Source organism: Rhizorhabdus histidinilytica (assembly GCF_900167915.1).
In the GTDB taxonomy this organism is placed as follows: Bacteria; Pseudomonadota; Alphaproteobacteria; order Sphingomonadales; family Sphingomonadaceae; genus Rhizorhabdus; species Rhizorhabdus histidinilytica.
In genome coordinates this window covers 55512-110777 of sequence record NZ_FUYM01000012.1, presented here as the reverse complement: position 1 = coordinate 110777, position 55266 = coordinate 55512, and the positions used below count along the sequence as shown (strand labels likewise).

Here is a 55266-nt window from a genome sequence, read left to right as displayed (position 1 = left end):
TCCGCCGCCAGCCCGTACAGCGACGGCAGCAGCATCCGCTGCGACAGGTCCCCGGTCGCGCCGAACAACAGCAGCTTCTCGCTCGGTGCCGTCACGCCATATCTCCCCCGTGATCCGTTGACTGCCGGACCGCGACGGCCGATATACTGTAAACGATTACAAAAGCAATCCGTGCGGACAGCGGAAAATTGACAATCCATCTATCCGGATAATTATTCGCATGATGTACAAAAGCCCCATCGCAGCCGTGCTCGCTCTCGCCCTGCTGGCATCTACCGGTACGCCCGCCGTGGCCGCTCCGTCGGCATCCGACCTGAAGATGGCCCGGGATTTCCGGAAAGGCCATGTTTTCGCCGCGCTCCGAAAAGGGCTTTCCGGTGATTATGACCGGTTCGTCGAGGAACTCATCGCCCTAACCGAGATCGCCGCGCCGACCTTCGACGAGGGGCGCCGGGGCGCGGCGTTCGAACGGTTGCTGGCCACGGCCGGATTGGAAGACGTGCACCACGACGAGACGGGAAACGTCTATGGCTTGCGGCGAGGAAAGGGGCGGGGTTTGATCGTCGTCGCCGCGCACCTCGACACCGTCTTTCCGGCCGGCCGGATCAAGGTCGAACGCGACGGCGACACGCTGCGCGCACCCGGCGTCGGGGACGACACGCTCGGCCTCGCGGTTCTTCCGCTCTATGCCCGGATACTCGACCGGGCGAACATCCGCACCGACGCGGATATCCTGTTCGTCGCCACCGTCGGCGAGGAACAATTGGGAAATCTCAAGGGCGCGCGCCATCTCGTCGAGCGGAGCCGATATGCCGGTCGCATCACCGGCTTCGTGGGTTTCGAGCCGGCTCGCGTGGAACAGGTGATCGCGACAGGCGTAGGTTCCCGCCGCTTCGACGTGCATTTCACCGGCCCTGGAGGGCACAGCTTCAGCGACTTCGGCATCGTCAATCCGGCATATGCGCTGGCCGGCTTTCTCCGCAACCTGAGCCGGATCGCCATACCGGCGGGGACGCGGACCAGCTTCAACGTCGGGATAGTGTCGGGCGGAACCTCGATCAACGCGATTCCCGCCGATGTGTCCGCGCTGATCGACATTCGGTCCGACGACCAGAAGGCGATCGCGACGGTCGAGGCGCAGATGCGGGATTTCATCGCCCAGGCCGTGCGGGAGGAGAATGACGCGCGTTCGACCCGCCAGGGCCGGATCGCGGCCGGGGAAAAACTGATCGGCGATCGTCCGGCGGGCAAGACGGCGCCCGATTCCACGATCGTGCGGCTTGCCGCCGCATCGATCATGGCGGCGGGCAAGGCTCCGGCGATCGATGCGCAGAGCACCGATGCCAATGCGGCGATGGCGGCTGATATTCCGGCGATAGTGATTGGACCTGGGATAGAGGCCGGCGGCGCCCATTCTCCGAAGGAATGGGTCAAGCTCAACCGTGAGACGGACATCGACAATATGGCCACAGCACTGACGTCTATCATCCTGATCGCCAATGCACCCAAACCGTAGCAGAGTTATTTAGGCTTGAACTTATTTCCGTTCCTTGCACCCATGCGCGGATTTTTGCTTCCGAGATATCAAGGATGCCAGCGTAAACCCACCGCGAGATAGTCGCATCGGGACCAAGGGTTTACTCGTCCACGAGCGAACCCACGGTGACGTTAAGGGCGGCCGCGATCCTGCCGACGACGTCGAGCGTCGGGTTCTTGTTTCCGTCCCTCTCCAGGCCGCATAGATAGGTCCGGTGTATCCCGGCACTGTGCGCCAGTTCTTCCTGGGGCCTGCGCCCGTCGAACGCGGCGCACATTCATGCCGAACCGTTTGCGGATGTCCATGACGGACAAAGGCTATATTCGGCCTTCGTCATCGACAGTCTGATTAAAACTGAAAGTCTGAATTAGACTTTTATTTTGTCTTTTATTCACGCACGACCCTCTAAACCGTCCTGACGGTATCGCGATACCCCGACGACGCTCCGCACGATTGAGCGCCAATTTTGGCGGCGGTGCGCGCAAATGGGGAGTGATGGATTTCGGTCACATGCCGCTTTGGGTCGCGAGGACTTTCATCACGGTAGCGCGTGGTTCGCCATGAAATCCTCGTGCTGACGAACCTCTTCCCAAGCGTGGCCCGGCCTAGGAACGGCCTTCCTCAAACATCGTCTGTAGCACCTAGCGCGGGTTCCTGGCGTAGATGTGCGGGTGCTGGCGCCAGTGCCGTGGTTCTACGTCACCCCTCGCGCGCAGCGGCGAGGGGGGAGGGGTGATGGGCCTACCGCTTGAGAAGCTGCCAGATGCCGCGCACGAATTCATAGGAGGACGCGACATGGCCAAACAGCCGAATCTGCCGAAGTTCACCGTCACGAAGAATGACAAGCGTGGGGGCTGGGAGCTGACGAAGGACGGCAACGAACGCGCGACCAAACATTGGGATACGAAGACCGAGCTCACCAAGGGTGGGGCGTTGGCAGACGCCGTTGGGAAGGGTGGCGGTTCCGTCAAAATCCAGAAGGGCGATGGGAAGTATCAAGAGGAGCGCACCTATCCTCGCAGCCGAGACCCGAAGGGTTCACCAGGCTAACCCGCCGCGCGGCGGAGACAATAGGGTGGCGATCGCAAGGTCGTCGCCTCCTCTTCCCCTTGCTGACAGAAACGTGAAAGTCAGAATGTGTGTCAGAACACGTGTCAGAACGACCAAAGGCGCAACTCTCCCGTCAGGAGAATTACGCCATATAAATCAAGAATTTGAAATGGCTCCCCGGGCCTGATTCGAACAGGCGGCCGTCCGATTAACAGTCGGATGCTCTACCGCTGAGCTACCGGGGATCATTTCCGCTTCAAGCGAGGCGCGCCTATAGCAGCGGCTTCTTGAACCTTGCAAGCCCCTTAGACGTCGTTCGGCGAAACTTCTCGCGAGCCGGGCGCGGAGGGGCGGAAAGGCGGGGGTCAGACCGCGAATTGCTCCATCGTGATGCGGTCGTCCAGGGCGTGTTCGGGGTCGAACAGCAGGGTCAACGGACTGGTCTTGTCGATGCCCACCCGGATCAGCGAGACGTCGCGGACCTCGCGCTGGTCGGCGACGGCGCTGACCGGGCGCTTTACCGCATCGAGCACACGGAACGAGATCGCGTTCTTGTTCGGCAGGATCGCTCCGCGCCAGCGGCGCGGCCGGAACGGGCTGATCGGGGTCAGTGCCAGCAGCGAGGATTCGAGCGGCAGGATCGGCCCCTGCGCCGACAGGTTGTAGGCGGTCGATCCTGCCGGGGTCGACACCAGCACGCCGTCGCAGACCAGCTCGGGCAGCACGACGCGGCCGTCGACCAGCACCTCGATCTTGGCCGTCTCGCGCGTTTCGCGGAGAAGCGACACCTCGTTGATCGCCGGCACCGAATGGCGCTGTCCCTCGACCGTCTCGACGTCCATGCGCAGTGGAAGGACGGTGATCGCCCGCGCCTGTTGCAGTCGCAGCTCGAGCAGGTCGGGCTTCCAGTCGTTCATCAGGAAGCCGACCGTGCCCAGGTTCATCCCGAACACCGGCAGGATGCGATGCCGGTCGAGCATGGCGTGCAAGGTGCGCAGCATGAAGCCGTCGCCGCCCAGCGCAACGACCAGGTCGGCGCGCTCGATCGGATGCCACTCGTAGATGGCGCGCAGTTCGGCAGCGGCCTCCTGGGCAGCCGTCGTGGGGGACGCGACGAGCGCCATCCGCTGTTCGGTCATCCGCCGGTGACGCTCATATGCCGGGAAACGGCCGGGGCCGCGCCGGGCGTGTCGATGCGGAAGGCATGGCGCTCGGGCTTCAGCCGCATCGCCCGGTCGAGCAGCCGGTCGAGCTCCGCCATGTCGCCCGCGCGCAGCGCCTGGCGCAGGTCGAGCCGGTCCTCATGGCCCAGGCACATGTAGATCTGTCCCGTCGCGGTGACTCGGACGCGGTTGCAGCCGTCGCAGAAATTGTTGGTCAGCGGCGTGATCAGGCCGAGCCGCGCGCCGAGTTCCTCGACCCGGAAATAGCGTGCCGGCCCGCCCGTCCGATGGTCGAGCGGGCTGAGCGTATAATGCTCCTCGATCCGGCGGCGCACGCCGTCGAGCGGCAGGTAGCGGTCGGTGCGGTCGTCCTCGATCTCGCCCAACGGCATCGTCTCGATCAGGGTGAGGTCATGGCCCTCCGCCGCGCACCAGCGCAGCATCGGTTCGATCTCCTGCTCGTTGAGGTCGCGCAGCGCGACCATGTTGACCTTCACCGCGATACCCGCCTCGCGCGCAGCGGCGATACCGTCGAGCACCACCGCCAGGTCGCCGCCGCGGGTGATGAAGCCGAAACGCTCCGGATCGAGACTGTCGACGCTGACATTGACGCGGCGCACGCCCGCTTCCGCCAGCGCGGACGCATGGCGACGCAGCTGGCTGGCGTTGGTCGTGACGGTCAGTTCGTCGAGCCCCCCCCCGTCATCCTTGGCGCCGATCCGCCGCCCGATCAGCCGGACAAGCTCGTCGATGCCCCGGCGCACCAGCGGCTCGCCGCCGGTCAGCCGGATCTTGCGGATGCCGCGCGCGATGAAGGCGTCGGCGAGCGTCGCCAGCTCCTCGATCGTCAATATCTCGCGCTTCGGCAGGAACTGCATCTTCTCCGCCATGCAATAGCGGCAGCGGAAGTCGCAGCGGTCGGTCACCGACAGGCGCAGATAGGTGATCCGCCGGCCGAACGCATCGGCCAGGCCCGTTCCGCCCCTGTCCCCCGGCTTTTCCATGGCAGCCATGGCGCTACCCTAGAGCCTGATCCCCCAAGGTGGAAGCGCAAAGCGCTCTCGCCGATCGCCGGATCGCGACCAGCGGCCGACGCGCCGCGCCCAGGAAGCTGTGGATCGATCGGCGATCGCGGCATTTTCGCGGTGCTTTGCGGATTGGCGAGCGTGATGCGATACGGTAACAGTTCGGCAATGACGAAGGGTGTGGGCTCAATCGGGGCAGCGGCCGCCAGCGCCGCCGCAGGGGGGCAGCTGCCTCTCTTCCTGATATCCTTCCGCTATCGTAACGAATTGGCGCCGTTGATCGAGCGAACCGGCCGACGGGTGATCGCGGCGCGGCGCGCCGAGGCCGCCGGTCGGCGCTTCATCGCCTCGGGCGCGACGATCGCGGTGATCGACGCCCGCGACGCGGAGGAGGAGGCGGTCGCGGCCTGTGCCGCGATGGCGGCGGCGGTCGGGTCGGCGGGCTCGGCGCTCCTCGTGATCGTCGACGACATCGCCAGCCTCGATCGCTATCTGGCGGCTGGGGCGACCCATTATCTGGCGGCGCCGTTCGGCGAGACGGAGATGCGGATCGCGCTGGCCTTCGCCGATCGCCATGCCGAACGGCTGGCAGGCGGTGGCCGCGCCGCGTCGGTCCGTGCCGCACTGCGCCTGTCGGAATCGGAGGCTTGGATCTGGAAGCCGGGCGACCGGATGGTGACGCTCAGCGCCGCGCTTGCCGACCGGATCGGCGTGGCGACCGAGACAGTGCCGATGTCGATGCTGTTCCGGCTGATGGACCGCGAGAGCCGCCGCCTGGCGCGCGAGGCGATCGATCGCCTGTTGTCGACCGGCCGCTCGACCGCCTTCGCCCATCGTAGCCGTGCGCTGGGCGAGCGGCTGGCGCACCACATCTCCTATGACGAGGAACGGCATGCGGTCGTCGCCTGGGTCGAAGTCGACCGCCGCGACGACGAGCCGGCCGGCGAGGACGGTGACGCCCTGACCGGATTGCCTGCGGTCGACCGTATCCGCCAGTGGGTCGAGCGGCGACTGGCCGATGATCAGCTCGCCGAGCCGCGCTGCATCCTGCTGATGCTGGGAATCATGCGCTTCGGCCTGGTCAACGCCGCCTTCGGCCGGCCGACGGGCGACGCGGTGCTGCAGGGCGTCGCCCGGCGGATCGAGCGGGTGATCGACCGGATCGGCCTCGAACATACGATGATCGCGCGCACCGCCGGCTCCGAATTCGCGATCGCGCTCGGCGCGCCGGTCACCGCCGACACGGCAGAGCTGATCGCCAACCGGCTCGTCGAAAGTGTCGCCTGGCCGTTCGTTTCGGGGGACTCGCTCATCCCCTTGTCCTGCCGGGTCGGGATCGCCGCGATCGACGGCGAGGGCCGGCGCGATGCCGGGACGCTGTTCCAGCGCGCGGCGGCGGCGCTCGCGGCGGCCAAGCATGGCGACACCGGCCTGGTCCGCGCGCTCGACGCCGACAGCGAGGCCGAGGCGCATCGCCGCAACCAGCTCGAGATCGACCTGCGCCGAGCCCTCGACCATGACCAGATCGACATCCTCTTCCAGCCCCAGGTCGATATCCGATCGGGCCAGATCATGGGGGTCGAGGCGCTCGCCCGCTGGCGCCATCCGCAGCTGGGCGAGCTGGGTGCCGTCCCGCTGTTCGCGACCGCCGCCCGGTCGGACTTCGTCGTCCAGCTCTCGACCTATGTGCAGCAGCGCGCGCTCGAGGTCGCGGCAAGCTGGCCCGAACATATGGGCAATCTGCGCCTGTCGGTGAACGTCACCGCCGCCGACATCGCCCAGCCCAATTTCGTCGAGGATTTCCTGAGCCGGGTCGACAAGGCCGGCTTCCCGCGCGACCGGCTGACCGCCGAGGTCACGGAAAGCGGCCTGATCGCCGATCTCGCCGGAGCGGCCGGGCTGCTCGCCCAGCTGCGTGGCGCCGGGTTGCGGGTGGCGATCGACGATTTCGGCACGGGCTATTCGAGCCTCGCCTATCTCAAGGCTCTGCCGCTCGATTATCTGAAAATCGACAAGACATTGGCGGAGGACATCACCGGCTCGACCCGCGATCGCATCGTCGTGCGCGGCGTGATCGAAATGGCCCGTTCGCTCGGCCTCGCGGTGATCACCGAGGGGGTCGAGACCAAGGCCCAGCTCTCCCTCCTCGCGCGCGAGGGCTGCAACTATTATCAGGGCTATCTCTGCTCGCCGCCGATCGACAGCGGCACGCTGGAGGCGATGGTCGTCGGCAAATCGATGAGTGTGGTGGAATGATCGCCACGAGGCGGGGAGCGTAGCCCTCTCCTTCTTCGTCATTCCCGCGAAGGCGGGAATCCACCGGGAGGCTTGATTCCGCCTCTGTTGGCTCGGAATTCGTTCGCCGGTGGATTCCCGCCTTCGCGGGAATGACGATGGATTGGAGGAGAGGCGCCCCTTTCCCGGCTAAACAATCTTCGCCAATCCCCGCGACAATTGCAGCGCGCCGTTCAGCCGGTGCGACGGTTCGGGCCAGTTGCGGGTGATCACCAGCTTGCTGTCGGGGCGCAGCCGGGCGCTGTCCTTCAGTCGGTCGACATAAGCGAGCAGCCCCGGCAGGTCGGGGAAGTTGTCGTTGTGGAAGGTGACCAGCGCGCCGCGCGGGCCGGTGTCGATCTTGGCGACGCAGGCCTTGCGGCAGTTGAGCTTGATCTCGATCACCGTCAGCAGGTTCTGCGTCGCGGCCGGCAGCTTGCCGAAGCGATCGATCAGCTCGGCGGCGAAAGCCTCAATCTCGGCGCGGGTCTCGACCTCGTTCATCCGGCGGTAGAGGCCCATGCGCAGGTCGAGGTCGGGGACATAGTCCTCGGGGATCAGGATCGGCGCGTCGACGTTGATCTGCGGCGAGAAGCTCTCGCGTTTCGTGTCGGCCAGGCCGCCCGCCTTGGCGTCGAGGATCGCCTCCTCCAGCATCGACTGGTAGAGTTCGAAGCCGACCTCCTTGATATGGCCCGACTGTTCGTCGCCAAGCAGGTTGCCCGCGCCGCGGATGTCGAGGTCGTGGCTGGCGATCTGGAAGCCGGCGCCCAGCGTGTCGATGTTCTGGAGGATGTGGAGGCGTTTCTCGGCGGTCTCGGTCAGGCCGCGGTCGCCGGTCGTCAGATAGGCATAGGCGCGCGTCTTGGATCGACCGACCCGGCCGCGCAGCTGATAGAGCTGGGCAAGGCCGAAGCGGTCGGCGCGGTTGACGATCAGCGTGTTGGCCGACGGGATGTCGAGCCCGCTTTCGATGATCGTGGTCGACACGAGGATGTCGAATTTCTTGTCGTAGAAGGCCGACATCCGTTCCTCGACCTCGCCCGCCGCCATCTGGCCATGGGCGACGACGTAGCTGACCTCGGGGACCTCCTTGCGGAGATAGTCCTCGATGTCGGGCAGGTCCTTGATCCGGGGCGTGACGAGGAAGCTTTGTCCGCCGCGATAATGCTCGCGCAACAGCGCCTCGCGGATCACCACGCCGTCCCATGGCGCGACATAGGTGCGCACCGCGAGCCGATCGACCGGCGGGGTCTGGATCACGCTCAGCTCGCGCAGCCCCGACATCGCCATCTGCAAGGTGCGCGGGATCGGCGTCGCGGTCAGCGTCAGCATGTGGACGTCGGTCTTGAGCGCCTTCAGCCGCTCCTTGTGGGTGACGCCGAAGCGCTGTTCCTCGTCGACGATGACGAGGCCGAGCCGCTTGAACTCGATTCCCTTGGCGAGCAGCGCATGGGTGCCGATGACGATGTCGATCGATCCGTCGGCCAGGCCGTCCTTGGTCCTCTTCGCCTCGCTTGCCGAGACGAGCCGCGACAGGTGGCCGATATTGACCGGCATGCCGTGGAAGCGATCGACGAAATTGCGGTAATGCTGCCGCGCGAGCAGGGTGGTGGGACAGATCAGCGCGACCTGCATGCCGCCCATCGCCGCGACGAAGGCCGCGCGCAGCGCGACCTCGGTCTTGCCGAAGCCGACGTCGCCGCAGACCAGTCGGTCCATCGGCTTGCCCGCCGCCAGATCCTCGATCACATCGGCGATCGCACGGTCTTGGTCCTCGGTCTCCTGATAGGGGAAGCGGTCGACGAACTCGTTATAGCCGCTGTCGGGCTCGATCGCCTCGGCCGGGCGCAGCGCGCGTTCGGCGGCGGTCTTGATCAGTTCGCCCGCGATCTCGCGGATTCGCTCCTTCATCCGCGCCTTGCGCGCCTGCCAGGCGACGCCGCCCAGCTTGTCGAGCTGGACGCCCTCGTTCTCGGCGCCGTAGCGGCTCAGTACGTCGATATTCTCGACGGGGACGTAAAGCTTGTCGCCGCCGGCATAGGTCAGCGCGACGCAGTCGTGCGGCGCCTTGGCGACCGGGATCGAGGTCAGCCCCTCATAGCGGCCGATGCCATGGTCCATGTGGACGACGAGGTCGCCGGGGCTGAGCGTCGCCAGCTCGGCGAGGAAGGCGTCGGCCGACTTCTTGCGCTTCTGCCGTCGGACCAGCCGGTCGCCCAGCATGTCCTGCTCGGTCAGCAGCGCGATGTCGCCGCTGGTGAAGCCATGGTCGAGCGGCAGCACGGCGAGGGCGACCCGCGCCAGCCCCGATCCCAGCGACTTGGCCGGGGCGGGCCGGGCGATCGCCGCCTGCCAGTCGTCGACCATATCGACGCGGTCGAGGCCATGTTCCGCGAGCAGCCCGGCGAAACGCTCGCGCGATCCGGCCGAATAGCTCGCCAGCACCACGCGCTTGCCCGCCTTGCCGAGCGTTTCGACATGCTCGACGACGGCGTCGTAGATGTTGACGCCCTGCGTTCGCTCGGGCGCGAAGTCGCGCGCGCCGTCGACGCACAGGTCGAGCACGCGGGCGCTCTCCGGCTCGGCGAAGGGGGTGACGAGGTGGATCGGCCGGTCGGCGATCGCCGCCTGCCATTCGTCGGCGGCCAGGTAGAGCTCGCCCGGTTCGAGCGGGCGGTAGCTGCCCGGATCGGTGGTGCGGGCGCGGACCCGGTTGGCGTGATAGTCGGCGATCGCCTCGAACCGCGCCTCGGCCGCCTTGATCGATCCGGCCTCGCGCAGGATGAGGTCCCCGGGCGCGAGATGGTCGAACAGCGTCTCCAGCCGTTCCTCGAACAGCGGCAGCCAATGGTCCATGCCGGCGAGGCGGCGGCCGTCCGACACCGCCTGGTAGATCGGGTCGCCGGTCGCGCTGGCGCCGAAACGCTCGCGATAGCGGCCGCGGAACCGCTTGATCGTCTCCTCGTCGAGCAGTGCTTCGGAAGCGGGCAGCAGGGTGAAGCCGTCGACCGGGCCGATCGTCCGCTGGTCGGTCGCGTCGAACTGCCGGACGCTCTCGATCTCGTCGCCGAAGAAGTCGAGGCGCAGCGCGTGCGGCTCGCCCGCCGGGAACAGGTCGACCAGGCTGCCGCGCACCGCATATTCGCCCTGTTCGGTGACGGTGTCGGTGCGGACATAGCCGTTCGCCTGCAGCATCGCGGCCAGCCGGTCGCGATCGATCCTTTCGCCGGGTGCCAGCCGGGCGACGAGCTGGCGGATGCGGAACGGGGTGAGCACCCGCTGGGTGGCGGCGTTGACCGTCGTCGCGATCAGGACGGGACCCTTCGGCTTGCCTTGCAAGGCATGAAGCGTGGCAAGCCGCTCGCTGGTCGCGCGCAGCGCCGGGCTGGCGCGGTCATAGGGCAGGCAGTCCCAGGCCGGGAAGGTCAGCACCGTCAACTCGGGCGCGAAGAAGCGCGCGGCGTCGGCCAGCGATTGCATCGCCTGGTCGTCGGCCGCGATGAACACCAGCCGCCCGCCCTTCGCCGCCGCGGCGCGGGCGAGGTCGGCGGCCAGCCAGGGCTGGAAGCCCATCGGCGCGCGCGACAGGGTCAGCGCTTCGGAGGCGGCGAGAATACGGTCGAGATCGGTCATGGGTGCTTCAGGCTAGGTGGGCCGTCCGTCCGGCGAGGTGCAGGACGTTGGTGCGCGCTACGGGTTGATCAGGCAATCACCGCGGGATTTCGACATAGTCGATCCGCTGCATCCGCTCCATCAGCGCGCCCTGCCATTCGGGGGGGACGGGGATCGTTCCCATCACCCAGCCGAGGATGTCGGCGTCCTCCTGCGCGAGCAGCGCTTCGAACCAGTCGAGCGCTTCCCCGTCCCACCCCTGGTGGAGGCGGTCGAAGAAGCCGCCGATCATATAGTCGGCCTCGCGGGTTCCCCGGTGCCAGGCGCGGAAGCGCAGGCGTTTCAGGCGGTCGTCGTGGTTCATTGTCTTCCAATGCCGATGGGCCGGCGGGCGATTGACAGGCCCGTCGGCGGAAAGCCAGAAGCGGAAATAAGCATTTTCGAGCCGCGTGCAATCGACCCGGGCTGCGGAAAATGCGACAGCAGGCGAATCCATGCGGCCCGATATACTCAATCCGTTGTTCGCCGAGGTCGAGGCGCTGAAGGGCGTCGGGCCGACGCTCGCCAAGCCGCTGCGCAAGCTCGAGCTCGAACGGGTCGTCGACCTGCTCTTCCATCTCCCCACCGGATCGATCGACCGCAAGCTGGTCGACACGGTCGAGGCCGAGGACGCCGGCCGGATCGTCACCGTGCGGCTGGTGCCGACCAGTTATCGCGCCTCCGGCGGGCGGGGGCCGTTCCGCGTCGGCGCGACCGACCAGGCGGGCAATGTCGTCAGCCTCGTCTATTTCGGCGGCAATCCCGGCTGGGCGAAGAAGCTGCTGCCGATCGGCGAGCCGCGCATCGTCTCGGGCAGGCTGGATCTCTATGGTCAGGAGCTCCAGATCGTTCATCCCGACCATGTCCTGCCCCCCGCCGAGGCGGCCGACCTGCCGACCCGTGAGAGTGTCTATCCGCTGTCGGAAGGGATCACCTCGCGACGGCTCGGCCAGCTCATCGAGCAGGGGATCGAGCGGGCGCCCGAGTTGCCAGAATGGATCGAGCCGAGCCTACTCCAGACGCGCGGCTGGCCGTCCTGGCATGAAGCGATCCTCCGCGCCCATGCCGACGCGCAGGACGAGCCGGCGCGGGCGCGGCTCGCCTATGATGAACTGTTCGCCAACCAGCTCGCGCTGATGCTGGTGCGGGCGTCCTCGCGCAAGCGGCGCGGCCTGCCGCTCAAGGGCGACGGGCGGCTGCGCGACCAGCTCAAGCTTCCTTATGCCCCGACCGGCGCGCAGAGCCGCGCCGTGGCGGAGATCGAGGGCGACCTTGTCCAGCCGGCGCCGATGACCCGCCTGCTCCAGGGCGATGTCGGTTCGGGCAAGACGCTGGTCGCGACGATGGCGCTGCTCTGCGCGGTCGAGGCGGGGGCGCAGGGCGCGCTGCTGGCGCCGACCGAGATCCTTGCCCGTCAGCATTTCGAGACGCTGAGCCGCACGCTCGCCGGCCTGCCCGTCAACGTCGCGATCCTGACCGGGCGGGAGAAAGGCAAGGCGCGTGAGGCGACGCTGATGGCGCTGGCCGACGGGTCGATCGATATCCTCGTCGGCACCCATGCGATCTTCCAGGAGAAGGTCGGCTATCGCAAGCTCGGCCTCGCCGTGGTCGACGAGCAGCATCGCTTCGGCGTCGCCCAGCGGATGATGCTCCAGGCGAAGGCGGAACGGCCGCCGCACCTGCTGGTGATGACGGCGACGCCGATCCCGCGCACCCTGACGCTCAGCCATTATGGCGAGATGGACGTCAGCCGGTTGGACGAGATGCCGCCGGGCCGCCAGCCGATCGAGACGCGGGTGATCTCGGGCGAGCGGCTCGACGAGGTGGCGCAGGCGCTCGGCCGCCACCTCGCCGCCGGCCGCCAGGCCTATTGGGTCTGCCCGCTGGTCGAGGAGAGCGAGCAGTCCGACCTAGCCGCAGCCGAAGGACGGGCGGAGAGCCTGCGCCAATGGTTCGGCGACAAGGTCGGCGTCGTCCACGGCCGGATGAAGGGGCCCGAAAAGGACGCGGTGATGGCCGAGTTCCAGGCGGGCCGGATCGGCGTGCTGGTCGCGACGACGGTGATCGAGGTGGGCGTCGACGTCCCCAACGCGACGCTGATGATCATCGAGGGTGCCGACCGCTTCGGCCTCGCCCAGCTCCACCAGCTGCGCGGCCGGGTAGGGCGGGGCGACCAGCGCTCGATCTGCCTGCTGTTGCGCGGCAACGCGCTGTCGGAGACCTCGCGCGCGCGGCTGGCGCTGATGCGCGAGACCAATGACGGCTTCCGCATCGCCGAGGAGGATCTGCGCCTGCGCGGGGCGGGCGAGATATTGGGGACCCGCCAGTCGGGCGAGGCGGCTTTTCGGCTGGCTGGGCCCGAGCGCACCGCCGCGCTGATCGAGGCGGCGACCCAGGATGCCCGGCTGCTGGTCGATCGCGATGGCGGCCTCGACAGCGAGCGCGGACAGGCCGCGCGGATCGCCCTCTACCTGTTCGAACGCGACGCCGCCGTGGGGTTGCTGCGGGCGGGGTGACCAGCTTTCCCCCTCCCTTTCAAGGGAGGGGAGATTCACCCCATCGGCCAGCGCTGGCGCTTCGCGCGGGCGGCGTTCAGCATCGCGGCATAGGCATATTCGTCGATCGGCTTGATGAACTCGGCGCCGACTCGGCCGCCGAGCGACCAGACCACCCGCGCCGTCACCTGGCCGAGCCGGGGCAAAGCGAGGCGGACGATCGTGTCCTTGGGCGTCTGGCCATATTCGCGGACCATGAAGCCGAGGCGCGAGATGTTGACGAGCAGCACGTCGCTCGCCTTGTGGTCCATCGTGAACATGCGCGTCGGCAGCGCCACCTCGTCGCGCGGCGCGCGGCGTTGCTCGGCATATTTTGCGTCGTCGTCGGCCGCCGGCGTCAACAGTTCCGCGATCTGGCTCATGGTCTCATGTCCTTGTTGCAGCACGAGAATCGGCCAGCGGCTTTGCGAACGTCTTAATCGTTACGGTTATCCGCGGGTTAATCGCGAATAGTTCGACCATCGGAGGAGGCTGGGCGCACAGGGGGCGTCCGGTTCAGCGGCGCAGGTCGGCCGGCAGGGTCGGCTGGGAAATGATCGCCTCCATGCGTTTCCAGCGCGCTGCCGGATCGCGGCCCGCCTTGGCGAGATCGGCCGCGACCATGTCCTGGCCCAGGCCGTAGTTGATCACATAGCTGCGATATTGCTCGGTGAAGCTCAACGACTGTTCGGCGCGTTTGCGGCTGACGAGCTGATATTTCTGGATCAGGTCGAGCGCCGCGGCGCGATCGACCTTGCCGTCGAGATACATCGCCGCGATCGTCATCCGCGCGCCGGCGAGCTGGTGGAGCAGGTCGAGCAGCCGGTCATAGGCGGTGGCCCCGGCCGGATCGAGCCCGGCGATCGGGTAGAGGCGCCGCGCCTCGAACCGCGCGCGCTCGGGACCCGGAAAGGCCAGGTCGATGCCGGCATTGGCCGATCCTTCGGCGATGAAGCTCTGCGGGCTGAACAGCGGATAGACGGTGAACTCCACCCAGCCCCTGGCGCGGGCGAGGTTGCGTTCGAGCAGCATGTTGAGCGCGTGGTGCCCCGGATAGCCCTCATGGCATCCAAGATCGACCGCGCGGTCGATCCGCACCGGCAGGTCGGTGTTGACCTGGATCAGGCTGTGCGCGTCGCCCTTGTACCAGTTGTAGCCCGACCAGCTCTTGCCGGTGACGAATTCGAGGTCGAACCGCTCCTGCTGGGGCAGCCGGATGTGCGCCACCGTCCGCGCGCGGCATTCGGCGATCGCGGCGCGCATCACCGGATCGAGCTTGTCGGTCGGCACGACGAAGCGGTTCTGCCAGGCATCGACCCGCTGCCACAGCGGCCCTTCGCCCGGAACCATCGCGTCGATCGTCTTGAGGATCGGATCATAGGCGGCGAGCGGCTTGAGCTCCGGGCGGACCCCGAACAGCCCCAGCGCCTCGTCGGCGAAGCTGAGCTTCTCGCCGGCCATCATCGCCAGCCGCGTCTCTGCGGCCTTCAGCTGGGCGGCGAGGAAGCGTTGGCGGACGCGGTCGTCGGCGGTCAGCGTGGCGGGCTTCACCGCGGCGAGCCGCTGCGCCAGCACATGGGCGTCCCTGCGCAGCGCGGCGATCTCGCGCGACTTGGCCTTCGCCGCCTCGGCCCAGTCCTTCGGGCCGTAATAGGCGTCGACATAGCCCTCCTCGCGCTCTCCCGCCTCCAATGTCAGATGGACATAGTCGGTGGCGATGCCGTCGAGCGGCGACGGTGCGCGCTTGGCGCCGACGGCGAGGAACAGGGCGGCGGCGAGAAGCAGGGCGCGGGTCATGGTCCGCATCCTAATGCGCGATATTCCCATCGTCATGCTGAACTTGTTTCAGCATCCACCAGGCCAATTGGGCTGGTCGGGAGGCGATACGAGAGCGTTGCCGCAGGAACCTCTACGACAAGGTCCGGCCTCCCGGTGGATGCTGAAACAAGTTCAGCATGACGGGTGGGGATCAGTGGGTCAGCAGCCCGTGCTTCTTCTTGCCGAGGCTGATCTTGAGTGCGGTGGCGCCGACCTCGACCCGGCGGTCGTCCTTCTCGGGTTCGCCGTCGACGCGGACGGCGCCTTCGGCCAGCTTGCGTTTGGCCTCGCCCTTCGACGCGGCGAAACCCAGCCCGACCAGCGCGTCGATCAGCGAGATGCCGCCCTCGGGCACCGCCAGCGTCGGCAGATCGCCGCCGGCCTGGCCTTCCTCGAAGGTCCGCCGCGCGGTCTCGGCTGCTGCTGCTGCCGCTTCGGCGCCGCGGCACATCGCTGTCGCCTCGTTGGCGAGGACGATCTTGGCCTGGTTGATCTCCTGGCCTTCCAGCGCCTCCAGCCGGGCGATCTCGTCGAGCGGCAGGTCGGTGAACAGGCGCAGGAAGCGGCCGACGTCCTTGTCGTGGCTGTTCCGCCAGAACTGCCAATAATCATAGGCCGGCAGCGATTCCTCGTTGAGCCACACCGCGCCCGACATGGTCTTGCCCATCTTGCCGCCGTCGGCGGTGGTGATCAGCGGGGTGGTCACGCCGAACACCTCGGTGCCCAGCATCCGCCGCGACAGCTCGATGCCGTTGACGATGTTGCCCCACTGGTCCGATCCGCCCATCTGCAGCCGGCACTGGCGGCGCTTGGCCAGCTCCATGAAGTCATAGGCCTGCAGGATCATGTAGTTGAACTCGAGGAAGCTCAGCGACTGCTCGCGGTCGAGGCGCAGCTTCACCGAGTCGAAGCTCAGCATCCGGTTGATCGAGAAATGCTGCCCCACCTCGCGCAGGAAGGGGATATATTCCAGCTTGTCGAGCCAGTCGGCATTGTCGACCATCACCGCGTCGGTGGGGCCGTCGCCGAAGGTCAGGAAGCGTTCGAAGATCCGCTTGATCGAGGCGACATTGGCCGCGATCGTCTCGGTCGTCATCAGCTTGCGGGCCTCGTCCTTGAAGCTCGGATCGCCGATCTTGCCGGTGCCGCCGCCCATCAGCACGATCGGCTTGTGCCCGGCCTGTTGCAGGCGGCGCAGCAGCATGATCTGCACCAGGCTGCCGACGTGCAGCGACGGCGCGGTCGGGTCGAAGCCGATATAGCCCGGAATCACCGAAGACAGCGCGAGCGTGTCGAGCGCGGCGCCGTCGGTCACCTGGTGGATGTAACCCCGCTCGTCGAGCAGGCGCAGGAGTTCGGATCTGTATTCGGTCATAGCGCGCGGGCCGTTAGCATGGCCGCGCCCGATCGTCATGTTCTTCCTTGTGCTCGCGTGCGATCGCGCCGAAAGAATGGCGCATGACGAAGATGCTGGCCGTGGGGCTGATGTCGGGCACCTCGCTCGATGGGATCGATGCCGCGCTGATCGAGACGGACGGGGCAGGGCATATCCGGCCGATCGCCTTCCGCTCCGATCCCTATGCCGCCCAGGCGCGCGAGCAGTTGCGCGAGGCAGCGGCGCTGGCCCTGAGCTTCGACGCGCCGCGCGCGAGCCCGAAGATCGCCGCGGCCGAGGCGATGCTGACCGACCGCCATGTCGCGGCGGTGCGTCAGCTCCTGGCGACGGCGCGGGTCGAGGCGGGGCAGGTCGACGTGATCGGTTTCCATGGACAGACGATCGCCCACCGTCCCGATCGGGGCTGGACCTGGCAGATCGGCGACGGCGCCGCGATGGCGCGGGCGCTGGGCATCCGCGTGGTCAACGACCTGCGGTCGGCCGATGTCGCCGCGGGCGGGCAGGGGGCGCCGCTGCTGCCGGTCTATCACCGCGCCCTGACCGCAGGGATGGACGGGCCGGTCGCGGTGCTCAACCTCGGCGGGGTCGCCAACATCACCTGGCTCGGCGCGGGGGAGGACGAGCTGATCGCCTTCGACACCGGCCCGGCCAACGGCCTGATCGACGACTGGATGCTGCAGGAGACGGGATCACCCTATGACGCGAACGGCGCCTTTGCGGCGCGTGGCATGGTCGACCGCGCGGTGCTCGGCGCGATGCTCGACAATGACTGGTTCGACGCGCCGCCGCCCAAGTCGCTCGATCGCGCCGACTTCACCATCCAGCCGACGCGGGGCCTCTCCGCCGCCGACGGCGCGGCGACCCTGACCGCCTTCACCGCCGAGACGGTGGCGCTCGCGCTGCGCCACCTGCCGGTCCCGCCCCGCCGGCTGATCGTCGCGGGCGGCGGACGGCACAATCCGACGCTGATGAAAATGATAGCGACCGCTACAAAAATAACCCCCGAGCCGATCGAGGCGCTCGGCTGGAACGGCGACGCGACCGAGGCCGAGGGCTTCGCCTATATGGCGGTGCGTTCTCTGAAAGGGCAGGCGATCAGCTTCCCGGGGACGACCGGGGTGGCGGCGCCGCTGACCGGAGGCGTGACGCACCGGCCCTGATTCCGCCCCAACCCGTCATGCCAGCGAAGGCTGGCAGACATGGACCCCAGCCTGCGCTGGGTGACGGGTCGCGAATACCGTCATGCTGAACTTGTTTCAGCATCCACCCAGCCACTCAGGCTGGCCATGCGGCATGAGCGCATGTTCCGAAAGAAGCCCGAATTCCGTGTCAGCCTCCCGGTGGATGCTGAAACGAGTTCAGCATGACGAAGCTCTCGCCAGCCTTGTCCCGCCTCACTTCTTCCGCGCCAGGCTCCGCATCGCGTCCTCCAGCCCGGACAGGGTCAGGCCGAACATGCGGTTGTGCATGATCTCGCGGATCATCCGGGTCGACTGGGTATGCATCCAATAGGCCTCGGGCGTCGGGTTCAGCCACACCGCCGAGGCGTAGACGTTGAGCAGCCGCTTCAGCCAGACCTCGCCTGCCTCCTCGTTGAAATGCTCGACCGACCCGCCGGGCTGGGCGATCTCATAGGGGCTCATCGACGCGTCGCCGACGATCACCAGCTTATAGTCGTGGCCATATTTGTGGAGGATGTCCCAGGTCGGCGTGCGTTCCTGGAAACGACGGCGATTGTCCTTCCACACGCCTTCGTAGATGCAGTTGTGGAAGTAGAAGAATTCGAGATGCTTGAACTCGGCGGTCGCCGCCGAGAACAGCTCCTCGCATAGCTTGACGTGCGGATCCATCGATCCGCCGATGTCGAGGAAGAGCAGCAGCTTGACCGCGTTGCGCCGCTCGGGCCGCATGTGGATGTCGAGGAAGCCGCGCCGCGCGGTGCCGTCGATCGTGCCTTCGAGATCGAGCTCGTCCGCGGCGCCCTCGCGCGCGAAGCGGCGCAGTCGGCGCAGCGCCACCTTGATGTTGCGCGTGCCCAGCTCGACATCGTTGTCGAGATTCTTGAACTCGCGCTTCTCCCACACCTTGATCGCGCGCTTGTGGACGCTCTGTCCGCCGATCCGCACGCCTTCGGGATTATAGCCCGAATTGCCGTAGGGCGACGTGCCGCCGGTGCCGATCCACTTGCTGCCGCCCTGATGCTTGCCCTGCTGCTCCTCGAGCCGCTTCTTGAGCGTCTCCATGATCTCGTCCCAGGAGCCGAGCGCCTCGATCTTCGCCATCTCCTCGGGGCTCAGATATTTGCGGGCGACCGCCTTCAGCCAGTCCTCGGGGATCTCGTGCCCCTCGCCGGCCTGGTCGAGCACGCCGCGGAACACCTTGCCGAACACCCGGTCGAAGCGGTCGAGCAGGCCCTCGTCCTTCACATAGGTGGCGCGGGCGAGATAATAGAATTCCTCCGGCGACCAGCCGATCACGTCGCGGTCCATCGCCTCGAGCAGGGTGAGATGCTCCTTGAGGCTGGCGGGAATGCCGGCCGCGCGCAATTCGTCGAGGAAGCCGAAGAACATCAGCCGACCTTAGCGTCGTGATGCCGCGTCCACCAGAGCGCGGCGAGGCTGACGATCGCCGACCCACTCAGATAATAGCCGACATAGCCGAGGCCGCCATGGTCGGTCAGATATTGCGCGACCGCGGGCACCGGCGCGGCGCCGAGGATGCCGGCGATGTTGAACGTCATCGACGCGCCGGTGTAGCGCACGCGCGGCGGGAACAGCGACGGCAGGAAGGCGCCGAGCGGCCCGTAGACGAAGCCCATCATGAACAGCGCGAGCATCAGCCACAGCGTGATGATCCTGAGCTCGGCGCTCAGCAGCATCGGCCCCATCAGCAGGCCGGTCGCGATCGTGCCGACACAGCCGGCAATCAGGACGTAGCGCGGGCTTTTCACGTCGGACCACCAGCCCGCCAGCAGGATGCCGCCCGCCATGAACAGGATGGAGACGAGCTGGACGCCGAGGAAGGTCTCCTTGGCGATGCCGAGATTGCTGGTCGCATAGCCGAGCGCGAAGGCGGTCGCGAGATAATAGGTCGCGAAGCAGGCGATCGCCGCGAAGGTGCCGGCGATGGTCGGGACGAGATGGTCGCGGAACAGCTCGGCGATCGGCACCTTGGCGGGTTCGGCCTCGGCCATGGCGGCCTTGAACGCGGCCGTCTCGGTGAGCTTGAGCCGTACCCACAGGCCGACGCCGACCAGCACCGCCGATCCGAGGAAGGGCAGGCGCCAGCCCCACTCCATGAATTGCTGCTGGGTCATCGCCAGGCCGAGCAGCATGAACAGCCCGTTCGCCGCGATGAAGCCTACCGGAGCGCCCAATTGCGGGAACATGCCGTAGCGGCCGCGCTTGCCGGGCGGGGCATTCTCGACTGCGAGCAGCGCCGCGCCGCCCCATTCGCCGCCGAGGCCGAAGCCCTGGCCGAAGCGCAGCAGCGCGAGCAGGAAGGCGCCGAGCCAGCCGGCCGTCTCATAGGAGGGCAGGAAGGCGATCAGCAGCGTCGACAGGCCCATCACCATCAGCGATGCGACGAGGGTCGACTTGCGCCCGATCCGGTCGCCGAAATGGCCGAACGCCCAGGCGCCGAGCGGCCGCGACAGGAAGGCCAGGCCGAGCAGCGTGTAGGACCAGATGAGCTGGGTCTGGTGCGCGAAGCCGCCGAAGAAGAGCGGCCCGAACACCAGCGAAGCCGCGGTCGCGAAGATGTAGAAATCGTAGAACTCGACCGACGTGCCGGTCAGGCTCGCCAGCAGGATGCGGCGGGTCGACGGCCTGGCTTCGCTGTCTGCCATGAAAATCCCCTCTCGTCGCGCCGGATTGGCGCGACGGAGGGGCAGGGTCAAGCGTTACGCAACACGCAACTGGTACTGAGCTCGGCTCGTCATCCGCCCCAATCTCTCCCTCCCCTTCCGGGGAGGGATGAAAGGGTGGGGTACGGAGTCGAGGGGCTCGATGCCCCTCGGCGGAGTTCTGCGGGACGAGGAAGTGGGCTCGCTGCGCTCGCCACCCACCCCCAACCCCTCCCTTGAAAGGGAGGGGGGAATTAGGGCATCACCGGCACTTCACCTCGCCGCGATCGATCGAGCGGCCGAGCAGCGCGCCGGCGCCGGCGCCGAGGATCGTGCCGAGGGTCGACGAGCGGCCGTTGTCGAGCGCGTTGCCGAGCAACCCGCCGCCGACCGCGCCGATGATCAGGCCCGTGGTTCCGTCCGAACGGCGGCAATAGTAACGGCCGTCATTGCCGCGATAGATGCGGTCGTTCCGGGTGAGCCGGCGTTCCCGATAGTAGCGGCCGTCGCGATAATAGCGGTCGGCATAATAGCGGTCGCCATGGCGCGGGTCGGGCCGGTTCCAGTCGTAGCGGCGGCTCTCGCGCCAGTCATGGTCGCGTCGTCCGTGCGCCGGCGCCCAGGGCGGCGGATCGGCCATCGCGACCGTCGGAACGGCCGAGGCGATCAGCGCTGCGGCGAGGATGAACTTACGCATGTTGTTTCTCCCGTCCAACAATGGGACGGGGGCAGAACGACAGGCATGCGACAAGGTTGCATGAACCGAAAACTACAATCGGTTCATCGCGCGGACAGCCATGTGGACGGAGGAAAAACGCCTGAAATCAGGAATCTATCCCTGCAGCTGGACGAGAGCCCTCATTGACACTTCGCCGAGCGCTGCTCCACCTGGCGGCCGAGCAGGGCGCCGCCGCCCGCGCCGACGATGGTACCGAGCGCGCGGTGGCGGCCGCCGTCGATCACGTTGCCGAGCAGCCCGCCCGCGACCGCGCCGAGGATCGCCCCGGTCGTGCCACTCGGCTTGGGGCAGTCGACCCCGGCGACGGGGGCGTCCGCCTCGCCATCGGCCTGGCCATGTTCCTCCCAGCGTTTGGCCTCGGCTTCGCGCATGTCGGCCTTCTCGGCTGCCGGGTCGGCGGCGATGTCCTTGTCGAGCCAGTCGTCAGGCAGCCGCGTCATCCGCGCACCCTCATGCTCGGCATCGGCGGCGGGAATGTCGACGGCAAGGGCGGGAGCGACCGGCAGCGTGGCGCCGGCGGCGATCAGGGCGGCGAGGACGAACGAACGCATCGGCGCTTCTCCTTTGTTCCTTCATCGTCACGACCATGTCGGCCGTCAAGCGCACCGATCCCGAATTTCCCCGGTCCCGTCGCGGGAACCGCCTCCTTGTCCGTGGGTTCTCGGCAGGGACGATAGATTGTTTCGGGAGAGTGACATGCACAGGTTCACGATCGCAACGGCCGTTGTCGCGCTGGCCGGCGCCCAGGCGGCCGGCGCCGAGACCGTCTGCAAGCAGGACAATACCGGCCGCACCGTCGCCACCATCGCGGGCGCAGGCATCGGCGCGATCCTCGGCCGGGTGATCGACGGCGGCCGCCACAAGGAGGTCGGCACGATCGTCGGCGGCGTCGCGGGCGGCGTCGCCGGCAACCAGCTCGCCAAGGACAACAAGTGCGAGGTCGCCTACGGCTATTATGACGAGAGCGGCCGCTGGCACGCCAACCGGATCGGCGACCGCGCGCCGCGCGGCTATTATGATCGGAACAATCGTTGGGTCGACGGGCCTCCCAACGGTTATTACGACCGCAACAACCGCTGGGTCGCGTTCGACGGCGACGCGCAATATTCGGGCTATCGCGACCGCGACGGCCGCTGGGTCCCGGTGGGGGTGAGCGGCTATTACGCCGCCGACGGCGAGTGGGTGCAGGCGAATGCGCCTGGCTATTACGACACCCGCGGCCGCTGGGTCGCGGGTCCGACATCGGGCAGCTACGACGCCAATGGCCGCTGGATTCCCGGCAGCCGCGGCGGCGATCCGGTGGGCTATTGGGAAGCGCGCAGCGCGCCCGGCTATTATGATGCGAACGGTCGCTGGGTGCGCGGCCAGACCATGGGCTATTATGACGCGCGCGGCCGCTGGGTCTCGCAAGGGCCGGTCAACGTTGCCGCCCGCAACATGGACGTCGACACCCGCGCCGCCCGGATCGAGCAGCGCATCGATCGCCAGCGTGCCCGTGGCATGATCAGCAAGAGCGAAGCCCGTCGCGCCCAGGCCGAACTCGCCTCGATCCGCCGCGACGAAGCCAATATGCGCCGCTCGGGCAACCGCTTGACTGCGAACGAGGAATCGGTGCTGCACCAGCGGCTCGACCGGCTATCGCAGCAGCTCCGCGCTGATCGGGAGGGGTGAATCTCACCCCATGTTTCCGTCATTCCCGCGAAAGCGGGAATGACGGAAGAGGGGGAAGAAAACCCCTGAAGAAAGCTTACTCCGCCGCCACCCCGGCATGGCCGAACAGCCCGCCATCGGCATTGTCCTCGTTGGCGGCGGCTGCGTTCTTGGCCTTCATGCGGTTGTCGAAGGCGTCCCAGACGTCGCTCCACTGGCCCTTGGTCGCGGCCTTCGAATATTCGGTCGCGCGCGTCTCGAAGAAATTGGCGTGCTCGACGCCGTTGAGCAGCGGCGCCAGCCAGGGCAGGGGATGGTCCTCGATCATGTAGATCGGCTTGAGGCCGAGCTGCCCCAGCCGCCAGTCGGCGATGTAGCGGACATATTTCTTGATGTCCTTCGGCGTCATGCCGTTGACCGGGCCCATCTCGAACACCAGGTCGATGAAGGCGTCCTCGATCCGCACCGTCTTCTGGCACATGTCGAGGATGTCGTCCTTGACCGACGCGGTCAGGCAGTCGCGCTCCTTCACGAAGGCGTGGAACAGGCGGACGATGCCCTCGCAGTGGAGCGTCTCGTCGCGGATCGACCAGGTGACGATCTGCCCCATGCCCTTCATCTTGTTGAAGCGCGGGAAGTTCATCAGCATCGCGAAGCTGGCGAAGAGCTGGAGCCCCTCGGTGAAGCCGCCGAACATCGCCAGGGTGCGGGCGATATCCTCGTCGGTGTCGACGCCGAAGGTCGCCAGATAGTCGTGCTTGTCCTTCATCTCCTTATACTGGAGGAAGGCGCTGTACTCGGTCTCGGGCATGCCGATCGTGTCGAGCAGGTGGCTGTACGCCGCGATGTGCACCGTCTCCATGTTGGAGAAGGCGGTCAGCATCATCTTGATCTCGGTCGGCTTGAACACCCGGCCGTACTTGTCGTGGTAGCAGTCCTGCACCTCGACGTCGGCCTGGGTGAAGAAGCGGAAGATCTGCGTCAGCAGGTTGCGCTCATGGTCGGTGAGCTTTTGCGCCCAGTCGCGGCAATCCTCGCCCAGCGGAACTTCCTCGGGCAGCCAGTGGAGTTGCTGCTGCCGCTTCCAATATTCGAACGCCCACGGATATTCGAAGGGCTTGTAGGTGCGGCTGGCCTGAAGAAGCGGCATGGGACGACCTTTCAGCTATAGAAGACGATAAACGCGGCGAGCGCGAACATGACGACGGTGCTCAGGCCCTGCCGGAGCGCGAAACTCTTGAGGTCGGCGGGCGTGTCGGTGAACCCGCCCGTGCCTTTCTTCACCTTGCGCAGCCGGACCAGCGCGACCAGCAGCAGCCACAGGCAGAGCAGGCCGACAAGCGCCGACGCGACGGCGATGATCAGGGGCACCGAAACATCCATCGATCAGTCTCGGCCCACCGGTTCGGAAGCATGCGACATCCGATCGCTCCACCCTGTAGATCGGGATTTCCGTCCCGTGATTCAAGCACTTCGCAGGCCAAGTCCCCTGCCGTCGAAGCGCGTCGCCCATCCTATGCCAAGCCGGACTCGGCGACAAATGTTTTTCCGAGGTTTTCCACAAGAGCTTGTGTGTCCGGCTGCGCATCATACACCATGGCTATGTTTGGGGGATGTTTCGCTTCGCCCTTTACGTCATGCCAGCCCCTCGACTGCCTGCAAGGCAGGCTCTCGGGATGAACTTCAGCCAAAGGCTGAAGGCTGGCATCCATGTCTGTCTTCTTCTCAGATGCCATCTGGCCGATGAGAGACATGGACCCCAGCCTTCGCTGGGGTGACGTATGAGGAGATCGGGGGGCTCCGAAACGAAACGGCCGCGTGATCGTCTCACGCGGCCGTCCCGAACACTCGTTCAGTTCCGTCCGCCTATTGGCAGGCCAGGCATTCGTCATAGTCCTTGGTTTCGAGCTCGATCTGCTTGAGGTCGGGGGTGTTGTCCGCCTCGACCCCGCCCGCGAAGCCGGCACGCTGGACCGACTTGGAGCGGAGATAGTAGAGCGACTTGATGCCCAGTTCCCAGGCGCGGAAGTGGAGCATCAGCAGATCCCACTTCTCGACGTCGGCCGGGATGAACAGGTTCAGCGACTGCGCCTGGTCGATATAGGGCGTGCGATCCGCCGCGAGATCGATCAGCCAGCGCTGGTCGATCTCGAAGCTGGTCTTGAACACGTCCTTCTCGTCCTGGGTCAGGAAGTCGAGATGCTGGACCGATCCGCCCTTCTCGAGGATCGAGTTCCACACCGCGTCCGAGTCCTTCGACTTCTCGGCGAGCAGCTTCTGCAGATAGGGGTTCTTGATCGAGAAGCTGCCCGACAGCGTCTTGTGGGTGTAGATGTTGGCCGGGATGGGCTCGATGCAGGCGCTGGTGCCGCCGCAGATGATCGAGATCGACGCGGTCGGCGCGATCGCCATCTTGCAGCTGAAGCGCTCCATCACGCCCAGGTCGGCGGCGTCGGGGCACGGCCCGCGCTCGCTGGCCAGCAGCATCGAGGCCTCCGCGGCGGCGGCGGCGATATGCTTGAAGATGCGCAGGTTCCAGCTCTTCGCCATCGCGCCCTCGAAGGGCAGGCCGCGCGCCTGGAGGAAGCTGTGGAAACCCATCACGCCCAGGCCCACCGAACGCTCGCGGCTGGCGCTGTACTTGGCGCGCGCCATCTCGTCCGGCGCGCGGTCGATATAGTCCTGCAGCACATTGTCGAGGAAACGCATCACGTCCTCAATGAAGCGCTTGTCGCCGTTCCACTCGTCCCAGGTCTCGAGGTTGAGCGAGCTCAGGCAGCAGACCGCGGTGCGGTCCATGCCGTGCTGGTCGCGCCCGGTCGGCAGGGTGATTTCCGAGCAGAGGTTCGAGGTCGATACCTTCAGCCCGACGTCGCGGTGATGCTTCGGCATCATCCGGTTCACCGTATCGTTGAACACGATATAGGGCTCACCGGTGGCGAGGCGGGTCTCGACCAGCTTCTGGAACAGGGCACGGGCGTCGACCGAGCCGCGCTTCGATCCGTCCTTCGGGCTGACCAGATCCCACTCGGCGCCGTCGCGGACCGCTTCCATGAAGGCGTCGGTCAGCAGCACGCCATGGTGCAGGTTGAGCGCTTTGCGGTTGAAGTCCCCCGACGGCTTGCGGATCTCGAGGAACTCCTCGATCTCCGGGTGCGAGATGTCGAGATAGACGGCAGCCGAACCGCGGCGCAGCGAGCCCTGGCTGATCGCGAGCGTCAGCGAGTCCATCACCCGGACGAAGGGGATGATGCCCGAGGTCTTGCCGTTGAGGCCGACCGGTTCGCCGATGCCGCGCACCGAGCCCCAATAGGTGCCGATGCCGCCGCCGCGCGACGCCAGCCAGACATTCTCGTTCCAGGTGTTGACGATGCCCTCGAGGCTATCGTCGACCGAGTTGAGATAGCAGCTGATCGGCAGGCCGCGCCCGGTGCCGCCGTTCGACAGGACCGGGGTGGCCGGCATGAACCACAGCTTGGAGATATAGTCGTAGAGGCGCTGGGCGTGCGGCTGGTCGTCGGCATAGGCCGACGCGACGCGCACGAACAGGTCCTGATAGCTTTCGCCAGGCAGGAGGTAGCGGTCGGTCAGCGTCTCCTTGCCGAAGTCGGTGAGCAGCGCGTCGCGGCTGTGGTCCACCTCGATCGGGTAGAGCTGCGGACGGATCTCGGTGCTGCCGGTCGACACGCGGGCCTTCGCCGGCGCGGCCGCCTTGGCCTCGCCGTCGGGCGCCTTCGCTTCCGCCCCGGACGCGTCCGCGGGCTTCGCCGCCTTGGCGTCCTTCGTCGGGGAATCCATCGTCGTCGCCACGTCGCTCGAGCTCACTTCGCTGCTGCCAGAAAGGTCCATATGCCCGCCTCCGCACATCCGTTTGGAACAGGCCGGCCAGGCGACCCTGTTCGTGATCCGTTCGACACAGGCGTACCTTGGAAGATAGTGCGTCCTCGGCGCGATACCAGCGCCGATTTGACCTTATCCCCGGTATTCACAACGCTGCGAACGGCCATCCGTCCGGAGCTGAGCTCCCGAACGTGATCCACCATCTCTAGCGCTGCCCCTGTTGCCTTACACAACCTATAGTGCCTCATCTGAGTCACAGTTCAAGAGTCAAAATGACGGTTCGGGGACTCGGCTCGTCGCATCGACGAAACGAGTTCCGACCCCCTTGACGCGACGGAATAGTGAGTCGGTTCAGCCACTTGGCCTCCAGGGCGGAACGAAGGCGCAACAAAAGAATCTGTGGATGGAATTTTTGAATCGCGCACGGCCTGAAAAAAATCCCCCGCCCGGGACGGGCGGGGGACCAGATGCGGGGGTACGCACATGAGTTGGGGTGGGTAGCGGCGGGGGGGCCTCGTGCCGCTTTCGATGGGGAGATCACCCACCCCGTCCCTCCTCAAAGGAGGGAAACCGTCCTGTCCGTCAGAGACCGACCACCAGGCTGGCGCGCAGCGAGATGGCGGCGCGGCCCTGCTGTTCCTCCGCACCGGCCTCGCCGCCGATCTGGAAGCCGTTGCCGCCGCCGACCGCACGAAGCTTGCCGATCCAGCCGCTGGTGCGCTTCTCGGGCTCCAGGGTGAAAGCGGTGCCGCCGGCGAAGCGCGCGGTAGTCGAGCCCAGCGACCCGCCGACCAGCTCGCGCCGGCCGCCTTCGGCCTCGATCCGGAACCAGCCGGCTTCCTCGTTCTGGCCGCCGAAGTCGAAGCCGGCCGCGACCGTGCCGCTGACCGCCAGCTCGTCGCTCTTGCGGCCGCCCACGATCAGGTTGAAGGCGTCGCCGCCGCCCTTCTCGGCATAGCCGTCCTCCTTCAGCCGGTAATAGTCGAGCGCCGCCTTCGGCCGGACGCTGAACGATCCCATCTGCAGCGTATAGGCCGCGCCGGCCGCCGCCGAGATCAGCTTGCCGTTCCACCGGCCCTTGGCGCGGCGCTCGACCGTGTCGTTGCCCAGGCTGCCCTGGAAGACGCGTTCGCCCTTGAAGTCGACATGGGCGTAGCTGGCGCGGGTCCAGCCCTGGAAGGGGCCCCAATAGCCGCGCCAATAGGCGCCGATCTCATATTGGCCGGCATCGACCTTGTTGTCGGTGCCGCCGTCGGCATCCTTGCCGTAGAGATAGGCAAGCGAGATGCCGAAGCTGCCGAGGTCGGTCTTGATCTCGCCGCCCGTCGCGACGCCCCAGCCGGTGATGTCGTAGGAGGCGGTGTCGCCCAGCCCCTTCGACGTGCCCCAGCCGACCTGCTGGATCCAATAGCCCCATTTGCCCATGTCGGCGAAGGGGGCGTTCGGATCGGCCAGGAAGCCCGCGGTCGCGCGCGACCCCATCGTCACCGTCTCGAACGCGCCGCCGGCGTGATCGGGCAGCATCTGGCGGACCTTCTTGCGGAAGGCGTCGCCGTCATAGGTCTCCAGATAGACGCCGGCGACCTTGGCGTCCTTGCCGAGCGCGGCGAATATCGCGTCATAGGCGGCTGCCTGCGAGCGGTTGAGGCCGAGCTCGGTCGTGGTCTTGCGCTTGACGTCGATCGCCAGCTCGTTCGACGAGACCGTGGCGACGCTGCCCTTGTACATGAACGGCAGCAGCGCGTCGCTCGCCGCGACGTTGGATGCGCCGGTCACCGTCCCGGCCTTCAGGAAGGTGTAGCGGCCCTCGGCGCCGGCAATGCCGTTGAGGCTGACCGCGACCTTGGAGCCCTGGGCGAAGCTCGCCTCCCCCGCGACCTGGTAGAGCGTGCTGCTCTTGCTCGCCACGTCGATCGTGACGCCGAGCGTGCCCGAGCCGCTCACCGCGAGCGACTGGATCGCGGCGGTCGACTTGCCGATGTCGAGCGTGCCGCCGTTGACGGCGACCGCCAGCCCCTGCGCGTTGGAAAGGGCGCCCCGGAACCTGGCGCCGCTGTTCACGGTCAGCCTGTCGCTGCCGCCGCCGAAGTCGACGTCGCCATTGTGGGAAGAGGTGCCGCTCAGGGTCATGACGTCGTTGCCGCCGCCGAAGCCGACCTTGCCCGCATAGGTCGCGTCTCCCGACAGCAGCAGGCTGTTGGAGCCGCCGCCGAAGCTGGTGTCGCCGGTCACGCTGCCGTCGGCGATGTCGAACACGTCGTTGCCGCCGCCGAAGCGGACGTTGCCGACGATCGACGGCGCATTGGTGCCGCTCGCGACCACCGTCTGGCCGATCCGCGCGCCGCGGTCGTTCGCCGACAGGTCGATCGCGATGTTGCCGCCGGCGGAGGCGCCCGTCGCGGAGATCGTACCGCTGTTGTTGACGATGTCGACCTCGCCCGACCGGTCGAGGATCGCGGTCGCCGTCGCGCCGTTGGCCGATGCGGTGCCGCTGGCGACCGCCTTGATCGTGCCGCTGTTGGTGATCTCGGCGGTGAAGGCGCCCTGGTCGATCTGCAGCGCCACCGTCTTCGCGTTGGCGGCGTTGGTGCCCGATGCCTGGACGACACCCATATTCTTGATCTCGGCCACGGTCGCGCCGTCGCCGACCCGCAGCGCGGTGGCGTTGGCGCCCGAGGCGCTGATGGTGCCACGATTGGTCATGCCGCCCGCGATCGTCACCGCGCCGCCCTGGCCGCCGATCACCATGCCGCTGCCGTCGACCCCGGCATAGGTGCCCGCGCCCTGGATCGTGCCTTCGTTGACCAGGCCGTGCCCGTCGGGATTGCCGGCCACGGCGCCCAGGGTGACGGCATGGTCCGCCGCACCGATCGAGACGGCCGGGGCGGCGCCGTAGGAGGCGATCGCGGCCGAGCCTTCCTTGGCGTCGTCGATGCCGTCCTTGTCCTCGTCATTGTCGGTGGTGCTGTTGTCCTTCGGCGGCACTGCGAAGATGACGCCGCCGGTGACGTTTCCGGCGATACGGACGGCCGGGCCGCCCTGCAGCAGGTCGTCGGCGTCGAGCTTGCTGGTGTCGCTCGGCGGGGTGGTGCTGCGGTAGCCGGTCGAGGTGATAGCACCCTGGATCACCAATGCGCCGGCGATGTTGCCGTCCAGCGAGGCGCCGACCGCATTCTGGCCGGTCGCGGAGATCGTGCCGGCGATGCGGACGTTGCCGGTCACGTCGCCGGCGCGGATGCCGACCGAGCGGTCGCCGACCACCGCGATCGTGCCATCCTGGGTGAGCTTGCCGGTCAGCGGGCCGTCGAGCCGGATGCCAGCCGAATCCTTGCCCTCGATCGCGATCTGGCCGCTGTTGACGACGTCGCCGGTGAAGGCGCCGGCGGTGCGGATGCCGATCCGCCCGGTGCCGACCGCGAGCGGGCCGTCGAGATCGCCGTCCTTGTCGCTGTCCTCGGGGGCGTAGGTCTCGTCGAGGATGATCTTGCCGCCGGCGGCGTTGGTGATCGATCCGGCGGCGCCGGCCTCGGCGCGGATGCCGGTGCTGTTGTCGAGGTTGGTGGCCTGGATCGTGCCTTCGTTGACGATCTTGTTGGCGCTGTCGAGCACCACCGCGGACCCCGCGGTGGTCGGCACGACCGAGCCGGCTGAGGTGATGCGGATGTCGTCGGCGGCGCCGGCCTTGATCGTCGAGGTGCGGATCGTCGCGGTGCGCTTGTCGCCGACGGTCGTCTCTGCATGGACGGGCACGGCGGCGATCGCGGCGAGGCAGGTGGAGGCAAGCAGGTAGCGCATCGAGTTTCCATTCCCTTTGTCGTGGGGAAGGGATCGCGTCCTTCCTTCCCGCATGACCGGAAGACGGGGCCGATGCGCCGGAGCCTTGGAAGATTTTTGCCTTTTCGTCGTGCCGGCGGAGGCCGGCATCTCAGGCGGCTCCTGCCCGACCTTCTCTCCTCTCCCCCGAGAAAGGCTCAGAAGCTCTTGTCGAGGCCGATGCGGATGGTGCGCGGGCGCAGCGGGGTGATCTGCCGCCCGCCCGACGCCTGGAAGGGAGTGCCGAGCGCGAAGCGGTTGCCGATCGCGTCGGCGAGGTTGGTGACGCCCAGGCTGACACCGAAATCGGGCCGCCCGATGCGCGCGGTCAGCGCGGTGTCGAGATAGTCGCCCTGGAGGTCGCCGAGGATCGGGCCGATGCCCAATCGCGACTTGCCGATATAGCGGACCCAGCCGTTGAGCCGCAGCTCGATCGCGTCGGAGACCGGGGTGCGATAGTCGAAGCCGATCCGCGTGGTGAAGCGCGCGACGTTGGGGATGCGGCTCTGCCCGCCGGTGAAGGCGCCGGTCTTGTCGCTGACCGCCGCCGAGGCGAGCGCGAACAGCAGCGACGGCGACGGATCGGTGACCCGGCTGTCGTTGTAGGTCGCGGCCGCGTCGAAGATCAGGCCGGGCAGCGGCGCCCAGCCCATCGCCGCGCTCAGCGAATAGATGCGGCCGTCGCCGATATTGTCGGTGGTGGGCAGCCCGCCGCTGTCGATGAAGTCGGCCTGGATGTCCTGCCAGTCGGTGTAGGACAGGCTCAGCGACAGGTCGAACGGATCGTCGCCGCGCACGCCGTAGCGCAGGCCCGTCTCCATCGTCGCGACATGATCGTTGCGGAAGCGGCGGACGAAGCCGCCTTCGATGGCGAGGCCGCCGGGCCGGAACCCCTGCTGGTAGCGCGCATAGACGATCAGCCGTGGCAGCAGCGCGGCCGAGACCGAGGCCGATGGCAGCAGCCTGCGCTCCTTGCGGCTGGCGACGATCGCCGCGCGCGCCGCCTCCAGCGTGGGGGAGAATACCGGCAACGGATCGTCGGCGCCGCCGCCCAGCTTCGACCAGGTGTAGCGCGCGCCGCCGGTGACGGTCAGCCCGCGTACCGGCTCGATGCTCGCCTCGCCGTAGATCGTCGTCTCGCGGATGCGGTTGGACACGCCGGTGACCGCGACCGGCACGCCGACCGGGCCGAGCGACCGGTCCAGATCGGTACGGTTGTGGGTGTAGCTGGCGCCGATCACCCAGCCGAAGCCGTCGCGGGTCGGCCGCCACAGCCGGTTCTCGGTCGCGAACATCCGGGTGCGGTTGCGCTGGGTGAACAGCCGCTCCACCCCGTTCATGCTGGCGTCGTAGCGCTCGTCCAGCTTCTGTCGGACCAGCCCGGTCGAGGAGAGGAAGGAGAGGTCGTCCCAGCTCTTGGCGACGACCAGCTCGCCCAGCTTGTAGCTGGCGTCGAAGCCGCCAGGGGTCCGGCTCGATCGCTTCAGACCGCCGAGGCTGCGGTCGGCATATTGGCTGTCGCGGCCCTCATTGTCCTGGTAGACGCCGCCGATGTCGACGGTCCAGCCGTCGCCCGCGTCGATCCGGAGCGTCGCGCGGCCGCCGGCGATGCGGGTGCGGTTGATGTCCTTCTTCTGTCGCCAGACATCGTCGATATAGCCGCCCTCGCGCAGACCGTAGGCGACCGCGCGCAGCGCCACCCGGTCGCCGGCCACCGGCAGGTTGAGCATGCCGCCGAGATCGCCGGAAGGATCGCCGTGCGCGGTGACCGAGGCGCCGGCCGAGAGCGCGCCGCCGAACTGGCTGAGCCGGGGCGGGTTGCGGACGATGCGGATGATGCCGCCGAGCGATCCGGCGCCGTAGAGCGTGCCCTGCGGCCCTTCGAGGATCTCGACCGACTGGATGTCGTAGAGGCGCAGGTCGGGATCGGGCGCATTGTAGGTCAGCCGCATGTCGCCCAGATACTGGCCCACCGTCGCCTGGGTCGGCCCGGTGAAGCTCGAATCGGCGATGCCCCGGATGAACAGCTTGTTGCGGCCGGCGCCGAGATGGGTCGAGGACAGGCTGGCGACGCGGGCCAGCACCGATTCCATTCCCTGTTCGCCGCCGAAGGTCAGGTCGGCACCGTTGAGGATGCTGACCGACCCTGGGAAGTCGCGCAGCCGGGTGTCGCGCTTCGAGGCGGTGACGATGATCGGCGGCTCCTCGCCCTCGACGATCGCGGCGGGGGGCGAGGGGCGGGCGGTGCGGCGCGGCGCGGCGACATCGCGCGCGGCAACGATGCGGAAGCTCCGGCCGTCGAGGACGACGAGCCGGGCGCGGCTGCCGCGCAGCAGCCGGCGCAGCGCGTCCTCCGCGCTCATCCGGCCGCGCAGCGGCGCCACCCGCATCGCCCAGATCGATCCGTCGGCGACGCTGATACTGGCCCCGGTCTGTGCCGCCAGCGCCGCCACGGCGTCGCTCAGCCGGCCCGCCGGCAGGTCGAGCGCCGCCCTTTCCGCGGCGCTGGCAGGGGCGGCCGCGACGAGCAGCGGGATGCTGGCGAGGGCGAGGGCGCGCTTCACGGGGTCCGGGGCGACAATATCCATTCCCGCCCGCTGCGGCGGACGTCGACGTCGAGCAGCGCTGCCAGCCCGGCGACGTCGTGGTCCCGGCCCAGGCTCAGCACGCCGCGGAAGCGTTGGCCGGCGACGCGCGGGTCGGCGCGCACCGTCTCGCCCGACCAGCGGCTGAGGTCGGCAGCGACGTCGGCCATGGTCTGGCCGTCATAGATCAGCCGTCCCTCGCGCCAGCCGGCGACCGCGTCGGGCGCCACCGCGGCGAGCTCGATGTGCGGATCGCCGTCGACCGCGCGCAGGCGGCGCCCGGCGTCGAGCCGCACCGCCTCGCTGTCGGGATTGTAGACGACCGCGCCCTCGGCGACCTGGACGGCAGTGACGCGGCCGTCGCGGACGACGTTGAAGCTGGTGCCGACGTCGACCAGCGTCGCATCGCCGACCAGCACCTTGAACGGCGCCTTTTCGTCATGGACCACGTCGAACAGCGCCTCGCCCCGATCGAGCGTCGCGTGGCGCGCGTCCTTGCGGTCGAGGGTGATGCGGGTGCCGCCGTTGAGCGCGATCCGGCTGCCGTCGTCCAAGGTGACGGTGCGGCGCATGCCGGGCGCGGTCTCGATCTGGTAGAGCGACGGCTGGCGCTCGATCATGCCGAAGCCGACCAGGCCCGCGACCGACGCGGCGATCGCGCCGCCCAGCCAGGCGCGGCGGGTGAAACCCGCGCGCCGCAGCGGGACGACATTCGCGGGAGCCTCGGCCGGAACCGGTGGCGCGGCCGCCAGCAGCCCGGCCGCCAATAGCCCAGCCATGTCCTGATCGGCGGTCGCCAGGCGATGATAGGCCTCGGCCCGCGCCGGATCGGCGGCCAGCCATGCCTCGAATTCCTCCCAGCCGTCGAAGCCGGGGTCGCGCAGGCGGATCACCCAGTCGAGTGCCGCGGTTTCCATATCGTGCCTGTCCTCAGCCATGAAAAAACGGCTCCCTGATAGACAGGACGGAATCGACCGGCTCATCCCTCATCGAAGCGGCTCCTCAGCTCGATCATCGCGCGATAGGCGCGGCGCAGGTCGCTTTCGACCGTGCTGATGCTGACGCCGAACTCGCCGGCGATCTCGCGCTGGCCGACCCCATCGATGCGGTGACGGCGGAAGATCGCGGCGGGCCGCTCGCCCAGTGCGTCGAGCGCCGCCTGGGCGAGGCGGAGCTGCTCGCGCGCGATCAGCCGCCGTTCGGTCGAGGGTTCGTCGGACTGGCCGGGGACGGTGGTGGCGGCCTCGGTCCAGTCCTGGTCGCGCTTGCTCGCCTGCTGCTGCGATCGGTAGCGGTCGAGCATCAGGTTGTTGGCGGCGCGGTAGAGATAGGAGAGCGGCTGGGCGATCGGCCCGGCCGGTGCCGACGAGACCTTCAGCCACAATTCCTGTAGCAGGTCCTCGGCCGCGTCGCCTGCCCCGTGCGCGCGCAGGAAGGCGAGCAGCCGGTCCCGGCTCGACAGGAAGACGGCCTCCAGGCCGGTGCTGCTCATGTCCCCGCTCGCTTCTCCGCAGACGGAATTGGGGTCTGGGCCCCTGGGGATGGCGCTGTACACGGCGCGACGGCATGGTGCCAATCACTTCGTGGAGCACCGGCCCCCCTTGCCCCAGACGGTTTCGAAACCGGAACGCCTTGGCCCGATCTCATCGCACCCGCTCGTATAATTGCCAGTCCATGCCCGACAATCCGGCGGCATGGCCCGCGGCGACCGGGCGAAAGGCCGCGCCGCAGCGCAGGGCCGCGAGCGGCAGCGACCGGGTGCCGTCGCTCGACAGATAGACGAAGCGGGCGGGCGCGCAGCTCTCCACCGCGAGGAGCTGATAGACCCGCGAAGCCGCCGCGCTTTCGAGCACCGCGCTGTCGCCGCCATGGTCGAGCATCACCGCCGCGCCGCCCGGCGCCCGGCTGATCATCGCGTCGACGGCCTTGCCGGGGTCGCCACGCCGGCTGCCGACGATCGCGGTGTCGGCGACCAGGCCGGCGACCAGGATCATGCCGGCCGCCACCGCCGCCGGCTGCTTCTGGCGCGCGATCAGCGCCGCCAGCAGATCGGCGATCAGCAGCAACAGTGCCATCGAAACGAGCAGATAATAGCGGGGGAGGGCGCTGCCCTCCGGCCGGAGCAGCGCCACCAGCAGCGGGAGGCCGAGGATCGCGATCAGGAAGAAGGGCGCCCGGTCGGCGAGGGCTCCCTTCCGCCGCACCGTCAGGGGAAGCAGCAACAGCGCCAGCATCGGCAAGCCGATCAGCGGCGTCCAGCCGATCGTGAAGGCCAGCATGTGGACGAGCGCGTCGAGGAAGGCCGGCCAGGAGAAGGCGGCATGGCCGCCGATGAGCAGCCCGTCCGCGCCGGCATAGGTTCCGAGCAGGATGAGGAGGAGCGCCGCGACCACCGCCGCGACCGGCCCGCCCATCAGCCATAGGGTGGCGGCGAGCGCGCGGCCGGCTGGCATGTGCCGCCCGCGCTCGATCAGCACCCAGCCGCTCAGCGCCGCGACGCCGTACAGCATCGACATATCGGCGAGCGTGCCGAGCAGCCCGGCAAGGCTCAGCCATGCGGCGGCGTGGCGCGGTGGCCGGCCGAACAGCGCCCGATCGACGATCCAGATCGAGACGAGCAAAGCCAGCAGCATCACCGCGTGGCCGCTCGCCTCGGACCCGTAGGTGACCAGGATCGGCGAGATCGCGGTCATCGTCGCGGTCAGCAGCGCGGCCCCCGGTCCGCGTCGCAGCCCGATCAGTCCGGCCACGCCGATCCCTGCGGCACCGCAGGCGATCGACAGCGCACGGCCGAGCAGCGGCGAACCGCCCCAGCCGACGAGTTGCAGCCAGGCGATGGTGAGCAGGTCGCCATGGCCGTGGCCGATGGCGAGCAGCATTTCGCCAGGTGTCCGCGCCTCGCGCGCGAACAGCGCGGTCCAGGCCTCGTCGAGCCAATAGTCCCCACGCGCCGCGCCAATACGCAGCGCAAGGCCCAGCGCGATCGGAAGCGCCAGGGTCAGCCGGATTTTCCAGCCGGAAGGAGGATTCGGATCGTCGCCCACCATCGCCGCTTCTATCGGGATCGCGCAGCCATGCCAGCCTTCCTTGTCTCATTCCCCCCTGTCATCGTTCCCGGCTAAGCTGCACCCGCAGCGTCGCATGGCGATTCGGCGGAATCCACCGGCTGCGCGGGCGTTGAGACGAAGCGAGGCCGGAACGTGCCGACGAACAGCGATCCATTGCCGATCACGCCGTTCCCGGCGGCGCCGGGGCTGATCTGGGCGTTCGACCTCGACGCGGCTGGAGCACATCCGACCGAGCGGTGCGAGGAGAAGGCGGACGGCTTCCGCTGGCTGCACCTCAGCCTGGCGCATCAGGGCACGGCGAGCTGGATCAACCGGCAGGAGACGCTGCCCGAGGACGTCAGGGAATTGCTGCTGGCGAGCGACAATCACCAGCGCGCGCTGGTCGACCGTGGCGTGGTCGGCTGCGTGCTCCATGACTTCGAGCGCGATTTCGAGCAGCGCAGCACCGAGGTCGGGGCGATCCGGATGGCGCTGACCCCGACGATGATGATCACCGCGCGGCTCCATCCGATCCGCTCGGCCGACAATGTCCGCAACCGACTGACGCATGGTCGCCGCATCGAGGAGCCCAGCGATGCGCTCGATCTGCTCGTCACCACCATCGCCGAGGGGCTGTCGGCCGAGGTCCGCGACCTGAGCGGGGAGGTGCAGCGGGCCGAGGACGCCTTCCTCAACGACGTCGACGCGCCGACCGCCAGGGGCCTGATCACGATCCGGCGGCGGCTTGCCCAGCTCCACCGCATGCTCGATGGGATGAGCACGGTGTTCCGGCGCCTCGAGGAGGACGAGGAGCTTCCCGAGGCGCTGCTCCCGACGGTCGAGAAGCTGTCGCAGCGGCTCCAGTCGCTCGATGCCGACGTCGAAGGTGTCCAGCGCCAGCTCCGCCAGCTGCGCGAGGAGATCGACACCCAGGTCGACCAGCGGACCAACCAGAATCTCTACATCCTGTCGATCATGACTGCCCTGCTGCTGCCGGCGACCTTCGTCACCGGCCTGTTCGGCATGAACACCGGCGGCCTGCCCTGGGCGCAGACGCCGCATGGCACCTTCCTTGCCACCCTGCTCGCCTGCGCCGCGGCTGGCGCCACCTACCTGCTGCTCCGCTGGATGGGGTTCATGCGCCGGTAGGACATTTTCGAATGCTGTCGTCCGCCCCATCATTCCCGCTCTCCCGGAATGACGATGGGGCGGCGGGAGGGGAGGACGACCCGTCTCTTATTGGTCCGAGATGGATCAGAAGAGGCCAAAAGCAGCGATTGTGTACCGCCCATGACATGCTTAACAGGCGATCTGGGGTGGGAAGGTCGAATGGGGAGAGTCATGCACACCGAAATTCTGACCTACGAGGCCGACGGCCTGCGTATGGAAAGCCACCTCTTCGTCGATCCCGCGCAGGGCGAGCGGCGGCCCGGCGTGCTGGTCTTTCCCGAAGCCTTCGGCCTCGGCGACCATGCCAAGGAACAGGCGCGTCGGCTGGCCGAGCTGGGCTATGTCGCACTGGCCTGCGACCTGCACGGCGGAGGCCAGGTCATCACCGACCGCGAGAAGATGATGGCGGAGCTCGGCCCGCTGCGCGAGGCGCCCGAGCGTATCCGTGCGCGCGCCGGCGGCGGCCTCGCCGCGCTGCTCGGCCGCGACGAGGTCGATCCGGCGCGGATCGCCTCGATCGGCTATTGCTTCGGCGGTACCATGTCGCTCGAGCTGGCGCGGGGCGGCGCGCCCATCGCGGGCGTGGTCGGCTTCCACAGCGGCCTCGCGACCAACCGGCCGCAGGATGCGAAGGACATCCGGGCGCGGATATTGGTGCTGATCGGTGCCGACGATCCGGGCATTCCCCCCGACCAGCGCGCCGCCTTCGAGGCGGAGATGCGTGCCGGCAAGGTCGACTGGCAGATGAAGCTCTACGGCGGCGTGGTGCACAGCTTCACCAACAAGGATGCCGATGCGCTGGGCATGCCCGATTTCGCCCGCTACGACGCGGCCGCGGACCGGCGGTCGTGGGACGAGATGATCGCCTTCTTCGGCGAGATTTTCGGCAAGGTCGGCTGATCGCCATGTCGGACCGATCGAAGGGCTCCGCCGCGCGGCTGCGGCGTGAAGCGGCCAAGGCCCGCCTGCTGGCGCACAATACCGCCGACGAGCAGGAACGCGAGCGGCTGACCGCCATGGCTGCGATGTTCGATCGCGAAGCCCAGGCGATAGACGAGGCGCTGGGCGCGCGACCCTGAAGAAGCGGGGTTTCCGCCACCGTCGGCGGTCGATGGTCAAAGCCCCCGCTGGACGATAGGATGGCGCCGAGGAGTCGGCGATTCGTGTTGATGCGGCGTAGCGGATCGATATCTTGCTGACCGAGCGCTTCCTGCGCCAGGGCGATCCCCTGGCCGTCGCACCGCGCGAGGCGCTCACCTCCCAGATCATCGCGCGGACGGTTTTCGTCGTGCTGCTCATGGCGGCGATGCTCGCGGGCTTCCTCTGGTATGCCGCGCGCAAGGCCGACGAGCTGGCGATCGACCGGCAGCATAAGCTGATCTCCACCGTGCTCGACCAGACCTTCCGGTCGATCCCGCATGAACAGGAGGCCGCGACGGTCTGGGACGACGCGGTCGAGCAGCTGGCGAGGCGGCCGATCGACCAGAACTGGCTCGACGACAATCTCGGCCTCTGGCTCCACACCTATTATGGCCATGACGAGGTGTTCATCGTCGATCCCGATGATCGCCCGGTCCATGCGATGCGCAATGGCCGGCGCGACGACGCCGTGCGTTATGCGCGGTCGATCGGCACCGTCGGGCGGGCACTGATCGCCGAGCTGCGCGCCAAGATGCGCGGCGGCGCCAAGATCTCACGGCAAGGGACCGTGCTCTCGCCCGGAGCGATCGACCTTGCCACCATCCATGGTCATCCCGCGATCATCAGCGCTAAGCCGGTCGTGACCGACACCGGCGAGCGGCCGGTGCCGCCGGGGAGGGAATATGTCCATGTCAGCGTTCGCTATCTCGACGGCAGCTTCGGTGCCGACCTGGCGCGACGCTATCAGCTCGAACGCGGCCATTTCTCATACCTGTCGCCCGCCGATCCGGACGACAGCAGCGTCGCTCTCCGCACCCGCTCGGGCGAGCGCATCGGCTATTTCGTCTGGGAACCGTTCCGGCCCGGCCGCGCGATGTTGCGACAGGTCGCACCGGTGCTGGTCGTGTCGCTGTTGCTCGTCTTCGCGCTGGTCGCCTGGCTGCTGCATCGGATCAGTCGCGGCACGCGGCAGCTCAGCGCCGCCAAGGCGGAAGCCCAGCATCTCGCCGACCATGATCCGCTGACCGGCCTCGCCAACCGCGCATTGTTCGATCGGCGGCTCAACGAGCGGCTGGGCGAGATCTGCCTGACCGGGCGGTCGCTGGCGCTGATCTACGTCGACCTCGACCATTTCAAGAACGTCAACGACCATCTCGGCCATCCGACCGGCGACCAGCTCATCCGGGCGCTCGCGAAGATATTGAGCGATCTCGCGCCCGGCGACGTCGTCGCCAGGCTGGGCGGGGACGAGTTCGCGATCATCCACGGCTCCGACAATTCGGCGGCGACCGCCGAACAGCTTGCGCGCAGCATTCACCGCACGCTGGCGCGGCCGATCGACCTCGGCAATGGCGAGGTGCTGATCGGCGCGAGCATCGGCGTCGCGGTGGCGCCGCAGGACGGGCTGGACCGGGTCGAGCTAGTCCGCAAGGCCGACATCGCGCTCTATGACGCCAAGCGTGGCGGCCGCCGCCGGCACAGCTTCTATGCCGAGACGATGGGCGAACGCATCCGCGATCGCCACGAGATCGAGGCCGAGCTACGCGAGGCGATGCGCACCGGCGAAGGACTCGACATCGCCTACCAGCCCTATTTCGCCGCGAAGGGCGGGCTGCTGCTCGGCGCCGAGGCGCTGATCCGCTGGGATCATCCGGTGCGGGGCCGGATGCTGCCTGCCCAGTTCGTGCCGGTCGCCGAGGAGTGCGGGCTGATCGAGACGCTGGGCGAATGGGTGCTTGAACAGGCTTGTCTGGTCGCCGCGCGCTGGCCGGCCGGCACCATCTCGGTCAACCTGTCGGCGATGCAGCTCCGCAATCCGGCGCTGGCCGAGCGGGTCTATGCGATCCTGCGGCGGACCAGGTTGTCCCCGAACCGGCTCGAGCTGGAGATCACCGAGACGAGCTTCGTCGACAGCAGCGAGAAGTGCCGCGCCAATCTCGGCTGGCTGCGCGACATCGGCGTGCGGATCGCGCTCGACGATTTCGGTACCGGCTATTCCTCCTTCCGGCACCTGCGCGGCTTCGAGGTCGACCGGATCAAGATCGACCGCAGCTTCGTGTCGACGATCCAGCCCGGCCAGGCCGGCAGCCCGGTGATCCAGGCGATCGTCGACCTGGCGCGGCTGAGCGGGCTCGAAACCACCGCCGAAGGGGTGGAGACCGAGCAGCAGCGGCTGTTCCTGACGAGCATCGGCTGCGACGTGCTCCAGGGCTTCCTATTGGCGGAGCCGCTCGGTGCCGCGGCGATCGAGGCGCGCTTCTTCGCGGAGCTACACCAGTAGCTCGGTGAAGGCGCCGCGCATGCAGTGGTTCGAGCTCATCGCCGAGCCATAGCCGCCGGCATTGATCAGCGCGACATGGTCGCCTTCCTCCAACGGCGGCATCGGATGATCCTCCGCCCAAAGGTCGAGGGCCTCGTTGATGTTGCCGGCGACGCTGACCGGTTGCCAGCGGGCCTGGTCCGCTTCACGCAGGATGCAGGCGACCGGCTCGCACGGCAGGTCGTAATGCGCCGGCTCCGGGTGGAGGTTGAAACCGCCGTCGACCGCGACGAACAATGTGTCGCGCTTGCGCTCGATCCCGACGACCGACAGCAGCAGCAGCCCCGCGTCCTTGACCAGATAGTCGCCCGGCTCGACCGCGACCGTCAGGCCGCGGCCGCCGAAATGGCGTGCGACGATCGCCGACCAGCGGGCGAGGTCGAGCGGCGCGTCGCCGGTGCTGTGGGGCAGGCCGAGGCCACCGCCAATGTTGACCATCGTCGCGTGGGGCAGATCGGCCAGGAAGGTCGCCGCCGCGCCGACCGCCTCGTCCCAGGCGTCGAGCTGACCCGACAGATAGCCGCAGCCGACGTGGAAATGGATCGCGGTGATGCGGAGATCGTGGCGCGCGGCAAGGTCGAGCGCTTCGGCCCATTGCTCGCGATAGATGCCGAATTTGGTGGTGCGCACACCGGCATAGGTCAGCCGCGCGGAATCGCCATAGCCGGTGCCGAAGCCCGGGTTGACGCGGATGCCGATCGCCCGGCCCCGCCGGCGTTCGCCGATCCGGCGGAGCTGGCCGAGCGAGTCGCAGTTGATGTGGAGATCGTCGTGGACGAGCAGCCGGTCGAGGTCGCGGTCGGCGACGCTGGTGCCGGTGAAGCTGATATCCTCCGCCCGAAAGCCGCAGGCCAGCGCGAGGTCGAGCTCGTCGGGCGAGCAGATGTCGACGCCCACCGTCCCGTCCGCCGCCAGCATCTCCAGCAGTGGTGCGAAGCGGTTGCACTTCATCGCATAATAGACGCGGTGTTCGCAGCCGCTCGCCTCCAGCGCGCCGCGCAGCCGGTTCAGGTTGGCACGGATGCGGTCGGCGCCATAGACGAACAGCGGCCCGTCATGCGCTCCGGCGAGCCTCTCGACGTCGATGCCCGCGAAGATCAGCCGGCCGTCGGCGTCGCGGTGCAGGTCCTCGCGCGCCCACCACTCAGCGGGCATCGTGCTCCGCCAGCCAGGCCAGGCCCTCCGGGTTCGGCGCCTCGCGGCGGCCATGGATCCAGCCCCGGCACGCCGCCGCGCCGCAGCAGCAGGCGAACTGGCGGTGGAGGCGGTCTTCGGTGTCGGCATAGTCGACGGTCAGCACCTCGCCGGGCGCTACAGCGCGCAGCGCGACCAGGACGAAGCCGACCATGTCGAGCCTGCAATTGGGATCGCAGCCATGGCTGAGATAGCCGATATAGCGGGTGCCGCTGATGTGCCGGCTGGCATCGATCTGAAGGCTGTGCTGGCAGATGTCCCCGCTGACGATGCCGGCGAAGCGGTGCACGACGGCACCCGCCGCGAATGCCTGCCGTGTCCGCACGCCCAGCCCGCGCGAATCGTCGAGACGCACGACATCGAGCGCCTCGTCGTCCTGAAGCTGCTGTGCCGTTGCCCACTCCGGCGCAGACGTCATGCTGTCTTGTCCCCGTTTGCCCGACGGCAGGATAGGCCGAAAAGCTCAGAAAGTCTTGCTAAAGATCAGCCGGTTCCGATCATCGACGCGGGCATAGGCGACGTCGTCCATCAACTGGCGGACCAGATGGATACCGAGCCCGCCGATCGCCCGGTCATCGATATCGAGATCGGTGTCGGGCGTCTCGCGGGCAAGCGGATCGAACGGCGGTCCGTCGTCGACGACCGTGGCGGTGAGGCGCCGGTCGGCAATCGCGATGGCGACCGACAATGTCCCGCCGCCGTGCTTGGAGATGTTGCTGAGCACCTCGTCGAACACGATCATCATCCGCGCCGCCTGCGCGGGCGGAACCCCGGCGGCGTCCAGCCAGGCCTCGATCTCCGCGATCAAGGCGGAGAGGCCGGGCGCGCCGGCGGCCAGGGAGCGTTCGAACCTAGCCCCCATGCCGCCGTGCCGCCCGCCCTTCCGCGCCGCCGCTTTCGATAATCCTGTGGTAAATCGAGACCCACTCCTGATATGCAGCGACGCCGACGAGGCGGAGCCGGAGCGGATTCTAGACCAGATGGACATCAGCGAAAATAGCCGAGACGGCGCCCTCGTGATTTCGGCCGCCGGCCGCATCGACAGCACTACGGCAGGCGAGCTCGAGGCGGTGCTGCCGGCGCGCGTTCGCGAGCATGGCGCAGTCGTCGTCGACCTGTCCGGCGTCCCCTATGTAAGCTCGGCCGGGCTGCGCGTCCTGCTGATCGGGGCGAAGGGCGCCAAGGCGGCCGGGCACCGGCTGGTCATCACCGGCGTCGCCCCCGCGGTCCACGAGGTGTTCGACATCAGCGGCTTCTCGAAAATCTTCACGATCGAACCCGACGTCGACGCGGCGATCGCCTCGCTCGGCTAGAATTGTCCGGCCCGCTCCTCAGGCCGAGCGGATACAGATTCTAGACCGGCCTCACCGCGGCGACGATGCCGCTCTCCGCGAACAGGATGGCGAGGTCGGCGGCCAGCGCCTCCGCCGACAGGCCCGGATTGAGCCTATGATAGGCGTCGATCGCGGCGGGATCGGCCGCGAGCGCGAAGGCGCCGTCGGTCGCGCCGGTCGCGACCACGCGCCAGCCGACGCCGAACGCCTGCGCGGCCAGCTCCAGCCGGTCGCGGAAGGCGGAGGCGGGCCCGTCCGCGACATGGTCGCGCGCGGCGATCGCGGCGGCCAGCGCCTCGGCCGGGTCGCCGCCCGCCACGCCCAGCGCGATCGCCCAGCCGCCGTCCGGGCAGGGCAGGGCGACATGCACCGCGCCGGCCGGCGCGTCGGGCAGCGGGCGGATCGACAGCGCGATCCTGCCTTCGGTCCGCTCGATCGCGGGCAGATGACGTTCGCGCAAGGCGACGATGCCTTCCGCCAGACCGCCACCGGGGCGCCGTTCGAGCCGTTCGAGTTCGCTCGCCACGCTGGTGTCGAGCAAGCCGATTGCGTCGGCCAGGTCGCGGACCTCGCGGATGCCGAGCGCCCGATCGTCGTCCGCTCCCACCCGCGTCTCGATGATCGCGCGGATGCGGCTGAAGGCGCGCCCGACGCGGCGCGCGACGATCAGGCCCAGCAGCACGGCCAGCGCCGCCGATCCCGCGATCAGCGCCACCGACAGCCGCTTGAGGTGGAAGGCACGGCGCGCGAGCGGTTCGGCGCTGATCTCCGCGACCACCATCGCGCCATGGCCGTCGGGGGCGATCGCGGTGACGAGCGGATCGCCCTCCGCATCGACCCAGTCGCGCACCACATGCGCCTTGGCGGGCAGGATCAGCCCCTTGCGGGTGATGGCCGGGGTGTCGAGCAAGTTCAGGAGCGGCCCGCCCGGCCGGCTGAGATAGAGCGAGACGAGCCCGGGTATCTTGTGCGCAGCATCGCGCAGGGCCGCCCGCCGGCCGGCCTCGCCCAGCTCGGCGAAGGGATCGTCGGCCTGTCGTGCGAATTCGGCCACCGTCACGGCGGCGGCAAGCGCCTCGCCGCGTAGCCCCGCCTCCATATGATAGGTCTCCTGGCGATAGAGCAGCAGGCTGTTGATCCCGGCCAGAAACAGGAACAGCGGCAGCGCAAGCAGGATGATGACGGTGCGGACGCTCATCGCGGCGTTCCGTTGCGGTGCATCAGCGACACGACGAATTCGGGATATTCGCGGGCGATGGTGAAGACGTGCGGCTTGGCGATGGCGAGCAGCGTCGCACCGGCCGGGGCTCCCAGGCAATCGCGGGGCGCTGCCAGGCCGAACAGCAGGCCGGGGGCGTCATAGACCGGCGGGAGCGCACTTCCGTCCGCCTCGGCCAGCCCGCCCTCGATGCAGGCGAACAGCGCTTCGGCGACGCTGCCGGCCGCCAGGACGAGCTGGCCGGGCGCGACCGTGCGGAGCGGTGCGCGCGCGACGATCCGTTCCAGCACCTCGACGTCGAGTGCCTCGAAGCCGGGCAGGGTGCGCAGCCGTTCGATCATGCCCCGGCTCCGATGGGCAGCTCACGCCCGTCGTCGAGGCGGACGGTGGCGCGCTCCCCCGGCGCCAGCGCGAGCGGCGGCCCTTCCGCCGCGATACGCGCGGCAAGGGCCGGATCGGCGGCGACCCGTTCGGCCAGCCGCGCGGCCGCCGCGCGGCGCAGCGACAGGCCGTCGTCGGCGGCGGCGCCGGTGAAGGACAGGCGATCCGAGGCTTGCGCGCGCCGGACCAGCGCGGCTTCGGCTTCGGCGACGCCCGCCGCGCGGACCGCGACGTCGCGGCGGGCGCGGGCTTCGGCGAGCCTGCCGGTCGTCGCGGCGGTGCTGGCGGCGAGTGCCGCCTGGAGTTGGGCGATGTCGCGCGGCGCCGGGAAGCGATCGAGCGGGCGGTGATCGCCGCCGGCGATGCGCAGCGCCTCGCGCCGTAGCCGGTCGAGCGGCTCGGCGATGCGGCGCACCGTCAGCAAGGTGACGAACGCGCAGCCGAGCAGCGACGCCAAGCCGATCACGACGCTGACGAACAGCGCGTTCTGGGTCGCGACGCGGATCAGCGAGACGTTGACGTCGGCGCCGGCGGTGGCGACGATCTTGCCCTGCTGGTCGCGCACCGGCGCGGCGGCGGTCTTGAGCAGCCCCCATTGCTGCTGGAACTCGATCGGCGAGAGGTGGACCGTCCCGTGCGCCGTCGCGCGGCGGATGCCGGCCAAGGTTTCGGCCGGGAGGTCGTCCTCCGATCCGATCGGCGAATGGTCGTCGCCGATCGTCGCGTCGAGCACATAGATCACGTCCTGCGACCCGCCCAGCACCTGGGTGTAGAGATAGGTGATGTCGAGCTCGTGCAGGATGCGCCGCATCGGCAGGACGGCGTGCAGATATTCGGCGCTGTGCTCGGCCGCGTCGCTGCCGGGCCTGGCGCGGGCGATCGCGATCAGCGCATCATGGTCGCGCGCGTCGAGCAGCGCCCCGGTCAGCGCGCTGGTCGCGATCAGCTTGCGGTCGAAGCCGTCTACGATCGAGGCATAGATCCGGTCATAGGCAAGCAGGCCCAGGCCGATCGCGACGACCGCGACGGCGGGCAGGAAGACGCGCAGCAGCAGCGTCCGGATCGGCAGACCGCTACGCCGCATAGGCGCGCTCGTCCGAAGCGCGGTACATCGCCAGCGCCAGATCGACGTTCCGGGCGGCGAGGTCGAGCGTATAGGCGTTGGACAGCCACATCGTCACGCCGTCGACCTCGACCCGGCGGACGTCCTTTTCCGGCGGCGCATCGCGCAGCTTGATCGCCAGCCGCGCCTGCACGTCGATCGACGCGGCGGCGAAATCGGGGAAGGCGGCGATCGCGTCGATCTTGTCGACCATGGTGCGCGGCCCCGCGCCGGGCAGATCGAGCAGGGTCGCCAGGTCGGCGCGTTCGAGCAGGTAGAGATCGGGGCGGAGCGCCTTGCGCAGCCTGGGGGCAAGCTCCCCGGGCGGCACCAGGTCGCGGATCGACTGCGCGGCGGTGACCAGTTCGAGCGGGTCGGGCGAGGCGAGCCGCTCCTCGAGCAGCGCGATCAGCCGCGCGCCACCGACCGGCGATCCCGCGGGGCGCTCGTCGAGCAGCCCCTTCAGCAGCAGGAAGGTGGTGCGGTCGACCCCGTTCTCGATCGTCTCGATCGCATTGCCGCGCACCTTCGGATTCTTCGAATGGAGCGAGACGATCAGCAGGTCGAAATCGGGCAGGCGCCCGCCGAGTGCGAGCAGCTCGATCACGAAATCGGTGCCCTTGCCGACGAGCTGGCGCTGGAGTCGGGCGAGCAGCCGGGTGGCACGGGTCGGCTCGGGCAGCGCCTCCAGCGCCTCGGCCAGCACGAAGCGCGGCTCGGCGCGCTCCAGTTCGGCCCGGACCAGCGCGTCGAGCTGCGACGAGAAGAGCGGATAGGAGAGCTGGGCGAGCGCGCGCGCCGCCATGGCGCGGCCGCGATAGCGGAAGGTCCGGTCGGGAATGGCCGAGACCAGCCGGGGAATCGCGGTATCGCCCCAGCCGATGATCATCGTCTCGATGTCGTGGCGGTCCGCCGGCGAGAGCCAGGAGGCGCGGTCGAGGATCAGCGGCAATGCCTCCAGGTCGCGGCCCGCCGCCAGCCCGGCGATCGCCGCCGCGCGGACCGCGGGATCGCGCGAGCGCAGCCGTTCGAGCAGCGCGTCGGTGCCGGCACCGTCCGCAGCGGGGGCGGGAACCACCCCGCGTCCCTTCCCGAAGTCGAGCAGCATCGACCGCATGTTGCGCGCCATGGCCGCCGGATAGAGCTGACGCAGCACCACCACGATCAGCAGCAGGACGAGGCCGAGGACGACACCGAGCCCGGACAGGTCACGAATGTCGGTGCGGTCGGCGAAGACCAGCAGGAAGCTGCCGGCGATGAAGCTGGCGAGCGGCTCGGCCAGCCCTTCGACGATGGTGCGGACCGGCCGCTTGGTTTCGGCCGGGACGGCGTTGAACAGCAGGTTCTGGTTGTTGTACTCGATCGAGGTGAGGATGCCGTGATAGGCGAAGAAGGCGGCCAGCGCCCCTTCGAACGAGCCGGTCACGAACAGGAAGCCGAATGCCGCGAAATAGGACAGCGGCATGATCAGCGCGACGTTGCGCACCCCGATCCGCGCGACCAGCCGGTTGAAGACGAACAGGCAGACGATGACGTTGAAGATGTTGGCCGCCGCGTAGAGCGTGCCGAGCAGGCTGGCGAGCTCGGCCTCGCTGCGGCCCTGCTCGAACATGTCCGAATATTGGAATTCGGCGAGGTTGGTCATCAACAGGGTGACGAACAGGATCAGCGTCAGCACCAGCGTGTAGCGCGAGTGGCGGAAGGTGTCGGCGACCTGGCGGACCTGCCGGCCGACGCCTTCTTCGGCCGCCTCGACCTCGCTGTCGGCGATCCGCGTCCAGCGGCGGCGCAGCCGGAGTGCGACGGGGAAGGTGACGGTCGCGATGCCGGCCCATATCAGGAAGAAACCGCGCAGCGACACCGTGCCGGCGAGCTGGCTGACGATCAGGCCGCCGCAGGTCATGCCGAGCGCGGTCGCCGCGGCGAGCAGCGGGAACAGCCGCTTGCCGTCCTGGATGGCGAAATAGCCGTCGGTATAGTTCCAGAACTGGGTGTAGAGCGCGATGTACCACATCGCGAGATAGAGCTTCAGCCCGATATAGACGGGGAGCTGCCAGTGCGGCGGCAGGTCGAGCCCGAGCACGACATAGGACAGCAGCCCGCCGGCCACGAGCAGCGCGATCGTCGCGTCGATCACCCGGTCGATCGAGAAGCGGACCATCAGGTAGGAGAAGGCCGCCGTGTAGAACAGCATGATCGCCGGCGTCATCATGAAGATCAGCGCCAGCCGGTCCGCCCCCGCATGCGCGAGGAAGGCGGCATCGCCGGCGCTGAAGCCTATGCCGAGCCCCATCTGCAGGAGGAAGCCGAGCAGCCCGAACTGGGCGAGCTTCGGCCATTCGCCGGGTGCGACGCGCAGCAGCCGGTTGACGAAGCCCCCCAAAGTTCCCCCTTCATGCCGTTGGGACTACCGCTGGCGCCCCGCCGGTGCGATAGAGCCTGATCGTTTGAGGTGGAAGCGCTTTGCGCTTCCGCCGACGACGTGAATCAGGCTCTCTTCAAATAGTCGAGACCTTGATTCACGTTTCAGGCTGATTCAGCCTGAAACGATCAAGGTCTGGTCGAGCGTGGGCAACAGCTTCGGGGGGAATGCGGGTGGATGCAAGGGGCAAGATCGCGTGAGCGAGATCGAGCGCCGTCGCCGCTTCGGCCTGCGGCCGCAATTGCTGCTGCTGCTGTTCGTGCTGAACCTCGTCGCCGCGATCGCCTATTCCACGATGCTCTATTCGATCGACCGGCGGGAGATCATCAGCGGCATCGACGACCGCCTGATGACCGCGGTGCACGCGGCGCGCGAGATCATCCCGCAAGGCTATCACCGCCGCATCCACGGTCCCGATTCGATCCCGACGGCCGAGTTCGACCGGATCCAGGCCCGGCTGTCGCGCTTCTCCAACCGTTCGAACCTCGTCTATGTCTACAGTTACATGCAGTTCGGGCCGCATATCTATACGGTCGCGACCAGCGCTACCCAGCGGGAGATCGAGGAAGGAACCGAGACCGGCTTCTTCACCCGCTACGACACCGCCCCCGCCAAGCTCTACAGCAGCTTCCGCGACGGCCGCGTCCGCTTCGACGAATATGAGGACAGCTTCGGCCGCTTCCGGTCGATCTACATGCCGGTCCGCTCGCCCGACGGGCGCATCCATGTCATCGGCGCCGATATCGCGCTCGATTCGCTGGACCAGCGGCTGGCGGGCGCGCTGCGCACCTCCATCCTGGTCGGCTTCGCGACCTTCGTGCTGTCGATGGTGGTCGGGTCGCTCCTGATCACCCGGATCACGGGGCCGCTCGAGCGGCTGACCTCCTACACCCGCAACATCGAGGAGCGCAGCTTCCAGTCGAACGAGGAGGAGATGCGAGCGATGCAGGCGATCAGCGGCTCGCGCGCCGACGAGGTGGGCAGCCTCGCCGAGGCGATGTCGGGGATGATCTCCCGCCTGCAACGCTACCTGATCGAGATCCAGGCGGCGACGGCGGCGCGCGAGCGGGTCGAGGGCGAGCTGTCGGCCGCGCGCGACATCCAGATCGGCATGGTCCCGCGCCGCTTCCCGCCCTTTCCGGAGCGCGAGGACATCGACATCTATGCGCTGCTCGAACCGGCCAAGGAGGTCGGCGGCGATCTCTACAATTATGTGATGATCGACGAGAACCGGCTGTTCTTCGTGATCGGCGACGTGTCGGGCAAGGGCGTGCCGGCGGCCTTGTTCATGGCGATGACCAGCACCCTGTTCAAGGCGAACGCGCTGTCGGCCGTGTCGACTGCCGACCTGATGGCGCGGGTCAATGTCGAGCTGGCGCGCGACAATGCCGCCAACCTGTTCGTCACCGCGTTCGCCGGGATCATCGACCTGCGCGACGGCACCGTCGCCTACAGCGACGCGGGCCATGAAGCGCCCTATCTGCTCCGCGCCGACGGCAGCGTGACGCGGCTCGACAAGCCCGAGGGCATGGCGCTCGGCGTGTTCGACGACGCCGCGTTCGACGGAGCGTCCGTCCGCCTCGGCAAGGGCGATGCGCTGGTGCTGTTCACCGACGGCGTGTCCGAGGCGACCCGCGCCGACGAGGCGCAGTTCACCGTCGAGGGCATCGTCGAGACGCTTTCGATGCTGCCCGCCGACCGCACCGCCCGCTCGATCGCGACGAGCCTTGCCGATCGGGTCGGCGCCTTCGTCGGCGCCGCGCCGCAGTTCGACGACATCGCGATCCTGGTGGTCAGGCGGTAGGGGGAACGTCGGCCGCGTTCGGCCGCCGCCTCCGCTCGGCCGGCACCCTCAAAATAGCTGTTGTCGAGAACCTCGTTCGAGCAGATCATTCCGCTATCGAATCGAGAGTGGGGACTCATGTCGATCACGCGGCGGGCTTTGATGCGGGCCGGGGCCATGACCGCTGGCCTTGCGATGTTTCCGAGGCCAGTGCTCGCCGCGGCCGCGCACGATAGGCCCTATGGGTTGATCACCCTTGCCGTGTCCGGCGTCACCACGGCCGTCTATCGGATCGACAAGCGCCAGCTGCGCGACAACGCGACGGCCTCGGGCTATGAGCGGCTCGGCCTGCGCCGGGTCGACAGCTCCACGACGCTGGTGGCCAGCAGCCTGCAGCCGGGCGCCGACGAGACCATGATCGCCAGCGCAGTCGAGCTGGTGGCGCGCAACATCGCTTCGCTGAAGAGCGACCACGACATGCGCGACAAGCAGATCGCGATCGTCGGATCGAGCGGCTTGCGCAGCTATGTCGGGCCGGCCGTCGAGCGGCTGCCGGCGATGCTGCGCGAGCGGACCGGCATCGGCATGCGGCTGCTCACCTCGCGCGAGGAGGCGCAGCTCGAAACCGACTGGATCGTGCCCTCCGACGATCGCGAGGCGGTCCTCCACGTCGAGATCGGCGGCGCCGATATCAAGGGCGGCTATTATGGCCGCGAAGGCCGCCGCCGCGTCTATCATGACCTGGCGGTGCCCTTTGGCACGCGCAACTTCGCCGGCGCGGTGAAATTCCGCTATCCCAGCGTCCGCACCGACGATTTCGGGGCACGCGCCGCCGATCATTATCGGGAGGTCATCGCACCGACGATCGACCGGCGGCTCGCGGCGCTGCCCGAGGCGCTGACGAGACCCAAGGTCTATGTCAGCGGCGGCATCGCCTGGGCCACCGCCGTCATCCTCCACGCCCAGGACATGGCGCTCGAGAAGGACTGGACGCGCCTCTCGCCCGACGACTTCACGACGATACGCCGCCTGATCGAGGCGGGCACGCCCTATGGCGCGGGCCTGCCCGACAGCCTGACGACCGCGCAGCGCGCCTCGATCCGCAAGACGCTCGGCTTCATCCGCAACATCTTCAATCCGCACCAGCTTGCCGCCGGGGCGGCGATCGGTGCGGGGCTCGCCGAGCAGCTCCGTTTCGCCGGTCGCGAGGCGATCCTCTTCCCAGGCTTCGCCAACGGCGCGTCGAGTTCGCAATATCTTCTCTATCAGATCACCAACAATCCTGAATTCAGGCCAAGCTGACGGGACCGGCTCATGCGTGGATCGATAGGACGGCTTCTGCTTGGATGCGCGATGGGCGTCGGACTGTGCGGCAACGCACCGCTGTGGAGCGACGCCGATCTCAACCAGCGCCTGCTGGCGACGCACAATGCCGAGCGGGCGAGGATCGGGGTGCCGCCGCTCAAATGGAGCGGCGAGCTCGCGCAGCACGCCGCCGCCTGGGCCGATCATCTCAAGAACCTGCCCGATATCGAGCATGACCAGTCGCTCGACGTCGAGGGCGAGAATCTGTGGCGGGGGACAAAGGGCGCCTATTCGCCGGAGGACATGGTCACCCTCTGGATCGACGAGCGCAAGGCATTCCGCTTCGCCAAGATCCCGAACGTCAGCATCTCCGGCGATTTCGAGGATGTCGGCCACTACACCCAGCTCATCTGGCGCACGACGACCGAGGTCGGCTGCGCTGTCCGCACCGCCGGAGAGGACGAAATATTGGTCTGCCGCTATATGGAGGGCGGCAACGTCATCGGCGAAGTGCCCTACTGAAGGCCGCGCTGCCGAAAGGGGGGGGCTTACAGCCGTTCCATGCGGAGCCAGCGCGGATCGCCGAGCCAGGCCTTCGACCAGGCCTTCCGCGCCGCCGCCGCCTCGATCTTGCGGCCCTGCGCCGCTTCGCTGCGGGCGAGGCCGTAGAGCGCCCAGCCATTGTTCGGGGTCTGCGCGAGCGCGGCGCGGAAGGCGTCGCTCGCGGCATCGTGCCGGCCCGCCAGGAACAGGGCCGCGCCCAGCGACTGCCGCACCGGATAATACCAGTAGGCGGGTTCCTGATAGGGAATGGTCGCCTCGATCGCCGCGGCCTCGCGATAGAAGCCGATCGCCTCGTCATAGGCGCCGCTCGCGGCGGCGAAGCGCCCGCGCGCGACCCGTTCGGCCAGCCGCACCAGATCGGGCGCGGGCACCCCCTGGTCGACCATCGCCTTCATCCCGTCCGACGTCCCGAGCCGCGCCATCGCCGCCATCTCGCCGTCGAAGCCGGCCTTGTCGCGGCGCTGGGCATAGGCGATCCCCCGCGCATAATGGCGCATCGCCGCCGCATAGGAGAGGCGCGGATCGGGGGCGGGCAGGGCGAGGATCGCCGCTGGCTCGGCGAACTGCGCCATGGCGAAATAGGGGGCGGCATCGATCGCCTGTATCCAGGCCATCCGCGCCGAGGTTTCCGGATCGAGTACCGTCCTGAGCCGCCGAGCCTCGCGCATCGCCAGGGGCATGTCGCCGGCCATCTGCGCGCTGGTGACGATGAAATGGATGTTGTGCGGATAATAGCCGTAGCGGACCAGGCCATGATCGCCGGCGCTGCGGATGAACGCCTCGTCGGCGCGTGCGGCGGCGACGTTGACCCGGATCGAATCCGCGTGGCGGCCGCGGAGCTGGTAGATGTGCCCGGGCATGTGGACGAGATGCGCGGCGCTGGGGACGAGCGGTGCCGCCAGCCGGTCCGCCGCGGCCTCGGCCCGCTCGGGATCGCTCGCCTCGAGCAGGTGGATGTAGAGATGGGCCGCCTGGGCCTGAGACGGATTGCGCCGGAGGACACCCTCGATCAGCCGGACCGCGTCGCCGCTGCGGCCGACCGGGGTTTTCTTGTCGGCTTCCCAATAGTTCCACGGAGTGGTGTCCATCGCGGCCTCGGCGGCGAGCACCGCGACGTCGTCGTCGGCCGGGAAGCGCCGCGCGGCATCGAGCATCGCATCGGCATAGGCGACGTCGAGCGCGGCGCGATCCGCCTGGGGATCGCGCGAATAGCGCCGGGCGATCGCCTCGATCAGCGCACGTTCCATCGGTGAGGCACCGCCGCGGAGCGCCATCGCCCGGTCCATCGCGCGGAGGGCCGCGTCGCGATCGCGATCGTCCATCGGGGCGTTGATGTTCGGGCCGAGCGCCATCGCCTCGCCCCACCAGCACATCGCGCAGTCGGGATCGATCCGCTGGGCCTCGCGGAACGAGCGGACCGCGCCGGCATGGTTGAAGCCGTAGCTGAGCAGCAGGCCCTGGCTGAAATAGCGTCGCGCTTGCGGATCGCGCGTCGAGACCGGGAAGGGCGAAGCGGCGAGGTCGGGATAGAGCGGGATCGGCAGCGCCTGGCTGGCCGGCGCTACGATCGCCGCGGCGATCAGCAGCTTCTGCGACAGCCCCGATCCTGCCCGCCGGCCGCACAGCGTCGCTGCGATCCGGCTGGGATCGAGCGCGTCGAGGGATGCGGCCGAAAAGACCGGCGGGGGCATGAAGCTGGCAAGCGAGAAACCGATGCCGGCGAACGCAATGGCCTTGATAAGCTGGGGCACCGCCGTTCTCCTTTCCCCAAAGGCGAACCAGGACACGCGGGCGACGCTATCATGGAAACCGGTCACTCCCAAGCGTGAGGGAGGGAGGGCTCAGGCGGTTGGTGGGCCGAGCTCCAGCCGGGGGCGCTGCACCCCGTGCATCTTGCGCAGGTAGAGGCGGATATTGGCGATCGCCCGTTCGATGTCGGACGCCGGCGTCGGCGGCATGCCGGTGGCGCGGGCCATGTGCGGGCACTGCTCGACCTCCCACGGCATGAAATTGAAGTCCTCGCCTGCCTCCAGCATCCAGAGGATCGGATAGGGCCGGCCGAACATCACCCCCTTGAGCTCCTCCGCCCCGATCAGGTGGAGTGCGACCTGGCCGGCATTGTCGGCGGTCAGCACCAGGTCGGCGACGTCGAGCGAGAGGGTGAGGCAGGCGGGCCGCGCGAATTTGGTGACGCGGAAGCCTAGGTCGAGGTCGGGCCCGATGAAGTCGATCGCGCGGACGCTCTCGCCACCCGACAGCTCGGGAATCTCCAGTTCGATATTGGGCCCCGCGAAGTCGGCGAGCCAGGCGGTCCCCTTCAGCCGGAGGGGGAGGTCCTCCAGATAGCGCTCCTCATAGGCATTCATCGTCCGCAGCAGCGCGAGCAGCAGGTTGACCAGCTCCTCCGCGCTGGCCGGCGTCGCGACGAAGATCACCTCGTCGCCCATCACCTTCCATACCTCGACCGACGGCGTCTCCCCTTCCTCCAGGAAGGCGAAGCCGACCTGCCCGGCCAGCATCAGCGGAAAGTTGGTGAAGAAGGTCCGGAAGGTATCGAGCCAGCTTCCGCCATCCGTGAACCGCGCCTTGAACTGGGTCGATCCGGCCATGTCGACCGACAGGAAGAGCCGTACCATCGCCGCCGATCCCTAGAAGCTGGCCTTGGCCGACAGGACGACGCCGGCGCGGGCGTTCTTGCCGGCTTCGAGCGCCCCCTTATAGTTGCTGTCGACATAGGTGGCCGAAAGGTCGAGCGCGTCGAGCTTGTAGGTCAGGCCCGCCGACCAGTCCCACTTATGGTCGTAGCTGCCGTTCTCGCGGCCGACGCTGAACGACGCGGTCAGCGGGAGCTGCCCCAGCGCCACGTCGGAGCCGAGCGCGACGTAGAGATTGTCGCGATCGGTGTTCCACTGGTTCGGCGTGTAGGCGAGCGTCAGCGTCGAGGTGACCGGGCCGATCGTCCGCGCGATCGTCCCCTGCAATTCGTAATAGTCGGTGTCGACGCCACCCGGATAGACATAGGTGTAGAGCGTCGCCGAATAGTCGAACCCAGCGACCGAGCCGCCATAGCCGCCATAGAGGTCGATCTCCAGGTTCGACGTGCCGTAGTCGGAGACGTTGGTCCACCAGGTGCCGAGGAACCAGCCCGAGCGGGTGGTCAGGTCGGCGCCCACCTGCACGGCGGGATGGCGCGTCGTGTAGCTGATCCCGCGGAAGCGATAATCGGAGACGAGCGCGGCATTATAGGCGATCGACACCGCCGGCGTCTCGGCCCCGTCCTGCGCCCGGGCGACCGAAGGCAGCAGCAGCCCGCCCGCCAGCAAGATGTTGATGATGTGCCCCCGCATGGCCCGATCATGACCG

47 protein-coding genes and 1 tRNA gene are annotated in these 55266 nt (G+C 68.2%); 15 read left to right on the top strand and 33 right to left on the bottom strand.

The window, feature by feature from the left end; all coding sequences use genetic code 11:
* Nucleotides 1-95, bottom strand: a 95-nt coding sequence (locus tag B5X82_RS26480) for a hypothetical protein (protein WP_139385104.1), incomplete at its 3' end; no start/stop codon positions are given.
* Nucleotides 96-220: 125 nt separating this feature from the next.
* Here B5X82_RS26480 and B5X82_RS21910 point away from each other — a divergent pair.
* Entirely contained in the window at nt 221-1516 is a 1296-nt protein-coding gene (locus B5X82_RS21910) for a M20/M25/M40 family metallo-hydrolase (RefSeq protein ID WP_079650310.1), read from the top strand.
* Nucleotides 1517-1637: 121 nt separating this feature from the next.
* Here B5X82_RS21910 and B5X82_RS27360 read toward each other — a convergent pair whose 3' ends face one another.
* Nucleotides 1638-1814 (bottom strand): helix-turn-helix domain-containing protein, encoded by a 177-nt coding sequence (locus tag B5X82_RS27360; RefSeq protein ID WP_079650309.1) that lies wholly within the window; start codon nt 1812-1814, stop codon nt 1638-1640.
* Nucleotides 1815-2332: 518 nt separating this feature from the next.
* Between B5X82_RS27360 and B5X82_RS21900 the strand changes: the two genes are divergently transcribed.
* Nucleotides 2333-2587, top strand: coding sequence for a DUF2188 domain-containing protein (locus B5X82_RS21900; protein WP_079650319.1), 255 nt, complete (start codon nt 2333-2335; stop codon nt 2585-2587).
* A 170-nt stretch (nt 2588-2757) separates the two neighbouring features.
* Here the strand turns inward: B5X82_RS21900 and B5X82_RS21895 are convergent.
* The 3 genes from B5X82_RS21895 to moaA all read right to left on the bottom strand — a co-directional run bounded on the left by B5X82_RS21895 (nt 2758) and on the right by moaA (nt 4763).
* Nucleotides 2758-2832: transfer RNA gene (locus tag B5X82_RS21895), tRNA-Asn, on the bottom strand.
* Nucleotides 2833-2952: 120 nt separating this feature from the next.
* A complete protein-coding gene (locus tag B5X82_RS21890; RefSeq protein WP_079650308.1) occupies nt 2953-3726 on the bottom strand; it encodes an NAD kinase in 774 nt (257 codons plus the stop codon).
* On the bottom strand, nt 3723-4763 hold the full coding sequence (gene moaA, locus B5X82_RS21885; protein ID WP_079650307.1) for a GTP 3',8-cyclase MoaA: 1041 nt from the start codon (nt 4761-4763) through the stop codon (nt 3723-3725). Before moaA ends, B5X82_RS21890 begins: the two co-directional genes overlap by 4 nt.
* A gap of 288 nt (nt 4764-5051) precedes the next feature.
* Here moaA and B5X82_RS21880 point away from each other — a divergent pair, with 288 nt between their 5' ends.
* Complete coding sequence (locus tag B5X82_RS21880; protein WP_235862764.1) at nt 5052-7031, top strand: putative bifunctional diguanylate cyclase/phosphodiesterase; 1980 nt, start codon at nt 5052-5054, stop codon at nt 7029-7031.
* A gap of 168 nt (nt 7032-7199) precedes the next feature.
* On the opposite strand, the gene mfd is transcribed toward B5X82_RS21880, so the two are convergent.
* Together mfd and B5X82_RS21870 are read right to left on the bottom strand one after the other, a co-directional pair.
* A complete protein-coding gene (gene mfd / locus B5X82_RS21875) occupies nt 7200-10685 on the bottom strand; it encodes a transcription-repair coupling factor (RefSeq protein ID WP_079650306.1) in 3486 nt (1161 codons plus the stop codon).
* A 76-nt stretch (nt 10686-10761) separates the two neighbouring features.
* The gene (locus B5X82_RS21870) at nt 10762-11028 is read right to left on the bottom strand and encodes an FAD assembly factor SdhE (RefSeq protein WP_079650316.1); all 267 of its coding nucleotides are present in this window, start codon (nt 11026-11028) and stop codon (nt 10762-10764) included.
* Between the two features lie 130 nt (nt 11029-11158).
* On the opposite strand from B5X82_RS21870, the gene recG reads away from it, so the two are divergent.
* A complete protein-coding gene (recG, locus tag B5X82_RS21865) occupies nt 11159-13219 on the top strand; it encodes an ATP-dependent DNA helicase RecG (protein WP_079650305.1) in 2061 nt (686 codons plus the stop codon).
* 35 nt (nt 13220-13254) lie between these two features.
* Here the strand turns inward: recG and B5X82_RS21860 are convergent, their stop codons facing one another.
* The 3 genes from B5X82_RS21860 to tyrS all read right to left on the bottom strand — a co-directional run bounded on the left by B5X82_RS21860 (nt 13255) and on the right by tyrS (nt 16430).
* Complete coding sequence (locus B5X82_RS21860; RefSeq protein ID WP_079650303.1) at nt 13255-13620, bottom strand: PilZ domain-containing protein; 366 nt, start codon at nt 13618-13620, stop codon at nt 13255-13257.
* Between the two features lie 133 nt (nt 13621-13753).
* Entirely contained in the window at nt 13754-15034 is a 1281-nt protein-coding gene (locus B5X82_RS21855) for a hypothetical protein (RefSeq protein ID WP_079650301.1), read from the bottom strand.
* Nucleotides 15035-15206: 172 nt separating this feature from the next.
* On the bottom strand, nt 15207-16430 hold the full coding sequence (tyrS, locus tag B5X82_RS21850; RefSeq protein ID WP_079650315.1) for a tyrosine--tRNA ligase: 1224 nt from the start codon (nt 16428-16430) through the stop codon (nt 15207-15209).
* A gap of 83 nt (nt 16431-16513) precedes the next feature.
* On the opposite strand from tyrS, the gene B5X82_RS21845 reads away from it, so the two are divergent.
* Both B5X82_RS21845 and B5X82_RS26855 read left to right on the top strand, forming a co-directional pair.
* Complete coding sequence (locus B5X82_RS21845; RefSeq protein WP_176152664.1) at nt 16514-17611, top strand: anhydro-N-acetylmuramic acid kinase; 1098 nt, start codon at nt 16514-16516, stop codon at nt 17609-17611.
* Nucleotides 17612-17650: 39 nt separating this feature from the next.
* Entirely contained in the window at nt 17651-17818 is a 168-nt protein-coding gene (locus B5X82_RS26855; RefSeq protein WP_176152663.1) for a hypothetical protein, read from the top strand.
* A 27-nt stretch (nt 17819-17845) separates the two neighbouring features.
* On the opposite strand, the gene B5X82_RS21840 is transcribed toward B5X82_RS26855, so the two are convergent.
* From B5X82_RS21840 to B5X82_RS21825, 4 genes are all read right to left on the bottom strand, one after another.
* Nucleotides 17846-19021 (bottom strand): vWA domain-containing protein, encoded by a 1176-nt coding sequence (locus B5X82_RS21840; RefSeq protein WP_079650300.1) that lies wholly within the window; start codon nt 19019-19021, stop codon nt 17846-17848.
* A complete protein-coding gene (locus B5X82_RS21835; RefSeq protein WP_079650299.1) occupies nt 19021-20298 on the bottom strand; it encodes an MFS transporter in 1278 nt (425 codons plus the stop codon). Before B5X82_RS21835 ends, B5X82_RS21840 begins: the two co-directional genes overlap by 1 nt.
* Nucleotides 20299-20557: 259 nt before the next feature.
* Nucleotides 20558-20992 (bottom strand): glycine zipper 2TM domain-containing protein, encoded by a 435-nt coding sequence (locus B5X82_RS21830; RefSeq protein ID WP_079650298.1) that lies wholly within the window; start codon nt 20990-20992, stop codon nt 20558-20560.
* A gap of 161 nt (nt 20993-21153) precedes the next feature.
* The gene (locus B5X82_RS21825) at nt 21154-21585 is read right to left on the bottom strand and encodes a glycine zipper 2TM domain-containing protein (protein WP_079650297.1); all 432 of its coding nucleotides are present in this window, start codon (nt 21583-21585) and stop codon (nt 21154-21156) included.
* 145 nt (nt 21586-21730) lie between these two features.
* On the opposite strand from B5X82_RS21825, the gene B5X82_RS21820 reads away from it, so the two are divergent.
* Nucleotides 21731-22705 carry a glycine zipper 2TM domain-containing protein gene (locus B5X82_RS21820; protein ID WP_079650296.1) on the top strand — a complete coding sequence of 325 codons (975 nt, stop codon included), beginning with the start codon at nt 21731-21733 and terminating at the stop codon, nt 22703-22705.
* A 76-nt stretch (nt 22706-22781) separates the two neighbouring features.
* Here the strand turns inward: B5X82_RS21820 and B5X82_RS21815 are convergent, their stop codons facing one another.
* The 9 genes from B5X82_RS21815 to B5X82_RS21775 form a co-directional block, all read right to left on the bottom strand.
* On the bottom strand, nt 22782-23834 hold the full coding sequence (locus B5X82_RS21815; RefSeq protein ID WP_079650295.1) for a ribonucleotide-diphosphate reductase subunit beta: 1053 nt from the start codon (nt 23832-23834) through the stop codon (nt 22782-22784).
* An 11-nt stretch (nt 23835-23845) separates the two neighbouring features.
* Nucleotides 23846-24055: a hypothetical protein gene (locus B5X82_RS21810; RefSeq protein ID WP_223811241.1), complete on the bottom strand. Its 210-nt coding sequence runs from the start codon at nt 24053-24055 to the stop codon at nt 23846-23848.
* A gap of 143 nt (nt 24056-24198) precedes the next feature.
* Complete coding sequence (locus B5X82_RS26850; protein ID WP_079650293.1) at nt 24199-24438, bottom strand: hypothetical protein; 240 nt, start codon at nt 24436-24438, stop codon at nt 24199-24201.
* Between the two features lie 112 nt (nt 24439-24550).
* Complete coding sequence (locus B5X82_RS21800) at nt 24551-26533, bottom strand: ribonucleoside-diphosphate reductase subunit alpha (RefSeq protein ID WP_079650292.1); 1983 nt, start codon at nt 26531-26533, stop codon at nt 24551-24553.
* Nucleotides 26534-27106: 573 nt separating this feature from the next.
* A complete protein-coding gene (locus B5X82_RS21795) occupies nt 27107-30319 on the bottom strand; it encodes an autotransporter outer membrane beta-barrel domain-containing protein (RefSeq protein WP_079650291.1) in 3213 nt (1070 codons plus the stop codon).
* 176 nt (nt 30320-30495) lie between these two features.
* Nucleotides 30496-32925 carry a TonB-dependent receptor domain-containing protein gene (locus B5X82_RS21790; RefSeq protein WP_079650290.1) on the bottom strand — a complete coding sequence of 810 codons (2430 nt, stop codon included), beginning with the start codon at nt 32923-32925 and terminating at the stop codon, nt 30496-30498.
* Nucleotides 32898-33860, bottom strand: a complete 963-nt coding sequence (locus tag B5X82_RS21785; RefSeq protein ID WP_079650289.1) for a FecR family protein — start codon at nt 33858-33860, stop codon at nt 32898-32900. The genes B5X82_RS21790 and B5X82_RS21785 overlap by 28 nt, the downstream gene beginning before the upstream one ends.
* A 41-nt stretch (nt 33861-33901) precedes the next feature.
* A complete protein-coding gene (locus B5X82_RS21780) occupies nt 33902-34414 on the bottom strand; it encodes an RNA polymerase sigma factor (protein ID WP_079650288.1) in 513 nt (170 codons plus the stop codon).
* Nucleotides 34415-34565: 151 nt separating this feature from the next.
* Nucleotides 34566-35969, bottom strand: coding sequence for a hypothetical protein (locus B5X82_RS21775; RefSeq protein WP_079650286.1), 1404 nt, complete (start codon nt 35967-35969; stop codon nt 34566-34568).
* Between the two features lie 153 nt (nt 35970-36122).
* Here B5X82_RS21775 and B5X82_RS21770 point away from each other — a divergent pair, with 153 nt between their 5' ends.
* The 4 genes from B5X82_RS21770 to B5X82_RS21760 all read left to right on the top strand — a co-directional run bounded on the left by B5X82_RS21770 (nt 36123) and on the right by B5X82_RS21760 (nt 40560).
* The gene (locus tag B5X82_RS21770) at nt 36123-37118 is read left to right on the top strand and encodes a transporter (protein ID WP_079650285.1); all 996 of its coding nucleotides are present in this window, start codon (nt 36123-36125) and stop codon (nt 37116-37118) included.
* 192 nt (nt 37119-37310) lie between these two features.
* A complete protein-coding gene (locus B5X82_RS21765) occupies nt 37311-38039 on the top strand; it encodes a dienelactone hydrolase family protein (protein ID WP_223811242.1) in 729 nt (242 codons plus the stop codon).
* A gap of 5 nt (nt 38040-38044) precedes the next feature.
* Nucleotides 38045-38218 carry a hypothetical protein gene (locus B5X82_RS26845; protein WP_176152662.1) on the top strand — a complete coding sequence of 58 codons (174 nt, stop codon included), beginning with the start codon at nt 38045-38047 and terminating at the stop codon, nt 38216-38218.
* 113 nt (nt 38219-38331) lie between these two features.
* On the top strand, nt 38332-40560 hold the full coding sequence (locus tag B5X82_RS21760) for a putative bifunctional diguanylate cyclase/phosphodiesterase (protein WP_235862763.1): 2229 nt from the start codon (nt 38332-38334) through the stop codon (nt 40558-40560).
* Here the strand turns inward: B5X82_RS21760 and B5X82_RS21755 are convergent.
* The 3 genes from B5X82_RS21755 to B5X82_RS21745 are packed head-to-tail and all read right to left on the bottom strand — an operon-like array spanning nt 40549 to nt 42655.
* Nucleotides 40549-41754: a diaminopimelate decarboxylase gene (locus tag B5X82_RS21755; RefSeq protein WP_079650283.1), complete on the bottom strand. Its 1206-nt coding sequence runs from the start codon at nt 41752-41754 to the stop codon at nt 40549-40551. The two genes, B5X82_RS21760 and B5X82_RS21755, sit on opposite strands and share 12 nt — an antisense overlap.
* On the bottom strand, nt 41744-42211 hold the full coding sequence (locus tag B5X82_RS21750) for an SET domain-containing protein-lysine N-methyltransferase (protein WP_079650282.1): 468 nt from the start codon (nt 42209-42211) through the stop codon (nt 41744-41746). Before B5X82_RS21750 ends, B5X82_RS21755 begins: the two co-directional genes overlap by 11 nt.
* A 45-nt stretch (nt 42212-42256) precedes the next feature.
* On the bottom strand, nt 42257-42655 hold the full coding sequence (locus tag B5X82_RS21745) for an ATP-binding protein (protein ID WP_079650281.1): 399 nt from the start codon (nt 42653-42655) through the stop codon (nt 42257-42259).
* A gap of 118 nt (nt 42656-42773) precedes the next feature.
* Between B5X82_RS21745 and B5X82_RS21740 the strand changes: the two genes are divergently transcribed.
* Complete coding sequence (locus tag B5X82_RS21740; protein WP_223811244.1) at nt 42774-43106, top strand: STAS domain-containing protein; 333 nt, start codon at nt 42774-42776, stop codon at nt 43104-43106.
* 40 nt (nt 43107-43146) lie between these two features.
* Here B5X82_RS21740 and B5X82_RS21735 read toward each other — a convergent pair whose 3' ends face one another.
* Genes B5X82_RS21735 through B5X82_RS21720 form a run of 4 tightly spaced genes read right to left on the bottom strand, consistent with a single transcriptional unit; the run spans nt 43147 to nt 48212 of the window.
* Nucleotides 43147-44325: a hypothetical protein gene (locus tag B5X82_RS21735; RefSeq protein WP_079650279.1), complete on the bottom strand. Its 1179-nt coding sequence runs from the start codon at nt 44323-44325 to the stop codon at nt 43147-43149.
* Complete coding sequence (locus B5X82_RS21730; RefSeq protein WP_079650278.1) at nt 44322-44687, bottom strand: cyclic nucleotide-binding domain-containing protein; 366 nt, start codon at nt 44685-44687, stop codon at nt 44322-44324. Before B5X82_RS21730 ends, B5X82_RS21735 begins: the two co-directional genes overlap by 4 nt.
* Nucleotides 44684-45811: a HAMP domain-containing protein gene (locus B5X82_RS21725; RefSeq protein ID WP_079650277.1), complete on the bottom strand. Its 1128-nt coding sequence runs from the start codon at nt 45809-45811 to the stop codon at nt 44684-44686. Before B5X82_RS21725 ends, B5X82_RS21730 begins: the two co-directional genes overlap by 4 nt.
* Complete coding sequence (locus B5X82_RS21720; RefSeq protein ID WP_079650276.1) at nt 45801-48212, bottom strand: MFS transporter; 2412 nt, start codon at nt 48210-48212, stop codon at nt 45801-45803. Before B5X82_RS21720 ends, B5X82_RS21725 begins: the two co-directional genes overlap by 11 nt.
* 235 nt (nt 48213-48447) lie before the next feature.
* Between B5X82_RS21720 and B5X82_RS21715 the strand changes: the two genes are divergently transcribed.
* From B5X82_RS21715 to B5X82_RS21705, 3 genes are all read left to right on the top strand, one after another.
* The gene (locus B5X82_RS21715; RefSeq protein ID WP_079650274.1) at nt 48448-50055 is read left to right on the top strand and encodes a PP2C family protein-serine/threonine phosphatase; all 1608 of its coding nucleotides are present in this window, start codon (nt 48448-48450) and stop codon (nt 50053-50055) included.
* A gap of 225 nt (nt 50056-50280) precedes the next feature.
* Complete coding sequence (locus tag B5X82_RS21710; RefSeq protein ID WP_079650273.1) at nt 50281-51336, top strand: hypothetical protein; 1056 nt, start codon at nt 50281-50283, stop codon at nt 51334-51336.
* Between the two features lie 51 nt (nt 51337-51387).
* The gene (locus tag B5X82_RS21705; protein ID WP_235862762.1) at nt 51388-51861 is read left to right on the top strand and encodes a CAP domain-containing protein; all 474 of its coding nucleotides are present in this window, start codon (nt 51388-51390) and stop codon (nt 51859-51861) included.
* A 26-nt stretch (nt 51862-51887) separates the two neighbouring features.
* Here B5X82_RS21705 and B5X82_RS21700 read toward each other — a convergent pair whose 3' ends face one another.
* From B5X82_RS21700 to B5X82_RS21690, 3 genes are all read right to left on the bottom strand, one after another.
* The gene (locus tag B5X82_RS21700; RefSeq protein ID WP_235862765.1) at nt 51888-53594 is read right to left on the bottom strand and encodes a hypothetical protein; all 1707 of its coding nucleotides are present in this window, start codon (nt 53592-53594) and stop codon (nt 51888-51890) included.
* A 150-nt stretch (nt 53595-53744) separates the two neighbouring features.
* Complete coding sequence (locus tag B5X82_RS21695; protein ID WP_079650270.1) at nt 53745-54539, bottom strand: hypothetical protein; 795 nt, start codon at nt 54537-54539, stop codon at nt 53745-53747.
* A gap of 12 nt (nt 54540-54551) precedes the next feature.
* Nucleotides 54552-55250, bottom strand: coding sequence for a TorF family putative porin (locus tag B5X82_RS21690; protein ID WP_079650269.1), 699 nt, complete (start codon nt 55248-55250; stop codon nt 54552-54554).
* Nucleotides 55251-55266: the final 16 nt, after the last annotated feature.

Coding starts and splice junctions, on each gene's coding strand:
- B5X82_RS21910 (WP_079650310.1), top strand. CDS start 221: ATGATGTACAAAAGCCCCATCGCAGCCGTGCTCGCTCTCGCCCTGCTG.
- B5X82_RS27360 (WP_079650309.1), bottom strand. CDS start 1,814: ATGTGCGCCGCGTTCGACGGGCGCAGGCCCCAGGAAGAACTGGCGCAC.
- B5X82_RS21900 (WP_079650319.1), top strand. CDS start 2,333: ATGGCCAAACAGCCGAATCTGCCGAAGTTCACCGTCACGAAGAATGAC.
- B5X82_RS21890 (WP_079650308.1), bottom strand. CDS start 3,726: ATGACCGAACAGCGGATGGCGCTCGTCGCGTCCCCCACGACGGCTGCC.
- moaA (WP_079650307.1), bottom strand. CDS start 4,763: ATGGCTGCCATGGAAAAGCCGGGGGACAGGGGCGGAACGGGCCTGGCC.
- mfd (WP_079650306.1), bottom strand. CDS start 10,685: ATGACCGATCTCGACCGTATTCTCGCCGCCTCCGAAGCGCTGACCCTG.
- B5X82_RS21870 (WP_079650316.1), bottom strand. CDS start 11,028: ATGAACCACGACGACCGCCTGAAACGCCTGCGCTTCCGCGCCTGGCAC.
- recG (WP_079650305.1), top strand. CDS start 11,159: ATGCGGCCCGATATACTCAATCCGTTGTTCGCCGAGGTCGAGGCGCTG.
- B5X82_RS21860 (WP_079650303.1), bottom strand. CDS start 13,620: ATGAGCCAGATCGCGGAACTGTTGACGCCGGCGGCCGACGACGACGCA.
- B5X82_RS21855 (WP_079650301.1), bottom strand. CDS start 15,034: ATGACCCGCGCCCTGCTTCTCGCCGCCGCCCTGTTCCTCGCCGTCGGC.
- tyrS (WP_079650315.1), bottom strand. CDS start 16,430: ATGACCGAATACAGATCCGAACTCCTGCGCCTGCTCGACGAGCGGGGT.
- B5X82_RS21845 (WP_176152664.1), top strand. CDS start 16,514: ATGACGAAGATGCTGGCCGTGGGGCTGATGTCGGGCACCTCGCTCGAT.
- B5X82_RS26855 (WP_176152663.1), top strand. CDS start 17,651: ATGGACCCCAGCCTGCGCTGGGTGACGGGTCGCGAATACCGTCATGCT.
- B5X82_RS21840 (WP_079650300.1), bottom strand. CDS start 19,021: ATGTTCTTCGGCTTCCTCGACGAATTGCGCGCGGCCGGCATTCCCGCC.
- B5X82_RS21835 (WP_079650299.1), bottom strand. CDS start 20,298: ATGGCAGACAGCGAAGCCAGGCCGTCGACCCGCCGCATCCTGCTGGCG.
- B5X82_RS21830 (WP_079650298.1), bottom strand. CDS start 20,992: ATGCGTAAGTTCATCCTCGCCGCAGCGCTGATCGCCTCGGCCGTTCCG.
- B5X82_RS21825 (WP_079650297.1), bottom strand. CDS start 21,585: ATGCGTTCGTTCGTCCTCGCCGCCCTGATCGCCGCCGGCGCCACGCTG.
- B5X82_RS21820 (WP_079650296.1), top strand. CDS start 21,731: ATGCACAGGTTCACGATCGCAACGGCCGTTGTCGCGCTGGCCGGCGCC.
- B5X82_RS21815 (WP_079650295.1), bottom strand. CDS start 23,834: ATGCCGCTTCTTCAGGCCAGCCGCACCTACAAGCCCTTCGAATATCCG.
- B5X82_RS26850 (WP_079650293.1), bottom strand. CDS start 24,438: ATGTCTCTCATCGGCCAGATGGCATCTGAGAAGAAGACAGACATGGAT.
- B5X82_RS21800 (WP_079650292.1), bottom strand. CDS start 26,533: ATGGACCTTTCTGGCAGCAGCGAAGTGAGCTCGAGCGACGTGGCGACG.
- B5X82_RS21795 (WP_079650291.1), bottom strand. CDS start 30,319: ATGCGCTACCTGCTTGCCTCCACCTGCCTCGCCGCGATCGCCGCCGTG.
- B5X82_RS21790 (WP_079650290.1), bottom strand. CDS start 32,925: ATGGATATTGTCGCCCCGGACCCCGTGAAGCGCGCCCTCGCCCTCGCC.
- B5X82_RS21785 (WP_079650289.1), bottom strand. CDS start 33,860: ATGGCTGAGGACAGGCACGATATGGAAACCGCGGCACTCGACTGGGTG.
- B5X82_RS21780 (WP_079650288.1), bottom strand. CDS start 34,414: ATGAGCAGCACCGGCCTGGAGGCCGTCTTCCTGTCGAGCCGGGACCGG.
- B5X82_RS21775 (WP_079650286.1), bottom strand. CDS start 35,969: ATGGTGGGCGACGATCCGAATCCTCCTTCCGGCTGGAAAATCCGGCTG.
- B5X82_RS21765 (WP_223811242.1), top strand. CDS start 37,311: ATGCACACCGAAATTCTGACCTACGAGGCCGACGGCCTGCGTATGGAA.
- B5X82_RS26845 (WP_176152662.1), top strand. CDS start 38,045: ATGTCGGACCGATCGAAGGGCTCCGCCGCGCGGCTGCGGCGTGAAGCG.
- B5X82_RS21755 (WP_079650283.1), bottom strand. CDS start 41,754: ATGCCCGCTGAGTGGTGGGCGCGCGAGGACCTGCACCGCGACGCCGAC.
- B5X82_RS21750 (WP_079650282.1), bottom strand. CDS start 42,211: ATGACGTCTGCGCCGGAGTGGGCAACGGCACAGCAGCTTCAGGACGAC.
- B5X82_RS21745 (WP_079650281.1), bottom strand. CDS start 42,655: ATGGGGGCTAGGTTCGAACGCTCCCTGGCCGCCGGCGCGCCCGGCCTC.
- B5X82_RS21740 (WP_223811244.1), top strand. CDS start 42,774: ATGGACATCAGCGAAAATAGCCGAGACGGCGCCCTCGTGATTTCGGCC.
- B5X82_RS21735 (WP_079650279.1), bottom strand. CDS start 44,325: ATGAGCGTCCGCACCGTCATCATCCTGCTTGCGCTGCCGCTGTTCCTG.
- B5X82_RS21730 (WP_079650278.1), bottom strand. CDS start 44,687: ATGATCGAACGGCTGCGCACCCTGCCCGGCTTCGAGGCACTCGACGTC.
- B5X82_RS21725 (WP_079650277.1), bottom strand. CDS start 45,811: ATGCGGCGTAGCGGTCTGCCGATCCGGACGCTGCTGCTGCGCGTCTTC.
- B5X82_RS21705 (WP_235862762.1), top strand. CDS start 51,388: ATGGGCGTCGGACTGTGCGGCAACGCACCGCTGTGGAGCGACGCCGAT.
- B5X82_RS21700 (WP_235862765.1), bottom strand. CDS start 53,594: ATGCCCCCGCCGGTCTTTTCGGCCGCATCCCTCGACGCGCTCGATCCC.
- B5X82_RS21695 (WP_079650270.1), bottom strand. CDS start 54,539: ATGGTACGGCTCTTCCTGTCGGTCGACATGGCCGGATCGACCCAGTTC.
- B5X82_RS21690 (WP_079650269.1), bottom strand. CDS start 55,250: ATGCGGGGGCACATCATCAACATCTTGCTGGCGGGCGGGCTGCTGCTG.